Origin of the sequence: Alistipes sp. An54, from assembly GCF_002159375.1 — a bacterium.
Taxonomy (GTDB): domain Bacteria; phylum Bacteroidota; class Bacteroidia; order Bacteroidales; family Rikenellaceae; genus Alistipes; species Alistipes megaguti.
On record NZ_NFIA01000004.1, the window covers coordinates 170,930 to 228,600 of the forward strand.

General features: G+C 60.8%; 36 protein-coding genes (2 of these 36 running past the window's edge). 17 read left to right on the top strand and 19 right to left on the bottom strand.

All coding sequences use genetic code 11. The features are described from left to right. From B5G09_RS05715 to uxaC, 4 genes are all read right to left on the bottom strand, one after another. Positions 1-808: the 5' portion of an MFS transporter gene (locus tag B5G09_RS05715; RefSeq protein WP_143256489.1), read on the bottom strand. The gene continues 617 nt to the left of window position 1, outside the view; only the first 808 of its 1,425 coding nucleotides appear in the window; the start codon lies at positions 806-808; the stop codon falls past the left edge of the window. Between the two features lie 403 nt (positions 809-1,211). Then, entirely contained in the window at positions 1,212-1,883 is a 672-nt protein-coding gene (locus B5G09_RS05720; RefSeq protein ID WP_087404406.1) for a bifunctional 4-hydroxy-2-oxoglutarate aldolase/2-dehydro-3-deoxy-phosphogluconate aldolase, read from the bottom strand. Positions 1,884-1,960: 77 nt separating this feature from the next. Beyond that, positions 1,961-2,980 carry a sugar kinase gene (locus B5G09_RS05725; RefSeq protein WP_087311462.1) on the bottom strand — a complete coding sequence of 340 codons (1,020 nt, stop codon included), beginning with the start codon at positions 2,978-2,980 and terminating at the stop codon, positions 1,961-1,963. An 18-nt stretch (positions 2,981-2,998) separates the two neighbouring features. Next, positions 2,999-4,411 (bottom strand): glucuronate isomerase, encoded by a 1,413-nt coding sequence (gene uxaC, locus B5G09_RS05730; protein WP_087404407.1) that lies wholly within the window; start codon positions 4,409-4,411, stop codon positions 2,999-3,001. A 210-nt stretch (positions 4,412-4,621) separates the two neighbouring features. Between uxaC and B5G09_RS05735 the strand changes: the two genes are divergently transcribed. Further along, a complete protein-coding gene (locus tag B5G09_RS05735) occupies positions 4,622-5,749 on the top strand; it encodes a DUF4861 family protein (protein ID WP_241147583.1) in 1,128 nt (375 codons plus the stop codon). Between the two features lie 440 nt (positions 5,750-6,189). Continuing rightward, the gene (locus B5G09_RS05740) at positions 6,190-7,236 is read left to right on the top strand and encodes a sugar kinase (protein ID WP_087404408.1); all 1,047 of its coding nucleotides are present in this window, start codon (positions 6,190-6,192) and stop codon (positions 7,234-7,236) included. Between the two features lie 438 nt (positions 7,237-7,674). Here the strand turns inward: B5G09_RS05740 and B5G09_RS05745 are convergent, their stop codons facing one another. Together B5G09_RS05745 and gyrA are read right to left on the bottom strand one after the other, a co-directional pair. Then, positions 7,675-9,021 (bottom strand): tetratricopeptide repeat protein, encoded by a 1,347-nt coding sequence (locus tag B5G09_RS05745; RefSeq protein WP_087404409.1) that lies wholly within the window; start codon positions 9,019-9,021, stop codon positions 7,675-7,677. Between the two features lie 61 nt (positions 9,022-9,082). Next, a complete protein-coding gene (gene gyrA, locus B5G09_RS05750) occupies positions 9,083-11,719 on the bottom strand; it encodes a DNA gyrase subunit A (RefSeq protein ID WP_087404410.1) in 2,637 nt (878 codons plus the stop codon). A 609-nt stretch (positions 11,720-12,328) separates the two neighbouring features. Here gyrA and B5G09_RS05755 point away from each other — a divergent pair. Continuing rightward, positions 12,329-13,027: a hypothetical protein gene (locus B5G09_RS05755; RefSeq protein WP_087404411.1), complete on the top strand. Its 699-nt coding sequence runs from the start codon at positions 12,329-12,331 to the stop codon at positions 13,025-13,027. Between the two features lie 77 nt (positions 13,028-13,104). Here the strand turns inward: B5G09_RS05755 and B5G09_RS05760 are convergent, their stop codons facing one another. From B5G09_RS05760 to B5G09_RS05790, 7 genes are all read right to left on the bottom strand, one after another. Further along, the gene (locus tag B5G09_RS05760) at positions 13,105-13,707 is read right to left on the bottom strand and encodes a hypothetical protein (RefSeq protein ID WP_241147584.1); all 603 of its coding nucleotides are present in this window, start codon (positions 13,705-13,707) and stop codon (positions 13,105-13,107) included. Between the two features lie 237 nt (positions 13,708-13,944). Beyond that, positions 13,945-17,154 carry a DNA translocase FtsK gene (locus B5G09_RS05765; protein WP_087404412.1) on the bottom strand — a complete coding sequence of 1,070 codons (3,210 nt, stop codon included), beginning with the start codon at positions 17,152-17,154 and terminating at the stop codon, positions 13,945-13,947. 186 nt (positions 17,155-17,340) lie between these two features. Next, a complete protein-coding gene (gene murI / locus B5G09_RS05770) occupies positions 17,341-18,117 on the bottom strand; it encodes a glutamate racemase (RefSeq protein ID WP_087404457.1) in 777 nt (258 codons plus the stop codon). 93 nt (positions 18,118-18,210) lie between these two features. Next, the gene (locus tag B5G09_RS05775; RefSeq protein WP_087404413.1) at positions 18,211-18,741 is read right to left on the bottom strand and encodes a shikimate kinase; all 531 of its coding nucleotides are present in this window, start codon (positions 18,739-18,741) and stop codon (positions 18,211-18,213) included. A 14-nt stretch (positions 18,742-18,755) separates the two neighbouring features. Beyond that, entirely contained in the window at positions 18,756-21,779 is a 3,024-nt protein-coding gene (locus B5G09_RS05780; protein ID WP_241147585.1) for a DNA gyrase/topoisomerase IV subunit A, read from the bottom strand. Positions 21,780-21,785: 6 nt separating this feature from the next. Beyond that, positions 21,786-23,672 (bottom strand): DNA topoisomerase IV subunit B, encoded by a 1,887-nt coding sequence (locus tag B5G09_RS05785; RefSeq protein ID WP_087404414.1) that lies wholly within the window; start codon positions 23,670-23,672, stop codon positions 21,786-21,788. Between the two features lie 3 nt (positions 23,673-23,675). Further along, positions 23,676-24,404 carry a lysophospholipid acyltransferase family protein gene (locus B5G09_RS05790; RefSeq protein ID WP_087311452.1) on the bottom strand — a complete coding sequence of 243 codons (729 nt, stop codon included), beginning with the start codon at positions 24,402-24,404 and terminating at the stop codon, positions 23,676-23,678. Positions 24,405-24,663: 259 nt separating this feature from the next. Here B5G09_RS05790 and B5G09_RS05795 point away from each other — a divergent pair, with 259 nt between their 5' ends. After that, complete coding sequence (locus B5G09_RS05795) at positions 24,664-27,057, top strand: outer membrane beta-barrel protein (RefSeq protein WP_087404415.1); 2,394 nt, start codon at positions 24,664-24,666, stop codon at positions 27,055-27,057. A 99-nt stretch (positions 27,058-27,156) separates the two neighbouring features. On the opposite strand, the gene B5G09_RS05800 is transcribed toward B5G09_RS05795, so the two are convergent. From B5G09_RS05800 to B5G09_RS05820, 5 genes are all read right to left on the bottom strand, one after another. After that, positions 27,157-28,158: a DMT family transporter gene (locus tag B5G09_RS05800; protein ID WP_087404416.1), complete on the bottom strand. Its 1,002-nt coding sequence runs from the start codon at positions 28,156-28,158 to the stop codon at positions 27,157-27,159. A 1-nt stretch (position 28,159) separates the two neighbouring features. Continuing rightward, entirely contained in the window at positions 28,160-28,735 is a 576-nt protein-coding gene (locus B5G09_RS05805; RefSeq protein WP_087404417.1) for a LemA family protein, read from the bottom strand. A 187-nt stretch (positions 28,736-28,922) separates the two neighbouring features. Further along, positions 28,923-29,807: a TPM domain-containing protein gene (locus B5G09_RS05810; protein ID WP_241147586.1), complete on the bottom strand. Its 885-nt coding sequence runs from the start codon at positions 29,805-29,807 to the stop codon at positions 28,923-28,925. A 158-nt stretch (positions 29,808-29,965) separates the two neighbouring features. After that, positions 29,966-30,763 (bottom strand): hypothetical protein, encoded by a 798-nt coding sequence (locus B5G09_RS05815; RefSeq protein ID WP_087404419.1) that lies wholly within the window; start codon positions 30,761-30,763, stop codon positions 29,966-29,968. A 156-nt stretch (positions 30,764-30,919) separates the two neighbouring features. Further along, positions 30,920-32,203 carry an alpha-amylase family glycosyl hydrolase gene (locus B5G09_RS05820; protein WP_087404420.1) on the bottom strand — a complete coding sequence of 428 codons (1,284 nt, stop codon included), beginning with the start codon at positions 32,201-32,203 and terminating at the stop codon, positions 30,920-30,922. Positions 32,204-32,507: 304 nt separating this feature from the next. Here B5G09_RS05820 and B5G09_RS05825 point away from each other — a divergent pair, with 304 nt between their 5' ends. The 13 genes from B5G09_RS05825 (at position 32,508) to B5G09_RS05890 (ending at position 57,497) form a co-directional block, all read left to right on the top strand. Further along, on the top strand, positions 32,508-33,314 hold the full coding sequence (locus tag B5G09_RS05825; RefSeq protein WP_087404421.1) for a polysaccharide biosynthesis/export family protein: 807 nt from the start codon (positions 32,508-32,510) through the stop codon (positions 33,312-33,314). A gap of 9 nt (positions 33,315-33,323) precedes the next feature. Next, positions 33,324-35,813, top strand: coding sequence for a tyrosine-protein kinase family protein (locus B5G09_RS05830; protein ID WP_087404422.1), 2,490 nt, complete (start codon positions 33,324-33,326; stop codon positions 35,811-35,813). A gap of 11 nt (positions 35,814-35,824) precedes the next feature. Further along, entirely contained in the window at positions 35,825-36,214 is a 390-nt protein-coding gene (locus tag B5G09_RS05835) for a hypothetical protein (RefSeq protein ID WP_087311444.1), read from the top strand. A gap of 700 nt (positions 36,215-36,914) precedes the next feature. Then, positions 36,915-41,336, top strand: a complete 4,422-nt coding sequence (locus tag B5G09_RS05845) for a two-component regulator propeller domain-containing protein (protein WP_087404424.1) — start codon at positions 36,915-36,917, stop codon at positions 41,334-41,336. A 326-nt stretch (positions 41,337-41,662) separates the two neighbouring features. Then, positions 41,663-42,937, top strand: a complete 1,275-nt coding sequence (locus B5G09_RS05850; RefSeq protein WP_087404425.1) for a hypothetical protein — start codon at positions 41,663-41,665, stop codon at positions 42,935-42,937. Between the two features lie 20 nt (positions 42,938-42,957). Next, positions 42,958-46,089: a TonB-dependent receptor gene (locus B5G09_RS05855; protein WP_087404426.1), complete on the top strand. Its 3,132-nt coding sequence runs from the start codon at positions 42,958-42,960 to the stop codon at positions 46,087-46,089. Between the two features lie 13 nt (positions 46,090-46,102). Beyond that, the gene (locus B5G09_RS05860; protein ID WP_087404427.1) at positions 46,103-47,686 is read left to right on the top strand and encodes a RagB/SusD family nutrient uptake outer membrane protein; all 1,584 of its coding nucleotides are present in this window, start codon (positions 46,103-46,105) and stop codon (positions 47,684-47,686) included. Positions 47,687-47,714: 28 nt separating this feature from the next. Next, positions 47,715-48,860, top strand: coding sequence for a sialidase family protein (locus B5G09_RS05865; RefSeq protein WP_087404428.1), 1,146 nt, complete (start codon positions 47,715-47,717; stop codon positions 48,858-48,860). Between the two features lie 32 nt (positions 48,861-48,892). After that, positions 48,893-50,725, top strand: coding sequence for a hypothetical protein (locus tag B5G09_RS05870; RefSeq protein ID WP_087404429.1), 1,833 nt, complete (start codon positions 48,893-48,895; stop codon positions 50,723-50,725). Beyond that, positions 50,715-52,652, top strand: coding sequence for a hypothetical protein (locus B5G09_RS05875; RefSeq protein WP_143256487.1), 1,938 nt, complete (start codon positions 50,715-50,717; stop codon positions 52,650-52,652). The genes B5G09_RS05870 and B5G09_RS05875 overlap by 11 nt, the downstream gene beginning before the upstream one ends. Continuing rightward, entirely contained in the window at positions 52,639-53,583 is a 945-nt protein-coding gene (locus tag B5G09_RS05880) for an alpha/beta hydrolase (protein WP_087404431.1), read from the top strand. Before B5G09_RS05875 ends, B5G09_RS05880 begins: the two co-directional genes overlap by 14 nt. A gap of 97 nt (positions 53,584-53,680) precedes the next feature. Next, positions 53,681-55,741, top strand: coding sequence for a hypothetical protein (locus B5G09_RS05885; RefSeq protein ID WP_087404432.1), 2,061 nt, complete (start codon positions 53,681-53,683; stop codon positions 55,739-55,741). A gap of 13 nt (positions 55,742-55,754) precedes the next feature. Next, a complete protein-coding gene (locus B5G09_RS05890) occupies positions 55,755-57,497 on the top strand; it encodes a right-handed parallel beta-helix repeat-containing protein (RefSeq protein WP_087404433.1) in 1,743 nt (580 codons plus the stop codon). Positions 57,498-57,576: 79 nt separating this feature from the next. Here B5G09_RS05890 and B5G09_RS05895 read toward each other — a convergent pair whose 3' ends face one another. Beyond that, positions 57,577-57,671: the final stretch of a sugar phosphate nucleotidyltransferase gene (locus tag B5G09_RS05895; RefSeq protein ID WP_206384419.1), read on the bottom strand. It continues 817 nt past the right edge of the window; only the last 95 of its 912 coding nucleotides appear in the window; its start codon lies beyond the right edge, outside the window; its stop codon occupies positions 57,577-57,579.

The window sequence follows — 57,671 nt, forward strand, 5'->3', positions numbered from 1 at the left end:
CGAAAGCGAAAGCCCAGGTCTGCTTGAAGCTCAGCGTCTTCCAGAACGAGATCTTCTCGGTCTCCTGCTCCTGGTCAATCTTTTCGCCGTCGACCACTTCGTGCTTGTCCTGCTCGATGTACTCCAGCTCGGCGGCATTGACGCGGGGCTGCTCCGAGGGCTTCTTGTAGAGGAAAACCCAGAAGCCCATCCAGATGAAGCCCAGCGCACCGATGACGATGAAGGCCAGCTCCCAGCCCCAGGCCTTGGCCAGCAGCGGAATGGTCAGCGGGGCGAACAGCGCACCGATCGAGGCGCCGGCATTGAAGATCGAGGTGGCGTAGGCACGGTCCTTCTTCGGGAAGTACTCGGCCGTCACCTTGATGGCGGCGGGGAAGTTGCCGGCCTCACCCAGAGCCAGGATGCAGCGTGCGGCGATGAAGAAGTACATGCTCACCATGGCGATCGTGGCGGCTACGGCCGATCCGGTCTCCACGGCAACCAGCGCCGCACGGTTGGGCAGTCCGACCCACGCCTCGGTAGCCACTCCGCACAGAGCGTGGGCACAGGCTCCGGCCGACCATACGCCAATGGCCCACAGGTAGCCCTTCTTGGTGCCCATCCAGTCGATGAAGCGGCCGGCGAAGAGCATGCAGATGGCGTAAACGATCGAGAAGATGGAGGTAATCAGACCATAGTGGTACTCGTTCCAGTGGAATTCGGGTTTGATGAACTCGTCCCACGTCAACGAAAGCACCTGACGGTCGAGGTAGTTGACGGTCGTCGCGAAGAAGAGCATCGCACAGATCACCCAGCGATACTGCGTCATCTTCCCGGCGAAGGTAGATTTGTTGTTGCCAGTCATTTATCCGGTTTTTAAAAAAGTAGTGTCAGGGGTAAGGTTCGGTAAAAACCGGCTGAACGTCTCCGGCGGTGATTGGGGACACCGCCGGAGCGTCATTCAGCGGGGGAAAATTCAGCGATGGATTGACCGCCAGCGGCGGCCTGACCATTGCGAGGAAGAGGCATTCATACACTTGAAGAGGAGCCACCCGCTCACGGACCCGACAGGGCTTTCAGAGGTAGTTCGGCCCGGGCTCGGCGGCAGGTCAACACCCGCACCGCTCAAGCCACCCGCTCACGGACCCGACAGGGCTTTCAGAGGTAGTTCGGCCCGGGCTCGGCGGCAGGTCAACACCCGCACCGCTCAAGCCACCCGCCCCACCGGGGAATCAACCGCGCGTGGAGGCGATGACACCCAGGGCGAAGCGGCACTTCTCGGTGATGGCCTTCCAGTCCTTCGCGGCGATCACATCCTTGGGGAAGAGCTGCGAGCCCATGCCCACGCAGAAGACTCCGGCCTTGAACCAGGCCGTAAGGTTCTCCTCCGTCGGCTCGACGGCACCCGTAGCCATGATGTTCGACCACGGCAGCGGAGCCTTGACGTTCTTGACGAACGACGGGCCGCCGACGTTGCCTGCCGGGAAGACCTTCGTCAGATCGCAACCCAGCTCCTGGGCGATGCCGATCTCCGTTACCGAACCGCAGCCCGGCGTATAGGGCACCAGGTGACGGTTGCAGACCTTGGCCACCTCGGGGTTCAGGTAGGGACCCACGACGAAGTTGGCGCCGTACTGGATGTACATGGCAGCCGTCGGAGCATCGACGATCGTGCCGACACCCATCACCATTTCGGGGCACTCCCTGGCGGCGAACTTGATCACCTCGATGAAGACCTCCGAGGCGAAGTCGCCGCGGTTCGTGAACTCGAAGGCGCGCACACCACCCTCATAGCAGGCCTTGACGACCTGTTTGGCGATTTCGGCGTCCGCGTGGTAGAAGACGGGGACCATGCCGGTCTTGGCGATGGCCTCCATGACTTGCATTTTAGAAAAACGTGCCATTTTCAGAATCTGTTTTTATCGAAACGGGCGGAGGAGCGGATTTTGTCGACCCCCTCCCCGCACCCTGCATGGTTTCATTAACGCTGTACGCGACCGTTTGCGTTGCCGCCGGCCAGCGACTCGACCTCCTCAACCGAGACGAGGTTGAAGTCGCCGTTGATCGTGTGCTTGAGAGCCGAAGCGGCTACGGCGAACTCCAGCGCCTCGCCCTGCGTCGGCTTGGTCAGCAGGCCGTGGATGATGCCGCCCGAGAACGAGTCGCCGCCACCCACGCGGTCGATGATCGGGTTGATATCGTAGTGCTTCGACTCGTAGAACTCCTTGCCGTTGTAGATCATGGCCTTCCAGCCGTTGTGCGTGGCCGAGTAGGACTCGCGCAGCGTCGAAACGACATACTTGAAACCGAACGTCTCGGCCATCTGGCGGAAGATGCCCTTGTAGCCCTCGGCGTTGGTCTCACCGCCCTCGACATCGGCGTCGGGTTTGAAGCCCAGGCACAGCTCGGCGTCCTCCTCGTTGCCGATGCAAACGTCGACGTACTGCATCAGCGGCTTCATGATCGACTGGGCCTTCTCCTTGGTCCAGAGCTTCTTGCGGAAGTTCAGGTCAACCGATACCGTGACACCGTGACGCTTGGCGGCCTCGCAGGCCAGGCGCGTCAGCTCGGCAGCCTTGTCCGAGATGGCCGGCGTGATGCCCGACCAATGGAACCAGTCGGCACCCTCCATAATTGCATCGAAGTCGAAATCCTGAGGATCGGCCTCGGCGATGGCCGAGTGGGCGCGGTCGTAGATCACCTTCGAGGGGCGCATCGAGGCTCCGGTTTCGAGGTAGTAGATACCCACGCGATCGCCGCCGCGGGCAATATAGTCGGTCTTGACGCCATACTTGCGCAGGGCGTTGACGGCCGACTGACCGATTTCATGCTTCGGGAGTTTCGTCACGAAGTAGGCATCGTGGCCGTAGTTGGCGCACGATACGGCCACGTTGGCCTCGCCGCCGCCATAGACGACGTCGAACGAATCGGATTGTACGAAACGGGTGTTCCCGGGCGTCGAGAGACGCAGCATGATTTCACCTAAAGTTACGATTTTCATTGTCTTTCCCTATATTGGTTAGAATTTGAAGAAGTTTTTCGCATTGCGGTAGCAGATGCCCTCGACGATCTCGCGACCGATGAAGTCGATCTCCGAGGCGGGGAGCAGACCCTGCTCGATATCGTTGCCCAGCAGGTTGCACAGCGTGCGGCGGAAATACTCGTGGCGCGGATAGGAGAGGAACGAACGCGAGTCGGTCAGCATGCCGACGAAGCGGCTCAGCAGTCCCAGCGTCGAGAGGGCGTTCATCTGCTTCTCCATGCCGTCCTTCTGGTCGAGGAACCACCACCCCGATCCGAACTGGATCTTCCCGGCGCCGTAGCGGCCGTCCTGGAAGTTGCCGAGCATCGTGGCGACCAATTCGTTGTCGCGCGGATTGAGGTTGTAGATGATCGTGCGGGTCAGCTTGTCGCGGCTGTCGAGCATGTCGAAGAACTTCGACATGGACTTGGCCACCGTGAAGTCGCCGATCGAGTCGAAGCCCGTATCGGGGCCCAGCCGGGCGAACATGCGCGAGTTGTTGTTACGGATGGCGCCGTAGTGGAACTGCTGTGTCCAGCCCGTCTCGTGGTCCATGACGGCGAACTCGACCAGCATGGCGGTCTTGTACTTGCGGATCTCCGCGGGCGTCAGCTCCTGACCGCCGTACACCTTATTAAAGATGGCATCGATCTCCGGCTGGGTATAATCCTCGGCGTAGAACTCCTCGATGCCGTGATCCGACAGACGGCAGCCCACCGACTCGAAGAACTTGTGCCGCACGCGCAGGGCGTCGATCACATCGGCGAACTTCGAGATCGAGACCCCCGAGACGTCGGAGAGCTTCTCGATGTAGGCCCGGAAACCGGCCGGCGACTCGACGGCCATCGCCTTGTCGGGGCGCCACGTCGGGAGCATCCGCACGGCGAAGCCCTCGTCGCGCACCTTGATATGGTTTTCGAGCGAGTCGACCGGATCGTCCGTCGTGCAGACCACCTCGACGTTGTAGCGCTGCATCAGGCCGCGGGCATAGTACTCGGGCTGCTGCAGGAGGGCCGTACAGTGGTCGTAGATCTCGCGGGCGGTCGAGGGGTTGAGCAGCTTCGTGACCCCGAAGGCGGTCTTCAGCTCGAGATGCGTCCAGTGGTAGAGCGGGTTGCGCATCGTGTAGGGGACCGTTTCGGCCCACTTTTCGAACTTCTCCCAGTCCGTAGTGTCCTTGCCCGTGCAGTAGCGCTCCTCGACACCGTTCGTACGCATGGCGCGCCACTTGTAGTGGTCGCCCTCGAGCCAGATCTTCGAAAGGTTCTCGAAGCGGTGGTTCGAAGCCACGTATTCGGGGCTCAGATGGCAGTGGTAGTCGATGATGGGCTGCTTGGCTGCGTGTTCGTGATAAAGCCGCTGCGCCGTCTCGGTCTGCAACAGGAAATTCTCGTCGTTGAACTGTTTCATCGTTTTATGCTATATTCCGTTTAAAAGTCCATGGAATGGAACGAAGCTCCAGAAAATCGTCCCTTTTCACCATGTAAAATTAGCAACTTTCCGTCAGACACAATACGAAAAATCACCAAATTAAATAGAATATTTGCCATTTTGGTTGACCAAAGTACGGAAAAATTGTAAATTTGCCAAACCTAACATCGAAAAAACTTCAGTAAACGTATGATGAGAAACTCGATCTTCGGAGCGGCTGCCCTGCTGGCCGCCTCCTGTACTCCGGCACTGAACGTCGAAGTGACGAACAACACCCAACTCGAACGCGATGACGAAACCGTCGAAATCGCCTGGTCGGAGGTCGCCGTCCTCAAGGGCGTGACGCCCGAAAACGTCGTCGTGCTGGACGACGAACGGGAGCAGATCCCCTCGCAGGTACTCTACCGCGGTGAGGCCGAACCGCAGGCGCTGATCTTCCAGACCGACGCCGACGCCATGCAGACCAAACGCTTCCGCATCACCACCGGAACGCGTGAGGCCTATCCGACCGAAGCCTACGGCCGTCAGGTTCCCGAGCGCTACGACGACTACGCCTGGGAGAACAACAAGGTGGCCTACCGCCTCTACGGCCCGGCCCTGGAGACCTCGCCCGAAAAGCTCGTCACGCCGGGTATCGACGTCTGGGTGAAGTGCACCGACAAACTGGTCATCGACGAGTGGTATGCCAAGGGTGACTACCACCACAACTACGGCGACGGCATGGACTGCTACAAGGTGGGCGTGACGCTCGGCTCGGGGGCTTCGGTACCCTTCGTCGACGGCAAGTTCTGGTTCATGGACCACAACTACGCCACGGCCCGTACGCTGGACAACGGTCCGATCCGCACGACCGTCGAGCTGACCTATGCCCCGTTCGACGTCAACGGCACGCAGGTATCGCTCGTGAAGACCATCTCGCTCGACGCCAACCAGCGCTTCAACCGCATGGACAACCTCTACGAGGGTGAGTTCACCGAGATGCCCGTCGCCGCCGGATTCGTGCGCCACGACGTGAAGCAGCTGACCAACAGCGACGACTGGATGGGCATGTGCGAAGCGGCTTCGGATTCGAAGGATCCCGTGCGCGACGGCGACATCTACCTGGGAGTGATCCTGCCGGGCGGCGAGATGATGCCCGACACGCTGGGTCATGCCGTAGCGGTCAAGAATGTGAAATCGGGCCAGACGCTGACCTACTATGCCGGTTCGGGCTGGAGCCAGGGCGGTGTCGACGACATGAACGAGTGGATCGAGGAGATCACCGCAGCCAACGCTGCCGCCACGCAGCCCCTGCAGGTAACCATCGTCAAGAAATAGGGCTCCGCTGCGGAGTCCATCCGAACATCCCCGGGCAGACAATTGTCCGGGGTTTGTTTTGCCGCTACCCGCCCCGGCCGACACCACGACGACCTCTCCGTCACGGCATATCCTGCACCCCCTCTCTCTCACCTTCCCGACAGACACGCCACGACGACCTCTCCGTCCCGGGATGTTCCGCAGCCGACCTCTCTCACACCCTCCCCGACCAAAAAGTTTCCGTCAAAAGTTCCCCCGGCCAAACAATCTGTTCGCTTTTTCCGTATCTTTGTCGAAACCGAGATGACCCCACGGAGCAATCGACAGGCCCGCCCCCGGCAACCGTCGCCCGGCATCCGATTCCTCCGGCGACCGGCTGCAGCGAGATATTCCCCGGCCGCCAGCCGGTCCGAAGACTCCGAACTCCTCCCGGCCCAGGTATCGACTCAAGAACAACCAACATGGATAACAAGAAAATCGTCACTTTCGGAGAGATCATGCTGCGGCTCACGCCGCCCGACAACCTGCGCTTCAACCAGACGAAGCTCTTCCGCGCCAGCTACGGCGGCAGCGAAGCCAACGTGGCCGTCTCGCTGGCCAACTACGGTCTGCGGAGCGAATTCGTCACCTGCGTGCCGGCCAACCGCATTGCCGACGCCTGTCTGGACGATCTGCGCAGTTACGGGGTGGAGACCTCCCACGTACTGCGCCGCGGACAGCGGCTGGGCCTCTACTACATGGAGGAGGCTGCGGCGATGCGCTCGTCGCAGGTGGTCTACGACCGGGCCGGCTCGTCGTTCGACGCGCTGCAGCCGGGGCAGATCGACTGGGCGTCGCTCTTTGCCGATGCCGCCTGGTTCCACTGGTCGGGGATCTCGGCCGCCGTGAGCGCCTCGACGGCCGAGGTGTGCGCCGAGGCCATCGCCGCAGCCCGTCGGGCGGGGCTCGTCGTCTCGTGCGACCTGAACTACCGCAAGAACCTCTGGCAGTACGGCAAGACGGTACAGGAGGTGCTGCCGCCGCTGATGGCGCAGTGCGACTTCCTCTTCGGCACGGACGACGAATACGAAAAGATCCTCGGCATCCGGCTTCCGAAATTCGAGGCCCGCGACTCGGCCTACCAACCCGATACCAAGGGTTACGAAGCGGCTTCGCAGCAGGTGGCCGAACGTTTCCCGCTGTGCCGGGGCATTGTCTTCGGACTGCGCAACGTCCTGAGTGCCAACCACCACCTGATCTCCGGAACGCTCTACACCGGAGGCCGGCTCTTCACGTCGCGCGTCTATGACATCGACTGCGTGGTGGACTGCGTTGGCGTGGGCGACGCCTTTGTCGGCGGGCTGATCTACGGACTGGCCGAACACGCCGGGGACATGCAGTTTGCGCTGGACTTCGGCACGGCGGCCTGCGCCATCAAGAATACGGTTCCGGGCGACTACAGCCAGTTCACGGTCGAGGAGACGGCCCAACTGGCCCGCGGTCCGGTCAACGGCCGCATCGCCCGATAGAGGCCGCGAATACCACGGAAACACCGCGGAGAGACCGCAAACACCGCTGAGAGACCGCGGAACACGGCGGAGAGACCGCAAACACCGCTGAGAGACCGCGAAACACCGCTGAGAGACCGCGAAACACGGCGGAGAGACCGCGGAACACGGCGGAGAGACCGCAAGCACCGCGGAGAGACCGCAAACACAGCGGAGAGACCGCAAACACAGCGGAGAGACCGGAGCACAGAGTATATAACCGATGTTCCGGCAATGTGCACAACCGACCGCTTCACACACTCTCACACACCACACACCACACAAAAAGCCCGGCTCCTTACGGAGTCGGGCTTTTCTTTTTCCGGGATTGAGATCCGCGGGAGGTCCTGGCGAACAGGCCCCGGAACCCATCTGCAGTCCCGGGATCTATCCCCCCTCCTGTGCCCCCCGGGCGGGAGACTATTCGATACCCTTGGCCTGCTTGTAGAGGGCGTTGTAGGTATTGTACTTGTCCATCACACCGGGTTCGTCGCGCAGACGGAAGCAGAGCGACTTGAGGAACTCCAGCGTATCCATGTCCTCGGGTTTGATCTCGTGAGCCTTCTCGAACCAGGGCAGAGCGGCCATGTAGACCTCGTTTACGGTCTTCAGATCGGCGTCGTAGGCAGCCTGGCTGCTGTACTGCTTCTCATTCATCTCCTTGTTGAGTTCGTCGCCCTTGATCGTGTAGAAGACACCCAGGTAGTAGTTACCCTCGAAGAGATCGGGCTTCAGCTCAACGACCTTCTCGAACGATTCGATGCTCTTGTCGTAGTCCTTCAGAGCGTAGAAGATACGGCCTCGGCCGAACCACAGGTCGACATTGGTCGGGTTGTCGGCAATGGCCTTGTCGATCAGTGCCACCAGGTCGGCGGGATCGCCCACACCCTCTTCCGAGGTGTAGAGCTGCATCAGGCCGTCGAGGATCCGCTCATTCTTCGGGAACTTCTCGATACCGGTCAGCAGAGCCTGCTTGGCCTTCATGATATTCTCCTTGTCGGCCTCGCGCTGACCGTAGTAGCAGTGGAAGAGGTAATAGTAGATGTTACCCTCCTCATCGGCATAATTCTTCTCGATGGCCTCCTGGAGATATTTGCCGCCACGGACGAACGATTGGGGATTGTTCGAACCGTCGACCGTCAGCAGATAGCCGGCATAGTAGAGCAGTGCGGGGTCGGCCTCGCCGTAGGCGGGATTCGACTGAGCCTCGTAAGCCGTAGCATAGGCGTTGGCGGCGCCCACATAATCCCCGGCATCAAGACCGGCATTGCCGACCTGCGAGCAGAAGTCGCTGATCTGCTTCAGACCCTCCTTGACCTTGCCGGCACTCTTGGGGTCGAGTTCATAAGCCTTGTTGTAGGCTTCGATGGCCTTTTCGGGGGCATCCTTGATCACCCAACGGGTCTGCTTCCACGTAGCGACCTTGTTATCCTTGATGTAGGCCGTGAACCAGGGATAGACCCATGCGGTATACTCCACACCGTTGAGCGTCTCCTGAGCGGTCGACTTGGGGTCTCCGACCGTCAGTTTGAGCATCGTAGCCTCCATGTTGACGAAGAGGTTCTTCGTCGGCTCGGCGGCCACCTCATAGAAAGCCTTACCGCGGTTGATCCACGTTGCGGCCTTTACTGCCTTCTTCTCGTTGGCGATGTCGGCATCGCTCTTTTCGATCTTGGCGAGAAGCGCTTCCTTGTTTACCTTCTGGGCCTCGACGGCGGGAATCGCTACGAGCAGCGCCGCAAAAGCCGTCAAAATCGTCTTTTTCATACGAATTGGTTATTATTAAAAGTTCGGTTGTTACTCTCTTTTTCAATCAGCGTTCCTGTCATCAGTTTTCCGACTCGGGAGTCTGCGTGCCATCGGTCGGGGCATCGGTCTCCGGAGCCGGGGCATCGGTCTCCGGAGCCGGGGCATCGGTTGCGGAGGTGGCTCCGGCCTCGGCCGTTGCGGTCGCCTCGCTGCCTTCAGCTCCCTCGGACTGAGGATTCTCCTCCTCACTGGCAGCCGGTACGGCCATCACCGAAGCGATGGCATCGCCCTCGCGCAGGTTGATGATGCGCACACCCTGCGTGGCGCGGCCTGCCAGACGGATCTGCGACACGGCCGTACGGATCGTCAGACCCGAGCGGTTGATGATCATCAGATCGTTGTCGTCCGTGACGGCCTGGATCGAGATCAGCTTGCCGGTCTTCTCCGTGATGTTGATCGTCTTGACGCCCTTTCCGCCGCGGTTGGTGATGCGGTACTCGTCCAGATCGGTGCGCTTGCCGTAACCGTTCTCGCTCAGCACCAGCACATCCTGCTTCGAGTCGGGTTCGATGCAGATCATGCCCACGACCTCGTCGCCCTCGTCGAGCGAGATGCCGCGCACTCCGGCGCCGACACGTCCGATCGGGCGCACCGTATTCTCGTTGAAACGAATGGCCTTGCCGTCGCGGGCGGCGATCATCACCTCGGCATGACCGCTGGTCAACTTGGCCTCGATGAGCTGGTCACCTTCCCGGATAACGATGGCGTTGACGCCGTTCTGACGCGGCCGCGAGTAGGCTTCGAGCTTCGTCTTCTTGATCGTACCGTCCTTCGTGCACATGATGATGTAGTTGCTGTTGACATACTCCTCATCATTCAGGCGCTTGACGTTGATATAGGCGCGGACCTTGTCGTTGGGTTCGATCTGGATGATATTCTGAATGGCGCGGCCCTTCGACGAACGGGTTCCCTCGGGAATCTCGTAGACCTTCAGCCAGTAGCAGCGGCCCTTCTCCGTGAAGAAGAGCATCGTGTTGTGCATCGAGGCCACGTAGATGTGCTCGATGAAGTCCTCGTCACGCGTGGCGCTGCCCTTGGCCCCCACGCCGCCGCGGTTCTGCGTGCGGTATTCGGCCAGCGGCGTACGCTTGATGTAGCCCATGTGCGAGATGGTGATCACCATGTCGTCGTCGGCGTAGAAATCCTCGGGGTTGAACTCCTCCGACGCATAGACGATCTCCGTGCGGCGCTCGTCGCCGTACTTCTCCTTGATCTCGATCAGCTCGTCCTTGACGATCTGCATCTGCATCTCGACGCTGGCGAGCACCTCCGTCAGATGGGCGATCAGCGCCTGCAGTTCGTCGCGCTCGGCGACCAGCTTGCCGCGCTCCAGACCGGTCAGGGCCCGCAGACGCATCTCGATGATGGCCGAAGCCTGCAGGTCCGAAAGTTCGAAACGCTCCATCATGGTCTGCTTGGCGGCATCGGGGGTCTGCGACGAACGGATGATATGAACGATCTCGTCGATGTTGTCCTGGGCGATCAGCAGACCCAGCACGATGTGCAGACGCTCCTCGGCCTTGCGCTTGTCGAAGCGCGTGCGGCGTACGACCACGTCGTGACGGTGGTCGATGAAGCAGCGGATCAGGTCGCGCATCGACAGCAGCTGCGGGCGGCCGTTTACCAGCGCGATGTTGTTCACGGCGAACGACGTCTGCAGCGGCGTATTCTTGAAGAGCGTATTGAGCACCACGCTGGCCACGGCATCGTGTTTCAGAATGATGATGATACGCAGACCGTTTCGGTCCGATTCGTCGTTGATGTAGGAGATGCCTTCGATCTTCTTTTCGTTGATCATGTCGGCGATCTTCTTGATCATCTCGGCCTTGTTGACCATGTAGGGGATCTCCGTGACGACGATGCATTCACGGCCGCTGGGCGTATGTTCGATTTCGGTCTTGGCGCGCATCATCACGCGGCCGCGGCCCGTGAGCATGGCCTCCTTGACCCCTTCGTAGCCGTAGATGATACCGCCCGTGGGGAAATCGGGGCCCTTGACGTAGTGCAGCAGCTCCTCGCCCGAGATCTCGGGATTGTCGACATAGGCACAGCAGGCGTCGACCACCTCCGAGAGGTTGTGCGGAGCCATGTTGGTGGCCATACCGACGGCGATACCGCTGGCACCGTTGACGATCAGCAGTGGAATACGGGTCGGAAGGACCGTCGGTTCGGGGATCGTATCGTCGAAGTTGAGCGTCCAGTCGACGGTCTCCTTGTCGATATCGGCCATCACCTCGTCGGTGATCTTCTTCATGCGGGCCTCGGTGTAACGCATGGCGGCCGGGGAGTCGCCGTCCATCGAGCCAAAGTTACCCTGTCCGTCGACCAGCGGGTAACGCATCGACCAGTCCTGAGCCAGGCGGACCATGGCGTCGTAGACCGACGAGTCGCCGTGGGGGTGGAACTTACCGAGCACGTCGCCGACGATACGGGCCGACTTACGGGTGGGTTTGTCGGAGTAGAGGTTGAGCTCCGCGCTCATATCGTAGAGGATGCGTCGGTGAACGGGTTTCAGGCCGTCCCTCACGTCGGGCAGGGCGCGCGACACGATGACCGACATCGAGTAGTCGATGTAGGCCGACTTCATCTGCTCTTCGATATTGATGGGGATGATCCGTCCCACCAAACCGGCATTCTTTTCTTCTTCTGTAAGCATCTATCTCTTCTGTATAACCGGATTTCCATGCGGGTCGTCAGTGCGGCCCGCCAAATAACGAACAAAAATAGTAATTTCTTGCGATCCGGGCAACTTTGGGCGCAGAAAAACGCACGCGCGTGGGATATTTTTTCAGGGGACATACCGTTTTTTGGCCCTTTTCGGGCGATTTGAGGCCCAAAAAATTTTCACCCGACAGAGGGTCGGACAAAACGGTCCGGGAGGATGGTCCGATTCGCACAAACCATCGGCCTTTCATCCAACCAACGACTTAAACCCCGGAGGCAGTTTGCAGAAAGAACGGTAGTTTTTGCCGGAAAAAAGAAGGTTGTCACGTTTTTTTTGTATCTTTGTCGTAGGGCCATACCTGACCCGGACATACTGAAAGAAGCGTTATGCTCATCTTGTAACTTGAAAACGTAGGAAATTTTCAATTAGATGCAAGGATGACATGGCTGCTCTCACGCTATGGCGTGGGCTGCTGTTGCTACATCTGCATCTATGGGTTTCCTACGACCTTCAAGTTTAGACGTGGCATTTGCGGCACCACGCTTCTTGTTTACAAATGACCGCCGGAGGAGCCGCCAGCGGGACAAAACGACAACACCCATGAAGAAACTTTTATGCGTAGCCATTGCTTTCGTCTGCACTACGGCCTTGCAAGCGCAAGAAACGGAAAAAGACGTTACAGAATTTCTCGGTATCCCGGTCGACGGATACAAGCCCGCCATGATTGAAAAACTGAAAGCCAAAGGGTTCACATCCACCACATGGGACAAAGATGTTTTGGAAGGCGAGTTCAATGGAACCGATGTCCGTGTATATGTTGTAACGAACAACAATAAAGTCTATAGAATCATGTTGGCAGATAAAAACACCTGTGGTGAAACAGATATCAGAATCCGATTTAATTTGCTTTGTCGGCAATTCGAAAACAATCCGAGATATACACCCATGACCGATAAGGAACAAACAATTCCCGACGACGAAGATATTTCCTATGAAATAACAGTCAACGAAAAACGCTACGAGGCCGGTTTTTACCAAATTTCCCAATTGGACACCGTAGCCATATACAATGAATCGAAAAAATCGCTGCTGTCCAAATATACACAAGAACAGCTGGACAATCCGACAGAAAAAATATCAGCCGAAATCCGAATAAAGTATATTACTAATAAATTGATGTATGATCTTGCAACTTATAATAAATTCGTTTGGTTTAAGATTTCAGAATATGCCAGGAAATATTACATTTGCATGTATTACGATAACAAGTACAATGAAGCCAACGGAGAGGATCTCTAACGCTCTATCAACAACAGACGACGTGCCGCCATATTTTTAACGAACCGACTGACGATCCGCTCCGCCATCCGACAAGATTAACGGAAGTCGATGAACTCGTACCCCTCGAAGCGGCTCCGCTCGAAGCGGGCAAGCGGTCCCGCCAGCGGCGCGACACGCCGCACCACAACCCGGATGCGTTCGCCGTCATAGTCGTAATCGAGCTGCTCGGGACGCATCGTGGCGGTCGAGACCGTCACGGTGACCGTTCCGGCCGAGGCGCCGCTGCCCTCCACCGGAGTCAGCCGGACCACGGCCTTGCCTCCCGTTTCGGAGAGGAGTTCGGCGCGGTAATCGTCGCCCAGAAAATCGAACGCCCGCACGGGGTTGTTCAGGATGTTGCGGCTCGTGGAGTCGACTCCGGCAATCGTCACCTCACGCCGGTCGTTGTCGACCTCGTAGCGAACCTTTTCGTCGCCGTAGACCTCGGCATCGCCCAGCGAGAGGGCATACCCTGTCCCCTGCACGGCATAACTGCCTGCGGCACGGTAGTCGCCCGCCTCGATCACAAAGTCGACCTCATACCCCTTCATGGCACGGAATCCGGCCGCCAACCCTTCGAGAATCTCGGCGGCGCGTCCGGCCGCCGACACCGTCCCGACACCGGCAGCCATGGCCAGCAACAACAACCAGCGTTTCATATTTTACACGTTTGATTTATCCTTTAAACGATTTCCGCCCGGGTTTGATTGCCTGACTCCCCGCTTTTTCGGACTTATCCTTTTGAACCCCGCCATCCCGGCATACCCGATACTCCCGGCACTCACGGTTCCACCGCCGCACACTCCCGCTCCACTGCACACGGTTCCACCGCCGCACGCAACTCCACGCCAGACCCAGTTCCACCACCAGAGGCTCCCGGCCCCGGCTGCCGACCCTTACGAGACGCCCAGATCCTGCAGTTTGGCTTCGAGCGAAGGCAGGTCGTAGAAGAGAATATCGCGGGGTTTGGCCCCCTGCTGACGGCCGACGATACCGGCTCGCTCGAGCTGCATCATGATACGGCCCGCGCGATTGAATCCCACCTCGTAGTTGCGCTGAATCATCGACGTGGAGATCTGGCCGCTCGAGACGGCATCACGGGCAATCTCGGCAAAGAGCGAATCGTACTTCACCGGAGCCGACGACTCTTCGCTGCCCATCTGGCCGCCGCCGTCGCTGTCGGGCGTATAGTCGGGCAGCGCATAGGCCTCCGTATAACCCTGCTGTTTCGAGATGTAGTCGACGATGCGCTCGACCTCCTTGGTTTCGACCAGCGCACACTGGATACGGGTCAATTCGCCATCCTTCGAGATGAGCATGTCGCCGCGGCCGATCAGCTGGTCGGCACCCGGACGGTCGATGATCGTCCGCGAGTCGATCATCTGCATCACACGGAAGGCGATACGGGCCGGGAAGTTGGCCTTGATCTTACCCGTGATGACGTCGACCGACGGACGCTGCGTGGCGATGATCAGATGAATACCGATGGCACGGGCCTTCTGGGCCAGACGTGTCACGGGCGTTTCGACCTCCTTGGCGGTCATGATCAGGTCAGCGAACTCATCGATCACCACCACGATATAGGGCATGTAGCGGTGGCCGTGCATCGGGTTCAGCCGCCGGGCCACGAACTTGGCGTTGTATTCGGCGATGTTGCGCACCTCGGCCTTCTTGCAGAGTTCCAGACGCATGTCCATCTCCGAGCAGAGGGCGTTCAACGTGTAGACGGCCTTCTTGGGGTCGGTGACGATGGCCTCGTCCTCGGACTGCATCTTGGCCAGGAAGTGGCGTTCGATCTTGGCGTAGAGCGAGAATTCGACCATCTTGGGGTCGATCATCACGAACTTCAGCTGCGCGGGGTGCTTGCGGTAGAGCAGCGAGGTGATGATGGCGTTCAGCCCCACGGACTTGCCCTGGCCCGTGGCACCGGCCACCAGCAGGTGGGGCATCTTCGTCAGGTCGAAGACGTAGTTTTCGTTCTGGATCGTGCGGCCGATGACCACCGGCAGTTCGGCCTTCGACTCCTGGAAGCGCAGCGAACGGATGGCCGAATACATCGAAACGATCTGCTTGTGGCGGTTCGGGACCTCGATACCGATCGTACCGCGACCCGGGATCGGGGCGATGATGCGAATGCCCGATTCGGCCTTCAGACTCTGGGCGATATCGTTCTGCAACCCCTGGATCTTCGAGATCTTGACCCCCTGGGCCTGGACGATCTCATAGAGCGTGACCGTGGGGCCGACCGTCGCCTTGATACGCTGGATCGGGATGCCGAAATACTTGAGCGTCTCCTCGATGCGGGTCTTGTTTTCGTAGATCTCCTCGTCGGAGACCCCTTCATCCGAAATGTAGTCCTCCAGCAGCGTCACGGGCGGCTTGTGGTAGTTCATGAGATCTTTCAGCGGATCGTAGCTCTCCGTAGGGATCGACTTTTCGTCGACGAGTTTGGCCTCGCGGGACTCCACCGTCACCACAACCCCCTCCTTGGCGCCTTCCGCCGCCGAGACTCCAGCCGCGGCCGTCACTCCACCGGCCACCCGCGCATCGGATGCCGGCAGACCGGTCTCCGTCCCGGTCCGAACCGCCTCCTCCGGCGCCACGTCCGTCGCCGCGGCGGGCATGCGCTCCGACAGGGGAGTCTGTACCGCTTCGCCCGACGTTCCGGGATGCTGCTCCGGGGCCGACCCGGCAGCCGGCTCGATCGTCCGCTCGACGAACGGTTCGTCGGATGCCGCCTTCGTTTCGGGGCCCTCCTCCCCGACCGTAATCTCGATAAACGGATCGTCGCCCGCACCGCCTGCACCGACCGAGGCCGTACGCCGCGGCTGCGGACGCTCCAACTCGATCAATCCGCCGCGACCCATCACCACACGGCCCTCGGGACGGGAGAGATCCACCTCCGTAAACTCGTCATCCTCGTCCGTCATGACGGCAGGCTCGATCGGGCGTCCGTCGGGAGTCAGCTCCACAAAGGGGCTCTCCTCCTCACCGGATTGCCGCTGCACCCCGCTTCGCGGAGTCGGCACGGGCTGTTCCGTCGCTCCAGGCCGGGGCTGCACATACGACGTCCGCGCCGATTCCGACTGCGCCCCGAAGGCTCCGGAATCCCGCACGTCGCGCGTGCCTTCGGCCCGTGCATCGTTCTGCAACGCCGAGGCCCCTCCCATACGCTCCGCCACGGCTTCGCGTCCGGTCGCAACGCCCCGTCCGGTTTCGCGGTCCACGGTCCGGTCGTTCTCCATCGCGGCTGCACGCCCGGTCTGAGCCTCGCGTCCGGACTCGGTTCTCCGGGTCTCCCCGCGACGCGTCTCCGGGCCTCGCCCCGCGGCTGCCGCAGCAGGAACCGCCGATTCCGACGCCTCACCCGGCACATCCCCGGACTCTTCGTCGAACGCCGTATCGGCCTCCGCCGCATGGGCATGTACGACCTTGCTGCGGACCGTATCGACGATCTTTTCACTCTGGCCGACGAGGACGTTCCCGGCCCGGTTGACCTTGTTGATGAAATTGCGGTTGATGAAGACCCCGGTGAGAATCCAGCCGCCGATCAGGACAATCAGCGTTCCGAGCGAGCCGATGGCGCCGGGCAGCACTCCGATGGCAGCCGTCTGGCCGACCGCATGACGGCTGGCCAGCAGATTGCCGAATGCGCCGCCCCACCCGGTGCTCGAGCAGAGGCTCCAGCGGGCATCGAAGAGATAGCCCAGCGAGAGCGATCCGAGAATCATGATGAAGCAGAGCGAGAGGATCGACTGGTTGATCCGCAGGGGTTTCTGACGGATGATCCGCACCCCCAGGAGAATCAGCATCACGGGAATCAGGATACCGAAGACGCCGAACGAATTGTCCACCAGCAAACGTCCGAGCCGGGCGCCGAGAGGGCCGCAGGGATTTTCGACCTCCGCACCGACCCATTCGCGCTCCTCGGTCGACTTCTGGAGCACGCTCTGATCGTCGGCCCAGCTGAAAAAGGAGAAAAAGACCGCCGCCGCGACAAAGATGCCCACGCACAGCAACAACAGACCCGCAATCCAGCGGGCGCTGTCGCGATTCGAGCGCTGAACGTTCTGCCGAGCGTTGGAAGAGGTATTTCGGGATGCCATTGCCGTTGAATTCTTACACCTGAAAGATCGAGCGAAGTTACGAATTTTTTCCGAGATTCCGGGCCTCGCGCGGGTGAAAAGGGACAAAAAGGGACAAAAAAGAGCGGAAGCCGATCTTCGGGCCGCAGGCTGAAAAGGCCAAACGCGGCCCGGCGGCTTCAGACGCCCCGTTCCAATACGCCCGAACTACAAGGATTCCAGTGCCTTGCGTTCGAGACGCCGGCGATAGGCCTCGTCGGCGAACGTACGGAACTCAAACGTCGGACGATGCATCCGCGAAGCCCTCAGACCGTTTTCGTCAAGCAGCTGCTCAACCCGCCGCGCCACGGCCGGCGATGGATCGACGATCGTCACCCCGTGCCCGGCGACCACCCGCTTCAACACGGGCAGCAGGAAGGGATAGTGCGTACATCCGAGCACAATCTGGTCGGCGCCCCGCTCCAGCATCGGCTCCACGGCGGCCCGTACGCAGGTCTCGGCCTCGGGCGTCGATTCCCGGTCCGACTCGACCAGTTCGACAAAGCCGCGCCCCGGAACCGTCAGCACCTCAATGCCTTCGCCATACCGGGCCGCCGTATGGCGGAACAGCTCGCCGTCGAGACTCCGCTCCGTGGCCAGCACACCCACCACCCGGCTGCGCGTGGCCAGACAGGCGGGTTTCACCGCAGGCTCCATGCCGACAATCGGCACTCCGGCATACTTCGCCCGCAGAGAGTCGATCGCCGCGGCCGTCGCCGTATTGCAGGCCACCACCACCAGTTTGCACCCTTCATCGTGCACGAGCCGTCCGACCGCCTCGTCAGCCAGCACGCGGATCTCCTCTCCGGGACGCGAACCGTAGGGACAATTCTTGCCGTCGCCCAGATAGACCAGCGATTCGGCAGGCAGCAACCGCCGGATCTCGAGCCAGACAGTCAGCCCACCCAGCCCCGAATCATAAACACCTATGGGAGAATCGTTCACTTTGTTTCGTTGTTTGCTCTTGCCCGGATGCCACGTCGAGTTCCGCGCCTCCGGCCCCGTGCTTCCCGTTACGTCTCCGGCCCGGAGCACCCGTCATTTTTCCGGTTCCGCCCCGTCGCCGAGGATACGGGCCACAATCTCATCGTCCGACAAGCGGTCGCACTCGATCACCAGCGTCGCCCGTCCGTAGAAGGGGTCGCGTTCGGCCATGTCCCGCGTCATGAAGGCTACGAGCTCCTCATCATTGAGCCCCTGCAGCCGCGGACGTTTGCGCCGTCCGTAGGGGCTCAGCCGCCCGGCGATATTCTCTGCCGAACGCCGCAGATAGATCGTCCGCCCGGCAGCATTCATGCGCTCCATGTTGTCGCGCCACACCGGAAGACCGCCGCCCGTGGAGACAACGGCCGATTCATTCCCGACAATGGCCTCTTCGAGCACCGCACGCTCCACCTCGCGGAAATGCGCCTCGCCCTCGTAACGGAAGAGATCCGAAACCGAAGCCCCTTCACGGGCCTCGATCAGCGTATCCGTATCGAGAAACGGGACCCCCAGGCGCCGGGCCAGCCGACGCCCCAGGGTGCTCTTGCCGCAACCCATGTACCCAACCAGAAACAGCAGTCCCATCGTTCGTTTTTTTGTCAGAAAAGATTCAACTGTTCGGGGTCGATCATCTGGTCGGCATCGCCCTTGGGCCGTTCGATCTCAAACTCCACCCCGCCGGCATTCGAGCCCGAAGGCGGAAGCCCCGCATCCGACAGCGTCGGCACCGGTTTTTCCCCACCGGAGGCTCCGTCGGAGGATTTTCCGGACTTTGGATCAGCCGTTTGAACGTCGTTATCTGAAGTATCCGTCAAGTGATCGCCGTCAATCGCCTCATCGTCCGAATGTTCCGGCTCGGGAGCCAGCTCCGTTTCGATCATCCGCAGTGTATCCACCTCGTAAGTGGTCAACCGCTTGCCCTTGGCGCGATGGCTCTTCACGCCGACAAATTCGTCGACATCGATCAGATCGGCCGGCCGCGAGGCGTGCGCCCCCTTGTAGGTGATCTCCAGCTTGGCCCCCGCCCGCTCGGTCACACAGACAAAGCGGTCCTCCGGATCGAGGAACTCCTGCATCTTGTCCGACAACTCGGCCGTGAAACGTTTCAGATAGTAGTATTGCTGCTCCTGATCGTAGTAGCAGAGGCTGTAGACCCGGTGGGCCGAATAGCGGCCCACATAGGTCGTATCGTCGGGGAAGTGCTGTCCGAGGTCGTAGCCCGTAATGTAATACTGGTTCTTGGCCGTCCAGACGATCAGTTTGTCGTCGCCCTTGAACTCGCCCAGCAGGCGGCCCCGGCCGTCGGCATTCAACCTCCGCACATCCTCGTCGTACCAGATATCCTGACCGCCCAGCGTCGAGGTACCCCGCTCCTTGAGGACGATCTTGTGGATGCCGTAACGCGAGAAGAGGTTGCCCTGGCTCTGGCGGCCCTTGATCGCAAGCGTCGAGAAATCCAGGTCGACAATCACCTTCTTCAGACGCGGACGCGGCTTGAAGTAAACCTTCAGCACCTCGGCCTCACCATTCGGATTGACAGACATATAGAGAATCTCACTCTTCGGCGTTCCCTTCGTGATGTTGTACTCCTTGTCGCGCGTGATGCCCTTGATGGCGCAGCGCTTCATCATGATCGGTCCGTTCTTGCCGTCGCGGTAAAGGACGTTGTAGATCGTCCGCTCGTCGTTGCGCTTGAAGATGCCGATGTAGTAGATCCCCTTGTCGAAGAAGGCCTTCTCGCTCACCTTCGTGATGATGTAGCGTCCGTCCTTCGTGAAGACGATCACGTCGTCGATATCCGAGCAGTCGCACACGAACTCCGCATCCTTCATCGTCTTGCCGATGCCGAAGAAGCCCTCCGCCCGGTCGACGTAAAGTTTGGCGTTCGTCACGGCCACCTTCGTCGCCTCGATCGAGTCGAATTCGCGCAGCTCCGTGCGCCGTTCGCGCCCCTTGCCGTACTTGTCGCGGATCCGCTCGTACCACGCCACCGCATAGTCGGTCAGATGGTCGAGGTTGTATTGCGTCGTCTTGATATCCTCCTCGATCTGGCGGATCTCGTTGTCGGCCTTCTCCGAATCGTAGCGCGAAATGCGGATAAATTTCAGTTCCGTCAGGCGCTGCACGTCTTCAAGCGTCACTTCACGTCGCAGCTGTTTCTTGAAGGGTTCCAGCCCCTTATCCACGGCCGCATAAGCCTCTTCGCGAGTCTTGCACCCCTCGATCAGCTGGTAGAGCCTGTTCTCGATGAAGATCCGCTCGAGCGACGCCGCATGCCACGCCTCGTTCAGTTCGCCGAGGCGGATCTGAAGCTCCTGTCCCAGCAGCGCGCGCGTATGGTCGGCCGAGCGGCGAAGGATCTCCGACACGCCCAGAAAGTGCGGTTTGTCGTCCCAGATGACGCAGGCGTTCGGCGCAATCGAGACCTCGCAGTCCGTAAAGGCGTAGAGGGCGTCGATCGTCTTGTCCGACGACTCGTCCGGCGCCACCTGGATGATGATCTCCACCTTGTCGGCCGTATTGTCGTCCACCTTGCGGATCTTGATCTTCCCCTTGTCGTTGGCCTTGATGATCGACTCCTTGATCGACTCGGTGGTCGTCGTGTAGGGGATTTCGGTGATGGCCAGCGTCCGCTTGTCGATCTTCGAGATCTTCGCTCGCACCTTCACCGTACCGCCCCGCAGACCGTCGTTATAGCGGCTGACGTCGGCCATGCCGCCGGTCGGAAAGTCCGGGTAGAGCTGGAACTCTCGACCCTGAAGATGGGCGATCGCAGCGTTGATCAGTTCGTTGAAATTGTGCGGCAGGATCTTCGACGCCAGACCCACGGCAATACCGTCCGAACCCTGCGCCAGCAGCAGCGGGAACTTCACCGGAAGCGTCACCGGCTCCTCCTTGCGGCCGTCGTACGAGAGCATCCACTCCGTGGTCTTCTTGTTGAAGACCACATCCAGCGCGAATTTCGACAGCCGCGCCTCGATGTATCGGCCCGCGGCCGCCTCGTCGCCCGTGAGGATGTTGCCCCAGTTACCCTGGCAGTCGATCAACAGGTCCTTCTGTCCCAGCTGCACCAGCGCATCCTTGATCGAGGCGTCGCCGTGCGGGTGGTACTGCATGGTCTGGCCCACGAGGTTGGCCACCTTGTTGTAACGGCCGTCGTCGACCACCTTCATGGCGTGAAGAATGCGTCGCTGAACGGGTTTCAGGCCATCCTCGACGTGTGGTACGGCACGCTCCAGAATCACGTACGAGGCGTAATCCAGAAACCAGTTCTTGTACATGCCCGTCAGTTTGCGCACGTCACCCTCGTCGTGTGTCAGGCGGTCGAACTTTCCCGAGCGCCGCACTCCGCCGCCCGACGCTCCGTTCGCGGCGGAATCTCCGGCAGTCGTTGCGCCTTCGGCCCCCTCGGCCCCTTCAGCCTCCTCTGCCCCTTCAGTCGCCTCTGCCCCTTCAGCCCCCTCGGCGTCTTCAACCCCCTCGGCCTCTTCAACCCCCTCTGCCCCTTCAGCCCCCTCGGCCTCCTCGTCTGCACCGTAGTCCGATTCGGGCGTCGAGGCATCCTCGTCGAAGGCCTCCTCCGGAAGCAGCGTCTCGTCGTCTCTATGTTTGTCTCTTGCCATAATTCGTCAGTTGATTTTCAGATCCTGCTCCACGAGGTCCTCCTCGATACGCAGATTGTCGATGATGAAGCCCTGCCGCTCGTAGGTGTTCTTGCCCATGTAGAACTCCAGCAGGTCGTGGATCGGGTCGTCCTTCGTGATGCGCACCATGTCCAGGCGCATGTTCTCGCCGATGAACTCCCGGAACTCGTCGGGCGAAATCTCGCCAAGACCTTTGAAGCGCGTGATCTCGGCACTCGCACCCAGTTTCGCAATCGCACGCAGCCGCTCCTCCTCCGAATAGCAGTAGATCGTCTCCTTCTTGTTGCGCACGCGGAACAGCGGCGTCTGCAGCACGAAGAGGTGCCCCTGACGGATCACGTCGGGGAAGAACTGCAGGAAGAAGGTCATCATCAGCAGCCGGATGTGCATGCCGTCGACATCGGCATCCGTCGCGATCACCACCTTGTTGTAGCGCAGATTGTCCATGTCCTCCTCGATATTCAGCGCCGCCTGCAGCAGGTTGAACTCCTCGTTCTCGTAGACCACCTTCTTCGTCAGCCCGAAGCAGTTGAGCGGCTTGCCGCGCAGCGAGAAGACCGCCTGCGTACGCACGTCGCGGCTCTTGGTGATCGAACCCGACGCCGAATTGCCCTCCGTGATGAAGATCATCGACTGCTCGGCCAGTTCGTTCTTGTCCGTGCGGTGGATCTTGCAGTCGCGCAGCTTGCGGTTGTTGAGCGACACTTTCTTGGCCGTTTCGCGCGCCTTCTTCTGTACGCCCGAGATCGCCTTGCGCTCCTTCTCATTCTCGACGATCTTCCGCTGCAGGATCTGAGCCGTCTCGGGGTGTTTGTGCAGGTAATCGTCGAGGTGTTTGCCCAAAAACTCCATCACGAAGTTGCGGATCGTCGGGCCCGACTTCGACATCTCCTTCGAACCGAGTTTCGTCTTGGTCTGCGACTCGAAGATCGGGCTCGAAACCCGGATCGAAATGGCCCCGATGAACGACGTGCGGATGTCCGACTGGTCGTAGTCCTTGTGGTAGAACTCGCGGACGGTCTTGGCAAAGGCCTCGCGGAAGGCCGCCTGGTGCGTGCCGCCCTGCGTCGTGTACTGTCCGTTAACGAACGAGTAGCAGCTCTCGCCGTAGCCCGTGCCGTGGGTGATGGCCACCTCGATGTCCTCGCCCGAAAGGTGAATCGGCGGATAGAGCGGCTCCTCGGACATGTTCTCGTTCAGCAGGTCGAGCAGTCCGTTCTTCGAGGCGTACGACTTGCCGTTCAGGCGGATCGTCAGCCCCCGGTTCAGGTACGTATAGTTGCGCACCAGCTGCTCGACATACTCCAGATTGTAGCTGTAGGGGCCGAAGACCTCCTCGTCGACCCGGAAACGGATCTCCGTGCCGTTCTTCTCCGTGAGGCCGCTCTCCCAGCGGTCGCTCTGTTCGAGGCCCTTCTCGAAATAGACCGTATGGGCCTCGCCGTCGCGCACAGACCGCGCCCAGAACTGGCTCGAAAGGTAGTTCACCGCCTTGACGCCCACTCCGTTCAGACCCACGGTCTTCTTGAAAGCCGCACCCTCCTCGTCATCGTCGTACTTGCCGCCCGTATTCATCACGCTCACCGCCGCCGAGAGCGACTTGAGCGGAATGCCGCGCCCGTAGTCGCGCACCGTCACCAGACCGTCCGCAACCGTGATGTCGATCTGGTGGCCGAAACCGTTCATGTACTCGTCGATCGAGTTGTCGGTCACCTCCTTGATCAACACGTAGATACCGTCGTCGGGCTGCGTGCCGTCGCCCAGCTTGCCGATATACATGCCCGGACGCAGCCGCACGTGCTCACGCGGGGTGAGCGTCCGGATCGCGTCGTCGCCGTAGTTGTTCTGATTCGTATTGAGTAAATCTGCCATAGTCTATCGTTTTTGCCGGATCTCGGCCAGCGCCGCGCACATCGAGTCGTGGACCTCCTCCATCAGTTCGTGCGGGTCCGTCGCCGCCACGCGCTCCGCCGGAATCGGCGGCAGAACCCGGATCGTGATCCGGTTGCCCCAGTTGAAGAGCAGATTCCGGCGGACCAGCGTCCGCGTGCCGTCCATCACCACCGGCAGGATATCGACCCCGGCCTCACGCGCCAGCGTGAAGGCCCCCGGCTTGAAACGGTGGATCTCCCCGTCCTTCGAGCGCGTACCCTCGGGGAAGATCGCAATCGACGCCCCGCGCGAGATCCACTCCTTGCCCTGGTGGATCATCTGCTCCAGCGCCGCGGTCGCACGTCCCCGGTTGATGCAGATGTCGCCGTGAAGCACGAGGTACTGCCCGAAGAAGGGAACCTTGAAGACCTCACGCTTCGATACCCACCGGAAATTGAGCGGCAGGTAGTACAGCGTCGGAATGTCGATCACCGTGTTGTGGTTGATGACGATCACGTACTGCTTCCGCCGGTCGATCAGCTCACGACCCTCGACCCGCTGGCGCCAGCGCAACGGGATGAAGAAAAAGATCCGCACCAGAATGCGCGACAGTTCGTGGACCACCCGACGACCCCGGTCGAACGGGTAGCAAACGACCAGCGCTACGGCCGACAGAATCATGAACACGGTGCACAGCAACACCAGAAATACGTAGTACAATGCGCTCAACATAAGGCTCTTGATTTCCGTTCGGGAGGGCCGCAGAAAAGCGTCCGCAACCCTATCAATCTGCAAATTTAGTGATTATTTCCCGGCTTTCCTACCCTACCGCCGATCGTTTTTTCAACATTTTTTCCCGGGCCTTCCCCTTTTTATATATGTATCCACTTTTTTCAAAAAAAATTAGTACTATGCATTGCAAAGTATAAATATTTTTACATATCTTTGTGGTGTAAACAAATCGGCCTCGTGCCAAAACCCGATACTTCCCATGAAAAAGTGGATCATTTGGATCGTGATGATCATCTGCGCCATTGAGGCTTCGGCCGCCAGACTCTGCCCGGCTCACGGACGCGTCGTCGACCAGCAGGGCAAGGCCATCGAATATGCAACGGTCGTCCTCCTCAGGGAGGGACGCCAGGTGGCCGGCATGGCTACCGATGCCGACGGACGATTCCAACTGGAGGCCACTCCCGGCCAATACGACCTTCAGATTCAATACCTCGGTTGCGAACCCCTCAAGCAGTTGATCCGCGTCGAAGAGAACAACGATCTGGGCGACTTTGTCCTCCGCAGCTCCCCGACCCAAATCGAGGGGGTTGTCGTCTCGGCCCGGCTCGTGAGGCGCGAAGCCGACCGTTTCGTCGTCGACGTGGCAAACGCCCCTGCAGCCATCGGAAAGGACGGCATCGATCTGCTCGAACAGGCCCCGGGCGTCTGGATCGACGGCGAGAAGATCTCCATCAACGGCAAAAGCGGCTCGAAGGTCTACATCAACGACCGCGAACTGAAGATGGACAACACGCAACTGCTCACCTATCTGCGCTCGCTGCGCGCCGAGGAGATTCAGAAAATCGAGGTCATACCCGTCACCGGAGCCGACTACGACGCCGATTCCGCCTCCGGCGTCATCCGCATCACCCTCAAAAAACGCCGCGAAAACGGCCTGAACGGATCCGTCGCCTTCAACACCTCGCAAAGCCGATACATCCACACCTATGACCCCTCGGCCAACATCAACCTCCACTCCGGGAAGGTCGACTTCTACTCCTCCATCTGGGGATCGCTGGGTAACCAGAGGATGATATCCCGCGAAAACACCCGTTACAACGCCTCGGGAAAGAGCCTCCAGGCAATATCCAACGCACGGCACAACCAACGCAACTACGGCATCAATGCCGGCGGCCTCTTCGAGATCAACCCGAAGAACAGCCTCGGCGCCGAATTGTCCGTCTGGCACAACGGTTCGTGGGGGCCCACCTCCACCTCGACCGACCTCATGGATCAGCAGGCCACGGTCAACACCCGCAGCCGGTTCGACAACCACGACCGCGGAAACAACTACACGGCCACGTTCAACTACATCCTCAAACTCGACACCCTCGGCTCAACCCTCAAGCTGCTGGCCGACTACACCCGCCGGGATGCCGACTCGGGCAACGACAATTCAAGCCGCATCACCTCAGGTCCCTCCGTCGTCGACTCTCTCTACCGGGATGCCGCCACAAGCCAATACGACATCATGACCGCCTCTCTGGCCCTCGAAAAGAACTTCTCTCCCCGCTGGACACTGAAGGCCGGAGCCAAGTACACCTTCAACGACATGCGCAACGACGCCCTCTACGAATACCGGAAAGCCGACGCCTGGCTGCGAAACAACGGGCAGAGCTATACGGTCAACTACACCGAAAACATCGCCGCGCTCTATGCAACCGCTTCGGCCCGGCTCGGACGCTGGAGCCTCGTGGCCGGTCTGCGCGGCGAGTACACCCACACCCACGGCAAAAGCGGCGGCCTGCGCCAAAACTACTTCTCGCTCTTCCCCAATGCCAACATCTCCTATACGCTGGCACCGGAAAAGGGCCACTCGCTCATCCTGCAGTATGCCCGCACGATCCAGCGCCCGAGCTTCTGGTGCCTCAACCCGCAACGCTCGCAAATCTCCGACTACACCTATCAGAGCGGAAACCCGGCACTCGATCCCGCCTTCCAGCACGACGTGAATCTCACCCTCGTGCTGGCCAACAAATACTCACTCACGGGAGGCGTGCAGATCATTGACGGTGAGATTCTGCAAACGATGCTCTCCGACCCCCAGAACCCCGACATGCTCCACATCAACTGGGTCAACTTCGACGCCACGACCAGCTACTACGCAACGGTCAACCTCCCCTTCCAACCCGCCAAGTGGTGGCAGATGAACCTCAATGGCGTCTACATGCGCCGCGGCCAGCGCATCGAACAGCACGGTGAGCAGCACTTCTGCAACTGGGTCTTTGCCAATGTCTCGAACACCTTTTCGCTGCCCGCCCGGTTTTACATCGACTGCGCCTACTTCTACCAGGGGCGAATCGACCTGGGGACCATCTGGGTCCTGCCCAGCCACTCGCTGCAGGCCGGCATCAAGAAGCGTCTCGGCGAGCAGTTCCTCCTCTCGCTTTCGGTGCGCGGCATCCTCGACCAGGACCAGCGGATCGGGGCCAGCGGCGACAACGAGGACTTTGTCCGCATGATGCACATCAGTCAGGCGTGGGGCAAGATTCAGTTTCGATTCGGCGTGACGTGGAATTTCCAGAGCGGAAAGGCCTTCCGCAAACGGGCCGTCGAGGCGGCATCCGCCGAGGACCGGGAGCGGCTCTCGAAAGGGTCCGGCACCGGATTCTGACCCCAAACGAAAACGGCCCGGCAAAGGGCTCCGGGAGAGGGGGGGGGGAGAGAGAGAAGGAGAGAGAGAAAGAGAGAGAGAAGAAGAGAAGCGGGGATTTCAGACGGATCCATGCCGGTGGTGGCGAGGGTGCGGCAGCGGAAGGCACCGCGCCCAGCGGTGGGCCCACCGCGGCAGGTGAGGCCGGCGCATCCAGTGGGCCAGATGGGTCACCGCGTTGGGGATCGGAAGCGACTGTCCGGCGATGATCAGCGTCACGGCCACCAGAATCAGTACCACCCCCACGCCGATCCGCAGGGTAAAGGCCTCCCCGAAGACCACAACCCCGAAAAACAGCGCCGTGACCGGTTCCAGCGCCCCGAGGATCGCGGTCGGTGTCGAACCGATGCGGCGGATCGCCCCGGCCATCGTCACCAGCGAAATAATCGTCGGAAAAAGCGCCAGCGATATGGCATTCACCCACAGCAGCAACGTGGGGATGGCCTGCAGGTCGGCGCATCCGCGAAGCCGGACCACGTAGACCAGCGACCCGAATACCAGACAGTAGAAGGTGAGCTTCTCGGTCGGCAGATTCCGCAGCGACGAGCGGTTGATCGCCACGATATAGATCGCATAGGAGAGCGCCGAAAGGAAGACCAGCAGGACACCCGTCAAGTTGAGCGTCGTACCGTCACCGCCCTTGTAGAGCAGCGAGATGCCCGTGCAGGCCAGCACGATCGACAGCACCGTGGAGACGGTGACCCGCTCGTGGAACCCCACGGCCATGATGACGGCCACCATCACCGGATAGACAAACAGAATGGTCGAGGCAATGCCCGCATCCATCAGGTTGTAGCTCTCGAAGAGCAGCAGCGACGAGGCCGAAAAAAGGAGGCCCATCACCGCCAGCGGCACGATGTCGCGCCGATTCAGGGCAAACGACTGCCGCCGGAAGAGCATCAGCGCACCCAGCATCACGACCGCCAGCACATACCGATAGAACAGAACCGAATCGGCCCCCATCCCTGCACCGTAGAGTGGCAGCGCAAAGAGCGGATTCAGGCCGTAGCTGGCGGCGGCTATCGTTCCCAGCACATAGCCGCGCGTACGTTCGCTGAGCATCTCAGAACTTCACCTCGGGGACCGTTTCGCTCCCCTCCGAAGCCTCGAAATAGGGCTTGCGCTCGAATCCGAACATCCCGGCAACGAGATTCGTCGGAAAACGCCGAACCGTCCGGTTATAGCTCTCGGCCGCCTGGTTGAAATCCTGGCGCGCTACCGAGATCCGGTTTTCCGTCCCCTCGAGCTGCGCCTGAAGCTCCAGAAAATTCTGGTTTGCCTTCAGGTCCGGGTAGTTCTCCGCAACGGCGATCAGACGGCCCAGGGCCGAACGGACCCCAGCCTGCGCCTGCTGGAACTCGGCCAGCCGTTCGGGCGTCAGGTCGTCGGCCGAAAGGTTGATCGACGTGGCCCGCGTCCGCGCTTCGGTCACCTCCGAGAGCGTCTGCTGCTCGTGCGCCGCGTACCCCTTGACCGTATTGACCAGGTTCGGAATCAGATCCGCACGGCGCTGGTACTGCGTCTCCACGTTCGACCACGCACTCCGTACCCGCTCCTCCTTGTTTACCAGCCCGTTGTAGGAGCCGTAAAGGAAGAGGACCACAACGGCGACTACGCCGATCCAAATCCATTTTTTCATTGTTCCCGTTTGTTTACTTATTTATTATTATTCCTGTTTTCCCTTTTCATGCGGCTTCTGCAGGCCCGGATTATCGGGGCTCCGGCTTGAGAGGGTCGCTCCGCCCGGTGTCACCCGCAAGGTGCAGGCCAGAGCACGGCATCATCCGCAGACCGTCCCCGGCCCGAGAGACAAATCCTGGCCGGCGTCACCAGCTCGAACCGGCTCCGCCGCCACCGAACGAACCACCGCCAAAGCCGCCGCCGAACGAGCCCCGGCCGCCGCCGAAGCCCCCCAGTCCGCCGCCGATGAACACTCCGCCACCCGGACCTCCGAAATGATCGTCGCCGTAGGAGCGGAACCGACGACGGAACCGATGTCCGCAATGCCGGCACTCATACTCGCACTCCTCGACCCGATAGGCCGGTGTCACCTCCAGCGTCTGCTCCGACACCTGGCGCAGCGCACGGTGTCCGCAATTCGGGCACGGGGTGCGCATCCGTTGCCGGCCCAGCCACACCAGCAGCGGAAGGCCCACGAAAACACCTCCGATCAGCGCCAGAATCGCCCACCACGGAAGCTCTCCGTCGGACGCCTCGCTCAAATCCGGATCGCCCCCTTCAAGCACCCGGGCCGCAGCCTCCACGCCGCTGACCATGCCCGCACTGTAATCCCCCGTACGGAAGAAGGGAATCATGCGCTGCATCTGGATCCGCTTGCAGAGGGCGTCGGGAAGGATGCCCTCCAGTCCGCCTCCCGTCACGAAGCGAATCTCGCGCAGATGCTTCACCAGCAGGATCCCCAGTCCGTTGTTGCTCCGCGAAGAGCCTACGCCCCAACTCCGGAAGAGTTCGATGGCAAACGAAAAGGTATCTCCGCCGGCAATGTCGTCAACGGCCACAACGGCCACCTGCGCCAGCCCCCGCGTGCGAAGCGACGCGCAGATCGAGTCGATCCGCCGGGTCGCATCCGCCGTCAGGATCCCGTCGAGGTCCGACACGTAGCGCCGCGCATCGAGCCGCTGCACGTTCGGAATCTCCCCGGGACGGTACGTTCGAGCCTGCGCAGCGGTCAAACTCAGCAGTCCGAGCATCAGTATCACTATGATTCGTCGCCTCGTCATATCTCAAGTGCAAAGATAACGAAATATTCGCCCCGTGCAATCCCCGATCGGCCTTGATGCCGTCCCGACCGCAAAAAAAACGGCCCGCATCCCTGCAGGCCGTCCGTTTCCGCGAGCAAAACCGCCGATCAGAAGCGGAAGCTCAGATAGATTCGCATCGACGAGGTCTTCAGCTTGCGCTTCGGCGCCGACATCTGATCCATCACATCCCCCATCGACGGATTGTCCTCCTCGCCGAACGAATCCTCGTCGAGATCCAGCCCGTCAAGCGTCAGACCATTGTATTTGGCCGATCCCCAGCGCCATTCGACTCCCAGCGAGATGGCCTTCCACGCCACGGCACAGCCCGCATTGAGCATCGTCACGTAGTGGTGATGAAACGTCTCGTCCATGTAGAGCATCGAATAGGAGGGCGTCACCCGGAAATAGCCGCTCACCTTCAGGTGGTGCACCGGATTGATCGTCACCGACGGTCCGAACTGCATGCCAAATTCCGCCTGATGCACATCCGACGACTCCGTCGTCCCCGACTCCTCGTCGCCATAGTCAATCGACGACTTCGCGTAGTTGATGTCCAGCCACGTCCAGTCCAGCCCGAACTTGATCATCCCCGCAATCGGCTTCTTGTGCAGGTAGTAGGTCTTACCGTTGCTCAGCGACACGCCGAAGTCACTCGTGATGTCGCCGCCAAAGGTCTTGTCCGTCAGCGTCTGCTTCACATAGCCGATATTGAAATACTTCGCCCGGTCCTTCCAGATCGCCTGATTCAGGTTCTCCTTCTCGATGGTCGCCACATTCGTCGTCAACCGGTCCACGACCTGCTGCAGCGAATCCAGACGCTGAGTCGTCGCCTCTTTCGTCTGCTCCTGGGCCCGGATCCCCGAAACCGCAAGAGCCAGAATCATCAGAATGTAAAATTTCTTCATGCCTTTACTGTTTATTGTATGTTTGGTAAATGAGTGTTCCGTCTCCGTTCCACCGCCCGGCTCCTCGACTGCAGTCAGGCCACCTCCATGCACACAATTTCGACAAAGATAGATCATTTTTTCCTTTCGGAAAAGTTTTTTCCCGATCTTTTCTGTTCATCGCGTCAGAATCCGCCAGCTCCACGGCTCCATATCCTCCTCGACCCGACCCCGGAACTCATAGGCACAGCCCGTCATCGCATCCGTATACATCCCCGCATAGATCCCCGTATAGTAGTCGGCGTGGATCCGGTAGGGCGACAGATTCATCACCGCAATCACCCGATTGCCCGGAACTTCGCGAACCAGAATCATCAGGCAGTCCTCCGCATTGTTGCGGATCTCCAGCAGCTTGCCCCCGCGACCGCCCGACGCCAGCGCCGCATTCGCATGGCGCAACGACGTCAAACGTCGCAAGAACTGCGTATGTTCGTTCTCGTGGTAGCGCTCAGCCGGAATCGGATCCCGGTCGAAAAACGAAAACGAATGGTCGTAACCGATCTCCTGTCCCGTGTAGAGCAGCGGCAGCCCCTGCGGCACTACAAACGTGAAGAGCGTCATCACGGCCCGCGCCGCCCCCAGACGCGCGAACTCCGTACCGTTCCAACTGTTCTCGTCGTGGTTGGTCGTGAAGCTCAGGCGCATGGCCCACTCCGGATAACGGTGCTGATCGGCGTAAAGGTAGTCCCGCAGCGAGGTCACACGGACCCGTTGGGCCGCCACATCGTTCATCAAATGGTGCATCTCCCACGCATAGCACGCATCGAAGGCCCCCTGTTCGAAGAGGTTCGGCTGCTCGGCCTCGGCCAGCAGAAACAGATCCGGTTTCAAGGCCCGAAGCCGCCGGGCCGTCGCATTCCAGAAGGCAATCGGAACCAGCATCGCCATGTCGCACCGGAAACCGTCGACGCCGTGTTCCCGGATCCAGAACTCCATCGCCGAGGCCTGGTCCTCCCACACGCCCGGCTCCGCATAGTTGAGTTTGGCCGTGTCGCTCCAGTCGCACGGGATGACCGCCGCACCCGACGAATCCCGCTCGTACCACGACGCCGGGCGTTCGCTCAACCACCGCGCATCCCGCGACGTGTGGTTGGCCACCCAGTCCAGCAGCACCTTCAGTCCCAGCCGGTGCGCCTCCGCAACAAAGGCATCGAAATCGGCCAGCGTCCCCAACTCCGGATTCACCGCACAGTAGTCCCGGATCGAATAGTAGGACCCCAGCGTCCCCTTGCGCGACTCGACTCCGATCGGACAGATCGGCATCAACCACACGGCATCAATACCCAACTCCTTGAGAAACGCCAACTTCGCAGCTGCCGCACGGAGCGTCCCCTCCGGCGTCAACTGACGCACGTTCATCTCATAAATCACCGCCTGATAACTCCATTCCGGATGCAACATGTATCTTACCGCTTTTTCGTTTATGATTCCTGTCCGGATTCGGTCGCAGCAACGCGTGGATGCCTCAAAAAAGAGAGGAGAGTTCTCTCGCAAAACAGAGCCGCTCCCTCCCTAACTCCGCCCGCTCGGAACATGCTCCGAATCCGATTTTTTTCGTTTTCGGACACCAAAGATACAATTTTTTCCCGAATCGTCCGCTTCAAATCCTCTTCCTATGTGAAATAGCTCGCTCCGGAAAACAAAAATATCGGATTTTTCACTATCTTTGCAAACCGAGTCACACCAAATATCTATTTTTTTAGAAATGAGCAACCTATACCGTCTCGTCGGATTCGCACTGCTGGGGCTTCTCCTCGCATCGTGCTCCGCCCAGAAACGTGTCTGGTACCTGCAGGATGTCCAACCAGCTACCCCCGAGCAGATCGTGCAGAACGGGGAGATCCGGATCAAACCCCTCGACCGTCTGATCGTCGTCGTAAACAGCAAGGACCCCGAACTCGCCGTACCGTTCAACTCCTCGACGGCCATGAACTCCCTTTCAGCCAACGGAACCAGCTCTTTTTCGAATATCGAGTCGCTCCAGACCCGAACCGTCGATGAGAACGGATGCATCCTGATGCCCATCATCGGAACCGTCAAGTGCGAGGGCCTCACCCGCAACGAACTCGCCCGGCTGATTGCCGACAAGATCGTCGAGGGCGGCTACATCAACGACCCCTCGGTAAACGTACAGTTCTCCGACATGAAGTTCTCCGTCATCGGAGAGGTCGCCCGTCCCGGCAGCTTCGAGATCGACCGCGACCGGATCTCGATCCTCGACGCACTGGCCATGGCCGGCGACATGACCGTTTACGGCATGCGCAACGAAGTCATCGTTGCCCGCGAGGCAGACGGCAAACGGACCATCGAGGTACTCGATCTCACCTCGAAAGATGTCTTCAGCTCCCCGGCCTTCTACCTCCAGCAGAACGACGTCGTATACGTCAAGCCCAACAAGTACAAGGCCCAGTCGGCCGAGATCAGCCAGAACCGAAGCTTCTATCTCTCGCTCGTCAGCACGGCGATCTCCGTCATTACGCTCACCGTCTCCATCATCACCCTCGCCAAATAAACTCCGATCATGATCGAACAGCAACCGAACAACATACCCCAACAAGCCTTCAACGACGACCAGGCCGGGACCATCAACCTGCACGACATCATCCGCATGATCCTGATGAACTGGTACTGGTTCGTCCTCTCGGTTCTCGTCTGCCTCGGCGTGGCATACTACTACCTGGCCAAAACCCCGAAAATATACAGCCGGACAGCCACCATCCTCGTCAAGGACTCCCGGAAGGGCGGCGCACCCGAGCTCTCGGCCTTCAGCGACCTGGCCAGCTTCCAGACCCAACGCAGCGTCGACAACGAAATCTATATCCTCCAGTCTCGCCGGCTGATGTCCGAAGTCGTCCGACGCCTCAACCTCACCGAAGCGTACTCCATTCACGAGCACCTCCGCGACCGGGACCTCTACGGACAGTCACCCATCGACGTGGACTTCATCAACGGCGACGACAACCAGTCCCTTTCGATGACCGTAACGCCCCGCGGCGAACAGCAGATCGAAATCTCCCAGTTCCAGGACGGCTTCGTCTCCAAACAGGAGAGCCGCTCGGTCGTGACCGCTCAGTACGGTGACACGATCCCCACGCCCATTGGCGAAATCGTCGTCCACAAGACCCTCTACATGAATCCCAAATTCAACGGCGTCCCCATCCGGGTCGGGAAGAGTTCGCTCAAGGCCCTGACCGACACCTACCGCGGAGCCATCAAGTGCGATGTGGCCAAGCAGGGATCCGTGGTCACCATCTCGATGAGCAACTCCGTCGCCAAACGCGCCGAAGATGTCATCAATACCCTGATCGACGTCTATGAAAAGGACGCCATCGACGACAAACGCCGCGTTTCGGTCACAACGGCCGAATTCATCAAGTCCAGACTCGAGGTCATCGGACGTGAACTCGGCGACGTGGACCGCGACATCGAAAACCTCAAAAAGGACAATCAGATGGTCGACATCGCCTCTGAAGCCACACGCAGCGTCACCGAAAGCTCGCAGTACAAGGCCGAAGGACTCTCGCTCGACAATCAGATCAATGTCGCTCAGTTCATCCGCAGCTATCTGAGCGACCCCTCCAAAGCCGGAGAGTTGATCCCCGCCATGGCCTCGGTCACCAATGCCGCCGTCTCGGCTCAGATCGACGAGTACAACACCTCGATCCTCCAGCGTGAAAAACTCCTCGAAAACAGCTCCGAAAACAGCCCCGTCATCCGCGATCTGGACAACCTGCTCGCCGCGATCCGCCGAACCATCATCGCTTCGCTCGACTCCCATATCTCGACTCTCGAGATCCAGCGCGATGCCATGCGGCGCGAAGAGGAGCTCGCAAACCGGCGCATCTCGACCATGCCCTCCCAGGAAAAGGTCATCCTCGGAATCACCCGCCAGCAGAAGATCAAGGAGGAGCTGTTCCTCTACCTGCTCAACAAACAGGAGGAGAACCAACTCAACTACGCCGTCGCCGAGAGCAACTCCCGGACCATCGACACAGCATACGGCAGCAATGCCCCCATCTCGCCCCGACCGATGATGATCCTCGGAATCGCACTGGTCGTCGGTCTGGCCATCCCGTTCGGTCTGCTCTTCCTGATCAGCATGCTCGACACCACCATTCGCGGCCGCAAGGATATCGAAGACCACCTCAGCGCTCCCTTCCTGGGCGACATCCCCTACCACGAAGGCGAAAACCAGGACGGAGTCGTCGTCCGCGAAACCGGCCGCGACGCCATATCAGAAGCTTTCCGGATCCTCCGCTCGAACATGTCCTTCATGAGCGTTTCGGCCGGAAACGAAATGAGGACCATCCTCTTCACCTCGTCGAATCCCCACGCCGGAAAGACGTTCATCGCCATGAACCTCACCATGACGCTCGCCATGGCCGGCAAACGCGTCGTGCTGGTCGATCTCGACCTGCGACGTCATGCCCTCTCCACGCTCATGGGACACGGGAAAACCCGTAACGGCGTCACCGGCTACCTCGCCGGATCGATCGCCGATATCGACTCGATCATCAACAAAACCTCCTACCACGAGAATTTCGACGTCGTATATGCCGGGGTTCAACCACCCAATCCCACCGAAATGCTCCTTTCCGAGAAGCTCGACCGGCTGATCGGTGAACTGCGCAAAAAATACGACTATGTCTTCATCGACAGTACCCCCGCCATGTCGGTGGCCGATGCCGTGATCACCGACCGGCTCTCGGACCTCTGCATCTACATCGTCCGCGAAGGCGTCCTCGACCGCCGGCAGCTCCCCGACATCGAGCGACTCTATCGCGAAAAGAAACTCCACAACATGTGCATCGTCCTCAACGGTGCCCGCACCCGCCGTCACGGGTATGGCTACGGGTATGGTTACGGATATGGTTACGGATATGGCTACGGATACGGGTATGGGTACGGCGACGACTATCACGACGAAAGCTATCGCAAACGCATCAAGGATTTCCTCCTCTCGCTGACCCGCCGTCACCACAAGGACCACGACCATAAACACAAACACTGATCCGTCCGACCATGGCCATTCATCACGCTGTCATAGCCGTCGATTTCGACGGTACGGTTGTCACCCACGCCTATCCCGAGATCGGAGAAGATGCCGGTGCGGTCCCCGTACTCAAGGAGCTGGTCGAGAACGGCTGCCGGTTGATCCTCTACTCGATGCGGCACGGCAAACTGCTCGATCAGGCCGTGGCCTGGTTCCGCGAAAAGGGAATCCCCCTCTACGCCGTAAACGAAAACCCCGAGCAGAAACGGTGGACCTCCTCGCCGAAGGTCCACGCCGATCTCTACATCGACGACAGCAACCTGGGTTGTCCCCTGCGATTCATCGACGGGGAAAAGCGTCCCGTCGCCGATTGGGTACGCATTCGCGAACAGCTCGTCCGCGAAGGATTCCTCGACTGACGGGGGGGGAGCGGCCGGAGAAGAGAAGGCGGCCGGAGAAGAGAAGGCGGCCGGAGAAGTGAGGACGGCCGGAAAAGAGAGGACAGCCGGAAAAGAGAGGGCGGCCGGAAAAGAGAGGACAGCCGGAGAAGAGAGGACAGCCGGAGAAGAGAGGACGGCCGGAAAAGAGAGGACGGCCGGAAAAGAGAGGACGGCCGGAAAAGAGAGGACGGCTGGAAAAGAGAGGGCGCCGGAAAAGAGAGGGCGCCGGAAAAGAGAGACTGACAGGCAGGTCAAGCGGGCGGAGGTCCGACCAGGACAGCGGTCCGATCAAAACAACAGTCTGATCAGGGCAGAAGTCCAGACAAATCGGCTACCCGACCTGAGCGGCGGTCCGACTAAAACGGCAACCCTGCCAAGATGAGGCTCAACGAAGGCGTCAACTCTACCAAAGCCAACGGCCCTAACGAGAAAAACGAACCGCTGGAGACGAGTGACATAACGTCGCAGGCAAGGTCTCCGACATCCGTTGCATCCAACCCCGATTTGGCAAAATCGGGGTTTTGTCGTACCTTTAGGAGAAAATCCAGACTCTACGAACGTGCCAACCGCCCTCTCCGTTTTCCTGCACCGTGTGACCGGCCTCCTGCTGCTCACCGGAATCTTCGCTTCAACACTTCCCCTCGCGGCCGCCCCCTACGAAAGAATCCAGACCCTTTCAATGGACGACGGTCTCCCTCACAGCGACGTGAATGCCATCGTTCAGGATCCCGACGGCTATCTCTGGTTCGCAACCTTCAGCGGTCTGTGCAAATACGACGGTTACCGGATCCAAACCTTTCGGACCGACAACTCAAACCTCTCGAGCGATCGGGTCCTCACCCTCTTCATCGCCCGAGACTCCTCGCTCTACATCGGAACCGAATCCGGAGGCCTGAACTGCTACAACCCCGCAACCGAATCCATCACGCCGATCAACGATGAGTCACACGCCTCGGCCGATCAGGTTGTGAACGACATCTTCCAGGATCACGACGGAACCATCTGGGTCTGCCGCAACGACGGCCTGGCCTGCCTCGATACCCGAAACGGCGGCAGTTCGCTCCGCTCGAAACCCCGATGGGGAGGTTATTACATCCAGTGCGGCACCGTTCTGGAGGACGGGCGGCTGCTCCTCTCCACCGACGCAGGTCCCGCCATCTACAACCCCGAAACCGAAGAGATCCAGAACGTGCTCCGCGACGAGATCCGCGCCCGATGCCTCTCGATCCGAACCCTCCGCGACGGGAAAATCGCCCTCTCGGGCGGTTGGGGCGTGAGAATTCTGGATCCCGAAAGCTGGAAAGTCAACCGAATCTGCGACTTCTCATCCCGCATCGTCTTTCAGGACAGCCAGGGTGAACTCTGGGTCGGAGCGTTCAATCAGGGCCTCTACAAATACGATGCGAACGGCGCCCAACTGGCACACTACCACCCAAAACTCCCCATTCCGCACGCCATCAGTTCGTTCGAAATCAGCGCCCTGTTCGAGGATCGTTCCGGCGTGCTCTGGATCGGAACCATCGGCGGCGGTCTGAACCGACTCAACATCGTCGAAAAACACATCGCCTGTTTCACCGAAGCGCAGGGGCTGAGCGAAAACCGCGTCATCACCTTTCTCGAAGCCCGCGACGGCACGCTCTGGGTCAGCACCCACGGGGGAATCGACCTCTTCGACCGACGGTCGGTGTCGTTCCGCAAACTCCGCATCAACGGAATGCCGAGCATCCGATTCGCCACCGTCTCGGCCTTCTTCACCGCGCAGAACGGCGACCTCTGGATCGGAACCTGGGACAAGGGCCTCTGGATCGTCCCCCGCAAAGAGGTCGAACAGGCCCCGACAAGCGGCGAAGTCCAGGCCCGGCAACTCCGTCATCCCGTCATCGACGGCGCCCTCTCCGTCTTCCGAATCGTCGAGGACCGCGACCGCCATCTCTGGATCAGCTCCAACCGCGGCTGTTTCGAGTACATTCCGGCGGCCCCCGGCGGCGTCGACCGCTGGATCAACTATGCTCACGACGTCAACGACCCCAATTCGCTCTGCTCGGACTTCACGACCGACATCTGTCCCGATCCCGCCACGCGCGAGAAGACCATCTGGATCGGAACCCGCTCGGGATTGAACCGGATCCGCTTCGATGCCGGAGGGGGGGGGAAGGCCAACTGCCAGCGCATCGAACTCGGAAACGCCGGCAACACCGCTAAACGCCGAAACCCCTTCATCTCGACAATCCATTGCGACCGCCAGAACGGGGACCTCTGGATCGCAACCATCGGCGAAGGGCTCTTCCGCATGTCCGAAGGCCGGAACGGCGGGGAAGCCCCGCGTTTCGAGGGCTTCGACACCTCGAATACCCGACTCTTCAACAACGAACTCGAAAGTCTGCAGGAGGATGATCACGGCGCATTCTGGATCGGTGGATACGGAATCACACGCTTCGACCCACGCACACGCTCGGTCCGGCACTTCACGGTCAAGGACCAACTCCAGAGCAACTCGTTCAAGATCTGGGCCTCGTGCCGGCTGCGCGACGGGCAGATGGCATTCGGCGGCGTGAAGGGTTTCAACATCTTCCACCCGGACAGCATCACCGACAACAACATCCGGCCCCGTGCCGCCATCTCCCGGCTCAGAATCCGCAACCGCGTCGTCCATGCCGGCGACTCCATCCGCGGTAAGGTCGTCCTCCGCAAGGCCGTCAACCGCCTCGAACGCCTCGAACTCTCCTACCGCTGCAACAATCTCACCTTCGAATTCTCCGCATTCGCCTACGTCGACCCGCAGTACAACACCTACAAGTACCGCATGGAGAATTTCGACCACGACTGGAACTACACCGGAGGAATGTCACCACAGGCCGTCTACACCAGCCTCCGCCCCGGAAACTACCGGCTGGTGGTCTATGCCGCCAACGAAGACGGATATTGGTGCGATGAGCCGGCCCGACTCGAAATCGTCATCCATCCGCCGCTCTATGCCACCCGGGTCGCATACCTCCTATATATATGTATGGCCGCCCTGGGCATCTACGCCTGGCACCGCCGATCGCTGCGCAAACTCCAGGAGCGGCACCAGATCGAACTCGAACGCAATAGATACTACGAAGAGCAGAAAAGCAGCGCCAACATGCTGCAGTTCTACACCGACATCGCCCACGAACTCAAAACCCCGCTCTCGCTGATCGCCGCACCTGTCGAGGAGCTGTTGATGAATCCACACATCGGCGAAACCACCCGAAAACGACTCGAACTCGTCAGCCGCAACACCGCGGCCCTCACCACCCTGCTCGAACAGATCCTCGACCTGCGGAAATACGAAAACCACAAGATGAATCTGGTCGCCGTCCAGACCGATCTGACGCAGTTCCTGCGCCGTGTGGCCGAACTCTTCAGACCGCTGGCCGACAACCTCCGGATCAGCTTCTCGATCGAGCTCCCGGAAACGCCGATCTTCGTCCGGATGGATCGCGACAAAATGGAGACCGTCGTCGTCAATCTGTTATACAACGCCTTCAAGTACACCCGCAAAGGTTCGGGCAAGGTGACCCTCTCCTGCGAAGAGCGGCAGCACGAGGTCGCAATCCTCGTCGAGGACAACGGAATCGGCATCGCCCGCAACGAACAGACCCGCATCTTCGAGCGTTTCTATCAGGCCTCGAACAACGCCGCCGCCCAAAAAAGCGTCGGCATCGGTCTGGCGCTCTCCAAACACATCGTCGAACTGCACCACGGAACCATCGAGGTCGAATCGGAACTCAACGTCGGTTCGCTCTTCCGGGTCCTGCTGCCCAAAGGGTCGGCCCATCTCTCACCCGAACAGATCAAGGAGCCCGACGAGGTGCCGGACCACAGACTGCAACGGCTCCCGGCGCAGATCGAGGAGGAGTTGACCGCAGCTTCGGCCGGGATGGAGGCGCAGACGCCAGACGGTCGTTCGGCCGAAACGTCCCGGGATGGAGAGGCGTCCGGGGTGTCAGTTCCCTTCGCCGGAGCGGACGGAAAAGCGGCAGCCGCAACATCCGGAACGTACAGCGCGACTGCCGGGACAACCGGGTCAACCGGGTCGGACAGCGCAACGGCCGGGCCGGAAAGGTTTGCGGCCGAAGATGCAGTTGGGACCGGCAACGCGGCTGCCGGACCAGCCGCGCAGGGGCACGTGACCGCCGGGCCGGGAAGCTCCGCGACCAAAACGTCCGGATCAGCCCGTGCCGAAGCCGGATCGTCCGGATCGGAGAAAGCCGCCGGAGGTCGGGGTGAATCCGCCGCACGGCAGGCTCGAAGATCCGGTATCGAAAAAGGGTCGGGGCGAAGCGTCTCGATCCTTGTGGCCGAGGACAACCCCGCCCTGCGCGACTATCTCCACGCGGCTCTTCAGGGCCGATACGACGTCATCACGGCCTCAAATGGTCAGGAGGCTCTCTCGCTGGCGGTCGAACAGCAGCCCGATCTGGTGCTCACCGACATCGTCATGCCCGGAATGACCGGTATCGAACTCTGCCGCCGTCTGAAAACGGAACCCCAAACCGCTCAAATCGCCGTCATCCTCCTCACGGCACACAATCTTCAGGATTACGAAATCTCCGGTTACAGAGTCGGCGCCGACGGCTACATCGCCAAACCCTTCTCCCTGGAGGTGCTCTTCTCACGGATCGACAACCTCGTGGCCCGGCAGGAGATGATCCGCAGAACACGACTGCCGCACGCCGAAATCCCCGTCTCGGAGGTCTCCGTCGAAAAGAGCCAGGACCGCTTCCTGGTCAAATGCACCGAAACCGTCGAACAGGAGATGGCCGATCCGCAATTCGACGTACAGCAGCTGTGCCGCAAAACCGGCGTCTCCCGATCGCTGCTCTACAGACGGCTGCTCGCCCTGACCGGGCTGACCCCCGTACAGTTCATCCGCAACATCCGCCTCCGGCACGCCGCACAACTCCTGTCAAAGGACGGCTCGCTGCCCGTCAGCGAGGTGATGTACCGCGTCGGATACACCAACCTCAGCCACTTCGCCAAAATCTTCCACGATGAATTCGGGCTCCTGCCCAAGGAATTCGCCCTCCAGGGCCGGAACCGGGAGGAAAACGACCATAAAAAGACGAACAGCTGAGAGTCTGAACCTTAACTGATCCCGGATGCCATTTTTCAGATAAATTAATAAATACTTTTTCCGACAACCGCATATTTTGCAACATTTACGTTAATTTTTCAGGTTCCGATCCCCTTTCTTTGTATTGGCTGCCCGAAATACGGCAGTCCCGAAACCTAAAATCAACGCCAATGAATCCCTTTACACCTCTATCTCCCGCCCAGTCGGACGGCTCCCGCCGTGCCCGACCGATGGCGCACGACCCGGATTGACCCGACCGGTGCCCCCTCACCTGCAAACCTTGTCGTTTAACGATTTTTTTTTCGCCATCCTTAAAACCACGAACCATGAAACACGATTTACTCCATCTGCTGCCGGCCCTCGCACTCGCCTGTCTGACCGTGGCCTGCGGCAACGATTCGAACGGGTGGTCGCAACCCTACGAACTGGCCTGGCGCTACGATACCCAAACCCAGATCAGTGTCGGCAAACCTGCCACCTTCACCGACCTCTCGCTCGGCGTCAAAACCCGCCAGTGGAGCTTCCAGGACGCCACTCCCGCAACTTCGACCGAGCCCGAACCCGCCGTCGTCTTCAACTCCATGGGCACGAAGACCGTCTCGCTCACCATTCACTTCCTCAACGGCGAAAGCCAGACCCAGTCGTTCGACGTCGAGGTATTCTACCCCCTGAACGCCAAAATCAGCCCTCAGAACCTCACCCCGAAGGGCTGCATACGGCTCAATACCCCGATGACCTTCGGTCTGTCGGAGGTCGAGGGCGATCCGACCTCCTGCGAGTGGACCTTCGAGGGCGGAACGCCGGCCACCTCGACCGAGGCAAATCCCCAGGTCGTATGGTCGTCGCCCAACAAGAAGGGCGCACGTGTCACCTGCCGTCTGAAACGAGCCGACGACGGCAAAACCACCGACCTGGCCGAAACCTATATCGTCGGAAACTACCCGCTGCTCTACCCCATTGCCGACAAGGACTACGACCCCTGGCAGTTCGAACTCGCCTCGCGCGGCAAATGGACCTTCTGGAACACAACGACTGGCACGGATGACATCACGACCAACACCGCGATCGTGACAGGCGGCGCCGATCAGACCAAACAGGCCCTCAAGGTGACCATCCAACCCGGAATCATCTACCAGCTCTTCACGCGCGACAACTGGGTCAACAACGCCCAACTCACGGCCGGCAAAAAGTACGAAATCTCCTTCTGGCAGAAGACCGATGCCCCGCAGGGTACGCTCATCGTCCTGCTCGGCGTCTACAACTACCTCCCCTCGTGGTCGTGGAACGACGTGCTCGGAACTCTGGCCAGTGACCACTGGAGCACCTATTTCCCCAATATTCCCTTCCAGGAACAGCCCGAAGAACTCCTCTCCATCTGGAGCAACGTCGAATACCCCCTCACCGAGGAGATCACCCTCCCCGCTACACCCGAGCTGATGCCCTCGTCCGAATGGAAGCAGGTGCGCTTCGAATTCACCGCCGCAAGCGCCAAATACACCGACCTGCTCAACTCCTATCCCCAGTTCGCGTTCCTCTCCACGAACGGCGCCGACGTAAACTGGTATCTGGACGAAGTGCAGATCAACCTCATCGAAGAATAAACCAGCTTAAACCTTGAACCATGAAACGTTTCGTTCCCATATTGACTGCCCTGCTGCTCATCGTGTCGGGGCTCCGGGCCCAAACCTCCGTCAGCGGCACGATCACCTCCTCGGACGGCAAACCCGTCGCCGGCGCTTCGGTGATCATCGACGGCACGACCGTCGGCGCAACGTCCGATGCCAGCGGCGCCTACCGTATCCAGGTCCGCTCGTCGAATGATGTCCTCGTATTCAGCTTCCTCGGGTACAACTCCGTCCGCGAAACCGTCGGACAGCGTACGCGCATCGACGTCTCGCTCGCTCCCTCCGATCTGAAAATCGACGACGTCGTCGTGGTCGGTTACGGCTCGCTCCGCAAAAAGGACATGACCGGGGCCGTCTCCTCGATCAAGGGCGATGCCTTCGAAAACCGCGTCCTCTTCTCGGTCGATGACGCCCTGGCAGGCGGCGTGGCCGGTCTGATGGTCAACTCCTCGTCGGGTAAACCCGGCTCGGAGTCCAACATGCTCATCCGGGGAGCCAACTCGCTCACCGGCTCGACCGCCCCGCTGATCGTCCTCGACGGATTCCCCCTGTTCGACGTCAGCACCTCCACAGGCGGCGGTATCGACGGCTACGACACCGGCATGTCCTCCCTCTCGATGATCAACCCCGACGACATCGCCTCGATCGAGGTTCTCAAGGATGCCTCCGCTACGGCCATCTACGGAAACCGCGGCGCGAACGGTGTCATCCTGATCACCACCAAGCGCGGTCGCGGCGACAGCGGCAAGATCCAGTACAACACCTACTTCGGTTTCCAGCAGATGAACCGCCGATACGACATGATGGACTTCCGCCAGTATGCCGCCTATCAGGTCGACCGGAACCCCTCGAACAACCATCTCTTCACCGACCCCGTCACCCAGCTGCCCCGTCAGATCGGGGACGTACAGTCGCGTGACTGGCAGGACGAAATCTTCCGTACGGGATTCATCCAGAACCACTCGCTCTCGGTGTCACACTCCAGCGACAAGACCAGCATGTTCTTCTCCGGATCCTACATGCAGAACAAGTCGGTGCTGATCTCCACCAACTGGCAGAAACTCACCGCGAAGGCCACCATCGACCACCGTTTCACCGACTTCCTCCGCACGGGCGTCGACATCGGATACAACCGCATCGTCGATGACGGCGTCCCCACCGGCGGCGAAGGAACCGCCCAGGTCGCCGGTATCATCACCTCGGCGCTCACCGCCCTGCCCTTCGAATTCGACGAAACCACGCAGGCCTTCTTCCGCCGTGCCGGAGTCTCGCAGTCCACGCTCGACTCCTACATCGACGGCTATCACGGAAACCCCGTCAACATCGCCAACCAGACCGAACTCTCCAAGCGGATCAACCGCATGATGCTCAACGCCTATCTCGAGGCCGACATCCTGAAGGACCTCACCCTGCGCATTACGGCCGGTTATGACAACTACTCGCTCAAGGACCGGCAGTTCTACCCCACGTCGACTCCCCGCGGATACTTCTACAAGGGACAGGGCATCATCGGAAGCTCCGAGTCCGGCAGCTGGATCAACGAAAATACCCTCACCTGGAAACCCGTCTTCGGAAAACACCGCCTCAACGTGCTGGTCGGCATGACCGAACAGGGCTACACCACCTTCTACGACCGCAGCGAAACAACCCAGTACGAATACGAGGATCTCGGATCGAACAACGCCCAGATGGCCAAGGTATTCAACGTCTTCTCGAGCAAGGAGCAGATCCGGTATGTCTCGCTCATCGGCCGTCTGAACTACTCGTACGACAACCGATACATCGCCACCTTCACCGTCCGCCGCGACGCTACCTCGCGCTTCATCAACAACAAGTGGGGTACGTTCCTCTCCGGTGCCCTGGCCTGGAACATCGACAGCGAAAAGTTCATGCAGAACCAAAACACCGTCAGCACCCTCAAACTGCGGCTGAGTCTGGGCGAGGTCGGCAACTCGAACGTCCCCACGGCCGGCTCCTACTCTCAGCTCTACGGCACAAACTACTCCTTCGGTAACATCGAATCCATCGGCCAGTCGTCGATGTCGATCGCCAACGAGGACCTTTCGTGGGAGACTACCCGCGAGGTGAATGCCGGTCTGGAGATCGGTCTGTGGAACGACCGGCTGCGCTTCACCGCCGACTTCTACGACAAGGTCACCCGGGATCTGCTGCTCGAGGCGCCGGTCATCAACATCGTCGGATTCGACAAGGCCTGGCAGAACATCGGCCGCATGCGAAACCGCGGTGTCGAGCTGAGCCTCAACGCCCAGCTCGTCAACCACCGGAACTTCAAATGGGACTTCTTCGCAAATTTCGCACTCAACAAAACAAAAATCCTTGAACTGGGGCAGGGCGGAGCCCCCATTCTGCTGGGTGTCACCTGTCTGGGTGGCCAGAACGCCGTGATCCTCCAGGAGGGCGGCCAGATCGGAGACATCTACGGATATGTCACCGAGGGCGTATACGGCCTGAACGACTTCGAAATCGACGGTACCACCCCCAAACCCGGCGTAGCAGTCGAAACCGGCGCCGAGGAGCCCGGATCCATGCGCTTCGCCGATCTCTACAAGGACGGCAAGATCACCTCCGACGACCGCACCGTCATCGGAAACTCCTCGCCCGACTTCTACGGCGCTTTCGGCACGAACTTCTCCTGGAAGAACCTCGATCTCAACCTCTCGTTCCAATACTCCTGGGGCGGCGATGTCTACAACGCAAACTACAACCAGCTGGCCGCATTCTCCGGCACCACGAACAACCAGATGGCCTTCTTCGAGGAGCGATGGTCCCCTCAGAACCTCTCCAGCACGCAGTACGCCCGGATGACCAACAACCAGGTCTGCTCGGCATTCGTCGAGGATGCCTCGTTCCTCCGACTGCGCTCGGCACGCATCGCATACACCTGCCCCCACAAGTGGTTCGGCCCCAACAGCCACATCGGAACCATCAAGTTCTATGTCGCCGCCGAAAACCTCTTCGTCCTGACCCGATACTCGGGATATGACCCCGAAGTATACTCCAAACAGGGATCCGGAAGCATGAGCAACATCCTCACCTCAGGGTTCGATTACGGCTGCTTCCCCCGCCCGCGCACCTTCACCGTCGGTCTCAACATCCTGTTCCAATAAAACGATCCGTATCATGAAAAATCTCATTCATTCAGCATACTCCATCGTCGGCGGGGTCTCGCTCGTCCTGGCCGCCGGCGCCACGACGGTCTCCTGCAGCGACTTTCTCGAAGTCCCGCTCGAAAGCACCGTCGCCACCTCCAACTTCTACAAAACGGCCGAAGAGTTCGATCTCGGTCTGACGGGCGTCTACAACATGCTGCTCTCCGCAGAGTGGGCCAACGGGGACCGTTACGGCTCCTATTTCCAGGGGTTCCTGATCCTCGGACGCGTCGGTACCGACGAGATGATCATCCCGAACAACATCGACGGCAACGAAACCGAACTCTGCAACTACACCTACACCCCCTCGCACCGATACATCTCCCGTACGTGGTATGTCCAGTATCGCGGCATTCAGCGCGCCTGCGTCATCATCGACCGGCTGACGAACACCGACATCGGCAACGAAAGCGAGAAAAACCGAATCCTCGGCGAGGCCTACTTCCTGCGCGCCTTCTACTACTTCCACCTGGTACGGCTCTTCGGCGAGGTGCCCATCATCAACCATGAGGTCACCGATCTGGAGATGGTCCGCACCGAAAAGGCCTCGATCGCCCAGGTCTACGAACAGATCGTCAGCGACCTGAAGCAGGCCATCGCCAAACTCCCCGTCTCGAATGCCAACGGCCGTGCACACTACTACGCCGCAAAGGCCATGCTCGGCAAGGTCTATCTGCAGATGGCCGGCCAGCCCCTGCAGGACCCCAATGCCGCCGCACTGGCCGAAACCGAACTCCTGGAGGTGATCAAGAGCGGTCGATTCGCCCTCGTGACGGACTACTTCAGCCTCTTCGACGCCTCGAACGAATACAGCTCGGAGTACCTCTTCGACGTCGAGTTCGCCAACAACGGTACGACCACCTACGGCGGACAGGTCGGAACCACCGACGGCGTCCAGACCCCCAACAACCTCTACTGGACCGCCGTGTGGAGCACCCAGGAGTTCTACGAAACGTTCGACCCCAAGGACCTCCGCCGCGACAACATCGCCCGCTTCAAGTATGTCTACGACGACAACCAGAATCTGGTCAAGGAGGATCTCAGCGCCGAACCCATCTACTACGCCTACAAGTTCCGCCACGCCCTGACCGAAGAGGGCCGCGGTGCCGGTTGGGCCAACTGGGCTAACCCGATCAACTTCCCCATCATCCGCTATGCCGACGTGCTGCTGATGTATGCCGAGGCCGTATGGCGCGCTCACGGAGTGCCCTCGGATCAGGCCCTCGAATATGTCAATCAGGTGCGGCGCCGCGGCTTCGGGGCCGATATCCACACCCCCGATCCGGAGGTCGATCTCAAGATGATGAGCGGCGACGAGTTCGGCGAGGCCCTGCTCGCGGAACGCAGCTTCGAACTCTGCTTCGAAGGCCAGCGCTGGTATGACCTGGTTCGATTCGGCAAACTCGAGGAGGGCGTGAAAAAGTTAGCCAAGTACTCGAGCGCCGCCACCTCCCAGGCCCAGAACTTCCAGCCCAAACACCTCTTCTTCCCCATTCCGCAGGACGTCATCGACGCCTCGAACGGAAAGATCGAACAGAACCCCCTCTGGAAATAACCGCACCGGTTGCTAATACGACGTTATCATGAAAAAATTCGCTTTATATACGGCCGGAGCCGTGCTGATGCTCGCGGCTGCAGCCTGCGACCGGGACCTCGATCTCGCGCACGCCTACGACAACTCCTCCAGTTCGAAACCCTACGAGTTCGACAAGGACTTCAACTTCGACGACTACATCGACTTCGGCTCGTTCGTCGTCAGCGACCGCGTCGTCTGTGAACAACAGCCCGACATCCCCCGCTACTCGTTCTGGCTCGACGGAAAGATCTCCGTGGGCAAGTACGACGATTCGGGACGGTTCACCCTCTACTGGTCGGCCGACAACTCCCTGAGGCAAACCTCCGACTCGCCCTGGCTCGAGGAGAATGTCAACGCCCTGAGCGCGGAGATGGAGGTCTTCGGAAAGGATCTCGAGCCCGTCGACGGCTTCTACGACGGCGGTGCCTGGTTCATCGGCGTTCACAAACTCCCGGACGGCCGTCTGGCCGGATTCTTCCACGCCGAAAGCCACTGGGCCGGGTCCAACTCCGCCTACAAGTCCATCGGTGTCACCTACTCCCGGGACAACGGCCTGACCTGGGAGAAGGGCAGCCGGATCCTCGCCGGTACGGATCCCAAACCCGAAAACCCTGCCGGACAGGGCGTTTCATACGGTCTGGGCGACGGCTGCGTGGTCTGGAACGAGGCGCTCGGCGCCTGGATCTGCTACTACTCGGGATACTGCAACGACCCCGGAAACTACATGATCACGATGGCCCGCTCGACCGACCCCGCCGGTGCGGCCGGCACCTGGAAAAAGTGGGACGGCGAGGATTTCACCATCGAGGGCTGCAAACGGCAGTCGCAACTCGGCGGCGAAAACTTCAAGATCGCCAACCTCGACGCCTATGCCGGCGGAAACCCCTCGGTCATGTGGAACCACTACCTCAACAAATGGGTCATGGTCTTCCACTCCTGGAGCCAGCGCATCTGTCTGTCGACGAGCAGCGACGGTATCGTCTGGGAGGCCCCCAAGTCACTCGACCTGGGCGAGGAGAAGGCCATGTATCCCAATCTGATCAGCGAAGAGGGTGATCTGACCGGCGGGCAGGCCGTACGCCTCTACTACGCCGCCGACATGAATGATCTCGGACAGCGCTCGCTGGCCTGGAGAAAGGTCGTATTCTATTGATAAGGGGCATGTCGGGTAGAAAATTCCTTCTGTTGCTGACTCTGATCGTTTCCGGCTGCGTCGCGCAGCCGGAGACGGTCGTCGTCGAGGCCGATCCGGCCATCGGCGACTTCACCCCCGTCGTGCGCGAGATCCTCGAAAACCACCCCGACGGTGAGGTCACGATCCGGTTCGGCGAGGGGTGCTTCGACTTCTTCCCCGAACGGGCCGCCGGAAAGTACCTCTGCATCTCGAACAACGACAACGGATACAAGCGTTGCGCCTTCCTGCTCGAGGGGATGAACCGCGTACGGATCGAGGGGCTGGGCGACGGAACCCGTTTCCGCTTCCACGGTGCGATGGTCCCCTTCCGCATAGAGCGCTGCAGCGAGGTGCAGTTCGGCCGTTTCGCGGTCGAATACGACGCCTCGTTCATCTTCGAAGGGCGGGTCGTCGCCAACGATCCCGCAACGCGCAGCATCACCCTGCGGCTGCTCGATCCGGAACGCTTCCTGATCCGCGACGGCGAGCCCCGGTTCTCGGGATACGACTGGGAGAGTCCCTTCGGCGAAAACATCCTGTTCGATCCCCAAACCCGTTCGCCCTACTTCGACGCCGAACGCTACGGACACAACCCGAGCATCGCCCTGAAGGCCGAACGGCTCAACGACTCGCTGGTGCGGCTGAGCGGATATGCGGCCCGGGAGCTGCCTCCGGTCGGCAGCGTCTATACGGACAAGGGCCCCCATTCGACCAACCGCCGATATCCGGGATTCTCGCTCTACGCCAGTTCGAAGATCGAACTCTGCGACGTGACGCTCCACGATTCGGGCGGAATGGCGCTGATTGCCGAACGCTGTCGCGATGTCGTCTGCACGAGGTATTGCGTCGAGGTCCCCGCCGGAAGCGGTCGGATGGTCTCGGCCTCGGCCGACGCAACCCACTTCGTCGGGTGCTCGGGGCGCATCGAACTTCGCGACTGCCGGTTCGAAAGCATGCTCGACGACGCCACGAACATCCACGGCGCCTACATGAAGATCGTGGACCGACTCTCCGGCCACCGTTTCGGAGCCAGCTTCGGACACTTCCAGCAGGAGGGATACGACTTCGCCGAAGAGGGCGATTCGCTCGTCTTCGTCGACCGCGCCGACCTCTCCGTAGTCGGCGTCGGAAAGGTCGCGAAGATCGACTGCGTCAACGAAAACTACTACTCGATCCAGACCTCGTTCGACCTCGGGAACATCCCCGACTCGATACAGCTGGCCGTGGCGAACCCCACGTTCGACACCCGCGTCCGCATCTCGGATTGCACGGTCCGGTACAACCGCGCCCGCAGCCTGCTGATCTCAACCCCGGGTGACGTCTGCATCGAAGATTGCGACCTCTCGTCGATGATGGCCGGCATACGCATCTGCGGCGACGCCAACTACTGGTTCGAATCGGGCCGCACGCAGAACATCGTCATCCAAAACAACCGCTTCGGCACGATGGCAACAGGCGGCGTTTCGCCCCAGGCCGTCCTGCAGATCGACCCCGTCATCCCGCACCGGGCCCGCGCCGGACGAAAACCCTATCACGGCTGCATCCGCTTCGAGGGTAATCTCGTCGAGACGTTCGACAACCAGGTGATCTATGCCCTGTCGGTCGATTCGATGGTCATCCGATCGAACCGCTTCGTCGACTCGCGACGTTTCGAGCCCCGTTTCAAAGGGCTGTCGGTCATCGACGCCCAGAGCTGCCGCAGCATCACGATTCAGGACAACGACTTCTCGGCCTGGAAAAAGGATGCGTCGATCAGTCTGGTCGACTGCCCCGAACGCCATCTGCAGGGAGACGGAATGCCTCCCGTAACCGAAAATCCAAACCCCTATTTCTATGAAAATTAGTCGATACCTCTTGCCGGCCGTCGTCGGGACTGCGATTGTCGGGGCGCTGGTCGGGACCTGTCGGGTCCCGGCCTCGCCGGGTATCGTCATCTCCGAGGGCGCACTCTCCGAAGCGCAGATCGCCGAAGACAAGTCCGGGAACGGCATGCAGGCCCCGGATTCAGCCGGCACGGCGGTGCGCGACACGGTCCGCATCAGCGAGTTCGGACTCCGCCCCGATACGGGCGAAGATGCCACCGGGGCCCTGCGCCGCGCCATCGCCGCCATCGCACGGAGCGGCCGCCCCACGGTGCTCCGTTTCGAAGAGGGACGCTACGATTTCCACGCTCCCCGGGGGCAGGACGACCGGGCCAGTGTCGCCGCCCGTCTCTGCGGGCTGCAGAATCTGGTGATCGACGGCGGCGGTGCCCGCTTCATCGGCCACGGCCGCCTCACGCTCTTCGCCGCCGAGGAGTGCCGGAACCTCACCTTGTGCAACTTCTCGCTCGACTGGCAGCGCCCCTACATCACGCAGGCCACGATCACGGCAATCGGCGACGGGCAGGTCGATCTGGCTATCGACCGGGCTCGCTACCCCTACCGCATCGAACAGGGACGGATCCGCTTCCTCGGAGACGGTTGGGTCCGGGAGGTCGATCCCGAAAGCTACTCCACGGCCTACGATCCGAGGAGCGGCGCGGTCCTCTACGGGACGCGTGACTATCCGCTCTCGGAACGCAATGTGCTCTTCCGCGGCGAGGTCCGTGAGGTGGCGCCCGACACGGTGCGCTTCTTCGGCCGCGTCGACCGCAAACTGCCCGTCGGAACCCGGATCGCCCTCTATCACGGTCGCTATCTGGCGCCGGCCATAACGCTGAGCGGCTGCCGCAACACCCGTCTCGAACGGATTGATCTGTTCCATGCCCCCGGCATGGGGGTCTATGCCCTGCGCTGCGAGGGACTCCTCCTGCGGGAGGTTTCCACCCGGCCGAACCGCGCCGAAGGGCGCTGTTTCAGCTGTGTGGCCGACGCCCTGCACTTCACCTCCTGCCGCGGGATGATCGAACTCGACGGCTGCCGGTTCGACGGTCAGGGCGACGACGCACTCAACATCCACGGCGTCTACATCCGCGTGGCCGGTATCTCGAAACAGCGGCGGAGACTCCGGCTCGAAGGCGACCGATTCCCGGCCGACAAGGTCTTCGGCGTCGGTGACGAGATCTGGCCCGTCCACAGGCTGACGGTTGCCCGCGGGGAGCCCCGGCGCATCACGCGGATTGTCGGCCGCAAGGGACAGCTGCTGGAGATCGAGCTCGATCGGCCGCTCGACGGGGAGTTCGCGTGCGGCGACTTCGTCGAAAACGCCTCGTGGACGCCCGACATCAGGATCCACAACTGCCGGTTCGGCCGCGCAAACCGCGCCCGCGGCATTCTGCTCACCTCACCCGGGCGGGTCGAGGTCTTCGACAATCGCTTCGAAACCGCCGGAACGGCCATCCTCATCGAGGGCGACGTCAACTACTGGTTCGAATCGGGAGCCGTGCGCGACATGGAGATCCGCAACAACCTCTTCGACAACTGCGGCACCTCGGCCTCGAACAACGGCGGCACCGGGTGGGGCGAAGCCGTCATCAGCATCACCCCCTCCTTCCGCCCCGACTCGGAGACGTCGCCCGTCTACCACGACCGCATCCGGATTCACGACAACCGCATCCGGACCTACGACCGGCCTCTAATCCACGCCCGTGCGGTCGGTCATCTGCAGTTCGTCGACAACCGCATCGAGCAGACCTCCGACTTCCCGTCATCGGCCGCTCAGCGCGAATCATTCCGACTCGACGGGTGCCGGGATGTCCTCATCGCCGGAAACCGCTATGTCGGTTACGACAAGCCCGACGTCAAAACCTTCCACATGAAACCGAAAGATCTCACCTATGAAAAAGAGTAGAAAAAGAATCATCGTCACGGCAGCCGTAATCGTCGGCCTGCTCCTGGTCGCGCTGGTGGGCGGAAGCGGCTACTTCTGCTACCGGACGCTCAACCCCGACAGGATGAACGACATCCACTGGCTCGAGGAGCAGTATCCCCACGTCGTGGGATGGATCGACAGCATCCGCCAAAACGACCGGCTGCACGACATCTACCGCCCCAACGCCCGCGGCGAACAGCTCCACGCCCTCTGGCTCCGGGCCCCGCAGCCGACACCCCGCACCGCCGTGCTGCTGCACGGATACGAAGGGGCCGCCGAGGCCATGTTCATGATCGGATATCTCTACAACCACGATCTGGGCTACAACGTCCTGATGCCCGACCTGCGCGGCCACGGCAAAAGCCAGCCCCGGGCCGTGAGCATGGGATGGACCGAACGCGGCGAGGTGCTCGACTGGATCCGGACGGCCGACTCGCTCTTCGGCCCCGAGGCGCGGGTGGTCGTTCACGGCATCTCGATGGGGGCCGCCGCCACGATGATCGTCTGCGGCGAAGAGTCGCTCCCGGCATCGGTCCGCTGCGCCGTCGAGGACTGCGGATACACCTCGACCTACGACATCTTCCACGATGCCTGGGGCAAGCAGTCGCGCATCCCACGCTTTCCGCTCTTCCAGCTCTCGGACCTCTGGTGCCGAATCCTCTACGGATGGAGTTTCCGGGAGGCGTCGCCCCTCGAGGCCGTAGGCCGAAGCCGCGTGCCGATGATGTTCATCCACGGCGATCGGGATTCGGTCGTCCCCGTGGAGATGGTCTACCGCCTCTACGAGGCCAAATCCGGAGAAAAGGTGCTCTGGGTACTCCCCGGAGTAGACCACGGCGCCGCCTATCTCGAAGATCCGAAGGAGTACACGCGGCGCGTCGGGGAGTTCGTCGGCCGCTGGATCGACTGACGCCTCCAGGCCATCGCGGCGAGGGGTCGTTCCGCCGGGACCTTCCGGCCGGCGGCGCAATCCGCCATCGAATCACCCATAAAACACGGAAAAACCAATGACCCGAAAACTGTTGTTCTCACTTGCGGCAGCCCTGCTCGCCCTGCCGGCCGCCGCTCAACGCTGGACGCTCGATCCCCAGGGTGGTATCGTCTGGCAGCCCCAGGGCGACATCCCCCACAAGGACCATCTGGAAATGACCGGCGAGCAGATCTCCGCTGTCCTCCGCTGGGCGGTCGATGAACGGGGGGCCTTCCACGTCGAACGGTCGCTCGTCTTCCCGCTGCTGCGCGTCAAACCCGACGACACGCACGCCAGCCTGATGTGCCGCGTGGCAACCGACATCCCCTCGCTGCTGGCCGTCAACACCTCGGCCGTGGGGTTCAACGCCTCGGCCCTGCAGTTCGAACGCGTCGAGAAGATGCTCTTCGACGGCACGCTCCGCGTGCAAAGTCTGTGGAGCTTCAACGGCGTCGGGGCCGGATACGACGAGGTCGAAAACCCCGCCCCGGTGCTCGCCATGGAGCGCACGATCTTCCCCTCGCCTACGCAACCCGCCCTCTGCGAACGTTACCTGCTCCGCAACATCGGGCCAAAACCCCTCGAAATCTCCGTCCCGGAGTTCACGCAGGAGTTCGTCACGCCGGCTCATCGCGGTATGACGGGCAGCTACCTCATCCGGGCCGAGATCGCCGATCCCGGGGTGAGAACTCTCCAGCCCGGGGATTCGACCCTCGTCGAGACGCTCTTCCGCGCCTGCCGCGTCGGCGAATCCCTCCAGCCGACAGACGTCGGAGCGGAACTCGCCGCCCGGAAGGCCTTCATCAATGAGGTGACAAACAACCTCGTGCTCGAAACTCCCGATCCGGTCATCGACCGCGAATTCCGCTTCGCCAAGATCCGATCGACCGAAAGCATCATCAAAACCGCCGGCGGTTACATGCATGCCCCCGGCGGCGAGTGCTACTATGCCGCCATCTGGGCCAACGATCAGGCCGAATATGTCAACCCCTTCTTCCCGATGCTCGGCTACGAAATCGCGGACGAATCGGCACTGAATGCCTTCCGCCACTTCGCCCGATTCATGAACCCCGAATACCGACCACTGCCCAGCTCGATCATCGCCGAGGGCCGCGACATCTGGAACGGCGCCGGAGATCGCGGCGATGCCGCCATGATCGCCTACGGTGCCGCCCGATACGCCCTGGCCCGCGGTTCGAAAAGCGAGGCCGAAGAGTTGTGGCCCCTCATCGAGTGGTGTCTCGAGTACTGCCGCCGCAAACTGACCCCGCAGGGAGTCGTCGCCTCCGATACCGACGAACTCGAAGGCCGCTTCCCGGCCGGTGAGGCCAACCTCTGCACCTCGACGCTCTACTACGACGCCCTGCGTTCGGCCGTCTATCTCGGACGCGAACTCAAGCGCCCCGCCGCCCGGCTGCGGCAATATGCGTATCAGGCCGACCGGTTGGCCGAAGCCATCGACCGCCACTTCGGCGCTACGGTGGGCGGGTATGAGACCTACCGCTACTTCGACGGCTGCACGAAACTCCGTTCGTGGATCTGCATGCCGCTGATCGCCGGACTGAAAAACCGCAGTCGGGGAACCGTCAGCGCCCTGCTCGGCAAAGAGCTCATGACGCCCGACGGCCTGCTCACCGAACAGGGAAGCTCGACCTTCTGGGACCGCTCGACGCTCTACGCCCTGAGGGGCATCTACATCGCCGGGGAGGCCGACCGCGCCACGGACGTCCTCGCCCGATACGCCCGCCGCCGGCTGACCGGCGACCATGTTCCCTATCCCATCGAGGCGTGGCCCGAGGGTTCGCAACGCCATCTGGCCGCCGAAAGCGGACTCTTCTGCCGCGTCGTGACCGAAGGGCTGTTCGGCATCCGACCCACCGGATTTCGGACCTTCGAATGCACCCCCTCGATGCCTTCGGGCTGGAAACGGATGGCCCTGCGGCACATCCGCGCCTTCGGAAACGACTTCGATCTGGAGGTCGAACGCATCGACAACGACCACCTCTCGCTCCGCCTCGCAGTGGCCGGGCAGCCGGCCCGAACCTTCCGGATCCGTCAGACAGAGACCCCGCAGATCCGTCTCCCGCAACATCCGTAATACACGTCCGATCATGAAATCTCTCCTCCGCGTACTGCTCCTTGGGGCCGCTGTGATCCTCTCGGCCTGCCGGACGTCGGCCTCCGGCGGCGACGTCCGTCTGAGCGACTTCCTCGATCCCCGGGCCGACAGTCTCGACGCCGGACCCGCCATCCGCCGCGCCCTGGCACACTGTGCCTCGACCCACGCCCGACGGCTCATCCTCCCCGGCGGCGAACTCCGCATCCGGGAAGATCTGCTCGTCGAAAAGTATCAGTTCATCAGCAACAACGACGAAGGGCTCAAGCGCATCGCCTTCGATCTGGACGGATTCGAGAACTTCACCGTCGAAGGCGCCGGAACAAGGCTCCTCTTCACGGGTTTCGTCTCGCCGTTCAGCCTCGAACGTTGTCGAAACGTCCGGATCCGCAACCTCGAAATCGACTTCACCCGCACGTTCCACTCCGAAGCCACGGTCCGTGCCGCCGGCCCCGGCTGGCTCGATCTGGAGTTCCCGGCAGCGTATCGCTGCGACCTCTCGGACGGCTGTCTGCGGCTGCTCGACGACGAAGGTCGCTCGTACCCCTACTCCAGTCTGCTGGAGTTCGACGCCCGACGCCGCGAACCCGCCTTCCACGTCGACGACTACTGGCTCCCGGCTCACACCATTCCCGCCGAGCGCCGTGCAGACGGTCGGATCCGCATCTTCCGCCCCGATCTGAAGGCCACGCCCGGAAATACGCTCGTCTTCGGCGCCGCACGACGGCTCAATCCCGGATTCGTCCTCTCCGATTCGCAGGTCGTTGAGATCCACGACGTCACGATCCACCACTGCGGCGGAATGGGCGTCATCGCCCAGCGGTGCAGCGACATCACCCTCGAAAGACTGCGTGTCGTCCCCGCTCCCGGCCGCATGATCAGCATCACGGCCGACGCCACCCACTTCGCCAACTGCTCGGGGAAGATCCGCCTGCTCGACTGCACGTTCCTCAACCAGAAGGACGACGCCACAAACATCCACGGAATCTACATGCCCGTCGTCAGATGCATCGGCCCGAAAACACTCCGGCTCCGGCTCGCCCACAGCGGGCAGTACGGCGTCGACTTCCTCCGCGAGGACATGCAGGTCGAGGTGGTAGACAACCGCTCGCTGATGACCTATGCCCGTCGCACAGTCGGGCAGGTGCAACGCCTCAACAAGGAGTTCACGGAGGTGACCTTCACCGAACCCCTCCCCGACTCGATCCGAACGGGCCATCTGATCGCCGCCGACGAGGCCGGTCCCGACGTGCTGATCCGGGGATGTCGGATGTCCGGAAACCGCGCCCGCGGGCTGTTGATCGGTTCGCGCGGGAAGGTGGTCATCGAGGAGAACTACTTCCACATCGCCGGCGCCTCGATCCTCTTCGAGGGGGACGGCAACTTCTGGTTCGAACAGTCCGGCGTACGCGATGTCACGATCCGGAACAACCGTTTCGAAAACGGAAACTACGGCAGTCTGGGCTGGGGCGCAGCCTGCATCGCCGTCGGCAGCGGAATCCCGGATCGCGCGGCAAGCCGATACCACCGCAACATCCGCGTCGAGGGAAACACCTTCCGCGTCTTCGACCCCCGCATCGTCAACCTCTACTGCGTCGACGGGTTCCGATTCGCCGACAACAACCGCATCATCCGCACGACGGACTATCCCGCACAGTTCGATCCGGAGCTCTTCTTCCGCTTTGCGGAGTGCGACCACGTCGAGGTGCCGGCACACGTCGTCTGGCAGGAAGAGTAGGTTCACCGAGTCCGCCCGGCACGAAAAAAACGGAGCCGCATCCCTGCTGAAACAGGAATGCGGCTCCATCCTCGGAAGGTTATTTCCAGAGGTTGCGCGGGTATTTGCCCTCCGAGATCATCTTCTCGATGGCGGCCATCAGCGCCGGTTTGTCCTCCTTGTAGGTTACGCCGT

Bases quoted from the DNA above. Each gene is read 5' to 3' on its own strand.
- B5G09_RS05765 (WP_087404412.1), bottom strand. From the start codon at position 17,154: ATGGCATCCCGAAATACCTCTTCCAACGCTCGGCAGAACGTTCAGCGC.
- B5G09_RS05830 (WP_087404422.1), top strand. From the start codon at position 33,324: ATGATCGAACAGCAACCGAACAACATACCCCAACAAGCCTTCAACGAC.
- B5G09_RS05890 (WP_087404433.1), top strand. From the start codon at position 55,755: ATGAAATCTCTCCTCCGCGTACTGCTCCTTGGGGCCGCTGTGATCCTC.
- B5G09_RS05755 (WP_087404411.1), top strand. From the start codon at position 12,329: ATGAAGAAACTTTTATGCGTAGCCATTGCTTTCGTCTGCACTACGGCC.
- B5G09_RS05800 (WP_087404416.1), bottom strand. From the start codon at position 28,158: ATGCTCAGCGAACGTACGCGCGGCTATGTGCTGGGAACGATAGCCGCC.
- B5G09_RS05775 (WP_087404413.1), bottom strand. From the start codon at position 18,741: ATGGGACTGCTGTTTCTGGTTGGGTACATGGGTTGCGGCAAGAGCACC.
- B5G09_RS05820 (WP_087404420.1), bottom strand. From the start codon at position 32,203: ATGTTGCATCCGGAATGGAGTTATCAGGCGGTGATTTATGAGATGAAC.
- B5G09_RS05780 (WP_241147585.1), bottom strand. From the start codon at position 21,779: ATGGCAAGAGACAAACATAGAGACGACGAGACGCTGCTTCCGGAGGAG.
- B5G09_RS05825 (WP_087404421.1), top strand. From the start codon at position 32,508: ATGAGCAACCTATACCGTCTCGTCGGATTCGCACTGCTGGGGCTTCTC.
- B5G09_RS05725 (WP_087311462.1), bottom strand. From the start codon at position 2,980: ATGAAAATCGTAACTTTAGGTGAAATCATGCTGCGTCTCTCGACGCCC.
- B5G09_RS05805 (WP_087404417.1), bottom strand. From the start codon at position 28,735: ATGAAAAAATGGATTTGGATCGGCGTAGTCGCCGTTGTGGTCCTCTTC.
- B5G09_RS05885 (WP_087404432.1), top strand. From the start codon at position 53,681: ATGACCCGAAAACTGTTGTTCTCACTTGCGGCAGCCCTGCTCGCCCTG.
- B5G09_RS05850 (WP_087404425.1), top strand. From the start codon at position 41,663: ATGAAACACGATTTACTCCATCTGCTGCCGGCCCTCGCACTCGCCTGT.
- B5G09_RS05860 (WP_087404427.1), top strand. From the start codon at position 46,103: ATGAAAAATCTCATTCATTCAGCATACTCCATCGTCGGCGGGGTCTCG.
- B5G09_RS05865 (WP_087404428.1), top strand. From the start codon at position 47,715: ATGAAAAAATTCGCTTTATATACGGCCGGAGCCGTGCTGATGCTCGCG.
- B5G09_RS05760 (WP_241147584.1), bottom strand. From the start codon at position 13,707: ATGAAACGCTGGTTGTTGTTGCTGGCCATGGCTGCCGGTGTCGGGACG.
- B5G09_RS05880 (WP_087404431.1), top strand. From the start codon at position 52,639: ATGAAAAAGAGTAGAAAAAGAATCATCGTCACGGCAGCCGTAATCGTC.
- B5G09_RS05785 (WP_087404414.1), bottom strand. From the start codon at position 23,672: ATGGCAGATTTACTCAATACGAATCAGAACAACTACGGCGACGACGCG.
- B5G09_RS05815 (WP_087404419.1), bottom strand. From the start codon at position 30,763: ATGAAGAAATTTTACATTCTGATGATTCTGGCTCTTGCGGTTTCGGGG.
- B5G09_RS05810 (WP_241147586.1), bottom strand. From the start codon at position 29,807: ATGCTCGGACTGCTGAGTTTGACCGCTGCGCAGGCTCGAACGTACCGT.
- B5G09_RS05720 (WP_087404406.1), bottom strand. From the start codon at position 1,883: ATGGCACGTTTTTCTAAAATGCAAGTCATGGAGGCCATCGCCAAGACC.
- B5G09_RS05735 (WP_241147583.1), top strand. From the start codon at position 4,622: ATGATGAGAAACTCGATCTTCGGAGCGGCTGCCCTGCTGGCCGCCTCC.
- B5G09_RS05875 (WP_143256487.1), top strand. From the start codon at position 50,715: ATGAAAATTAGTCGATACCTCTTGCCGGCCGTCGTCGGGACTGCGATT.
- B5G09_RS05855 (WP_087404426.1), top strand. From the start codon at position 42,958: ATGAAACGTTTCGTTCCCATATTGACTGCCCTGCTGCTCATCGTGTCG.
- B5G09_RS05740 (WP_087404408.1), top strand. From the start codon at position 6,190: ATGGATAACAAGAAAATCGTCACTTTCGGAGAGATCATGCTGCGGCTC.
- B5G09_RS05790 (WP_087311452.1), bottom strand. From the start codon at position 24,404: ATGTTGAGCGCATTGTACTACGTATTTCTGGTGTTGCTGTGCACCGTG.
- B5G09_RS05745 (WP_087404409.1), bottom strand. From the start codon at position 9,021: ATGAAAAAGACGATTTTGACGGCTTTTGCGGCGCTGCTCGTAGCGATT.
- B5G09_RS05835 (WP_087311444.1), top strand. From the start codon at position 35,825: ATGGCCATTCATCACGCTGTCATAGCCGTCGATTTCGACGGTACGGTT.
- uxaC (WP_087404407.1), bottom strand. From the start codon at position 4,411: ATGAAACAGTTCAACGACGAGAATTTCCTGTTGCAGACCGAGACGGCG.
- gyrA (WP_087404410.1), bottom strand. From the start codon at position 11,719: ATGCTTACAGAAGAAGAAAAGAATGCCGGTTTGGTGGGACGGATCATC.
- B5G09_RS05795 (WP_087404415.1), top strand. From the start codon at position 24,664: ATGAAAAAGTGGATCATTTGGATCGTGATGATCATCTGCGCCATTGAG.
- B5G09_RS05845 (WP_087404424.1), top strand. From the start codon at position 36,915: ATGGACGACGGTCTCCCTCACAGCGACGTGAATGCCATCGTTCAGGAT.